Raw genomic sequence first — 56,909 nt, 5'->3', positions numbered from 1 at the left:
TGGCAGCATCCTCACGGGTGTAGCGGATCGTGTGTTCTCGTTCGATTACCCTATCCGCTTCTTTTATTGCAGCTTGAACCAAAAATTGATTCAACGTGGCACCCATTAAATCTGCTGCCTCTTGGAGTTTCTCTGCTATTGGGGTAGAAACTCTGGCCGTAATACGGCCTCTTTCTTCCGTCGCATTCATGTTGTAAGCCTTCCGGTTCTTGCTAGCAAACGTCTACTAGTCGGAACAAATTTGAATTCATGTATTAGATTAAGTTTGAGTTTTGAGATTAAGTTTGAGTTTTTATTAAGTTTGAGATTTAGGATTAAGTTTGAGATTTGAGTTTAAGTTTGCTCTCTTGAGCAAGAACATAGTAGCACACTGGTGCCACTTTGTCACCTCATGGTGCCACTTTGTCGCCAGCAAACTCTGGCCGCTCCTCGCCATGGGTGGAAAAAATGGGCAAATCTGTGCCTAAACGGCGCTCGGAGGTTGCTGGCCCGTCAAAAGCGCCGCTGCCACCAGCGCCCCCACCAGCAAGATCGTTTCGATCCGCAATACATTTCGCACGATCCGGACACCGGACAGCGACCGCGCGGCGGCCGGCAGTCCGACAAATTTGTTGTAGCCTCCCAGCCCAATCGCGCCGACAACCAGCGCGACTTTCCCCATCAACGTCCAGCCGTATTGCGTGTGCATGAGATTGTCGCCAGAACCTACGCGATGCCAGCCGCTGTAGATGCCGGTAACGATGATCGCGATCACGGCTGCCATCGCCGCGCCAGACATCGCATCGAGATAGCGGCCGATACTCGCCAATGTCAATCCCCGCACGTTCGCGCCATCCAGCACAAACCAACCCGACACGAGCACAGCTCCAGTCCATACGCCGATCGCGATGAAGTGCACTGCCTCCGCTGCCATCGCCATGGTCAAGTAGCCGCCCTCCCCGGCGTGCCCCATCGAAGCCCTTACGAGCGCGAACAAGAGGAGCAGCAATGCGGCCAACAGTTCACTACCGCCTTCGCCGATGCCGGCGATGCGCACCACCGCCATGGCCAGCATTGCTATAAGCAAAACACAGCTGGCGTGGCCGTGGTCGGTGGTGAGCAACATCATCCACACCATATTGCCCGCCTCACTGAGCGCAACGCCTGCCATGATTGCTGTGGCCGCCCACATGGCGCCGATGGCCGCGAGCGCCGACAATCCCGCCGCTACCCCGTCGAACCTGCGCAAGCCCGTCGCGACGTCTTCACTGGCGCCGGCCGCGCGCAACCAGCGCCGCGCCAGGAACGAACCCAGCAGCCAGGTAAAGCCGAGATTGAGCAGCAGCGTCGATCCGGTCTGCAACAGCAGGACTGTCTCCATTTATTTCACCGAGAACTTGTATTCGCCGGTGCGACGGTGGCCGTCGTGACCTGCCACCGCCCACTTGACGGTATAGGCCCCGGTGGCGAGCGCCGGCACGTCCAGGTGCAAGATCGCCGGATTACCCGCGTCCACCCTGGCCTTGCCAACATTGACAGGCTTGCCGTCATTGGTGCTCAGCGTGATGCTGCTGAAGGCTGCCTCGACCTTTTCGTTGAAGGTCAACGCGATCTCTTTCGGTGCGGCGCCCAGGGTGGCGCCGGCCTGCGGATCTGAGGACTTGAGACTGGCGTGCGCGGACGCGTATGGGCTGGTCAAGGCTGCGCTTGCCAATAAAGCGGCCGCGATTAACGTTTGAAATGCTTTCATGTCTAGTCTCCCTGGCAGATCAGTTAGCGGTCTGGATGGACGTCACGGTCAGCGCGCCACCCACGAGTTCTGCGACGAAGCGTACCTTGTCACCTTGCTTGACCTGGTCCAGCATCGCCGGCTCCTTGGCGCGAAATACCATGGTCATGGCGCCCATGCCGAGGTTTTTCAATTCGCCATGCTTGATCGTCAGCTTTCCGACATCTTTGTCGACTTTCCTGATTTCTCCTTCGCTCATCGCATCTTTCGAGGCGACGGCCTGCTGTGCCTGGGCAAGTGGCGCCACGGCGGCCGAGGACAGGCCGAGCAATGCGGCCAGGAGGATGGGGTTCAGCTTATTCATGGTGATACCTTTCAGTAAATATTCATGGCCATGGGGGCCGTTGGGCTTGCGTACAGTCATTTCGACACCAGGCTGGTTCAATGCGGGCGTAGCTCCCCGGCCCGCGCTGGTCGAGCGCACCGGCTCGGTGGCGACGAATTCGATGGCGCACATCTGGCCCACGCCGATGTCGGTGGTCACTTCCGGCCAGCGCGACGCCGGCGGCGTCCAGCCGCCATCGTCCCGGTGACGAAAAATTCGTGTGGAAGGTGCGGCCGTTACAGTATTTGAACGACGCTATCGGCCGTCAGGGGCTGTGCCAGCAGCTCAGGATTGACGCCGCGGCGGGCGTTCGAGCGTGGCGGGAATGTATGCGGTCATCGCCGGCTCGGCGACGTGGCTGACAATGGCGAAAAAGGCTACAGAGACACACAATGTGGTCACGGCGGGCGGCGCTGTGGCGCCGACGCAGCAACTGGCGCAGTGACTGCATTTATCATGCTGGCCGCCCTGCTTCGCGCCTCCCTGGGCGCAATGCGTTTCGTGATGCGCGCAGGCCACATCTGCGATTGCATGCGTCTGCTGCCCCATGACACCCTGGGTATTCATTCCGTTCGCGCTGCACGACATGATGGTGACGGCCTCTCCCTGCAACGGGAGGGCCGCTATCAACAGGCACAGCATGTAGTGAATGAAAGTTCGCATGTGGGGCAAATGGTACTGCAGCAGTTCAAATAATGACAAGCGTTGCAAGGATACACCTTCCCACGACGGTAAGGTCAAGCGCTTTTGGTGCCTCCGAAAATTTTGTTGTCCGCCCTTGCCACCACGGCGGTAACCGGATTACATTGCGTTCCTGTCATTATATTTCCTCAATTTTCCGGAGTCTCGCATGCGTCTGACCGCGTTTATCGCCCTATCCGTCACCTGCCTGCCGTTATTTGCAGCGACACCGACCGAAACAGTTGCGGCGTTTCATACAGCACTCGCGGCCGGCAATGCCGAGCGCGTAACTGAGCTGATGAGCCCCGAGATTCAGATCTATGAATCCGGCTACGTCGAGCGCTCCCGCGATGAATACGCTGGCCACCACCTGGCCGCCGACATCGCGTTTGCCAAGGCTACCTCCGTCAAGGTCATCAGGCAAGATGAGCGGACTGGGGGCAATTTGGCGATCGTCTTGCAGGAGACCGAAACCACCGGCAAATACCAGGGTAAGAACGTCCGGCTATTGGGAACGGAGACGGCGCTGCTGGAAAAACAGGGCGAGCAATGGGTTATCACGCATATTCACTGGTCGTCGCGCAAGCCCAAATAAGCGATTTGCGTAGCCCGGCACGTACCGGGGATCATCACTGCGGTAGCGAAGACACCGATAGCCGCGCTGCCCGATCTTTCCGACGTCCAAGTCATCGTCTACACGGAATACCCGGGCCAGGCCCCCACAGAAATTCTTACAGGCCCTTCGCCTTGTTGATATCATCAGCAAGATGCTTCAGCCGCATTACCTTATAGATCGCCTCGTGATCCTGCGTCCCGTTTCTTGATTCAAGCTTCTCTACCAATAGTTCCACGACATCGATGATCGTTCCGAGCTGACTTCCGTAGCCGGCAACCTCAGTAATGATCTTCTCCTCAACTACGGCGCTTCCCTTGATTTGCTGAGTGAAGTTCATCAAGGAGAACGTCCAGGGATTGATGCTCTGGGACAGATAAGTCGGTGCAAGTTGCAGCAGGCTTTGGTAGGCGTCGAAGCCAAACATGCTGCGGTAGTTGGCGGCGATTGCCGCCTGATGTCGCGATATCAAATTCCAGTTCTCCCAGAATGAGACTGGAGACTCTGCGGTCACTGAAGCGGTTGTCATTGTTTCGTCTCCCACGATAGCATCTCAAGACCTTGCAGTCGGCGTGGCGGCCAGGAGGTTTTGTAGGCCCAACTTTAGGTTAGAACGGTCCTCAAAAGAACGCCCCGCTATTTGACGCGCTCAGCAGGAATTCCGAAATATAGGTCCCATCCTTAATTTTGGAAATCTCTTCCACATCGGACGCAAACGTGGATCCCACGTACGGCCGCACGAGCCCGCGCAGGCTCTCCCAGCTCATATTCCTGGCTTGCATGTCTTCCTGGGCCACCACGATCCCGCGCAGCGCCAAATTGGTGAGCGGCACCCTGGCACCGAAAACGGCCGGATAGCCGCCGTAGTTGCCCATCACCCCTTGCGGGTCCTTGAATACCAGTACGCCGCGGATGTCGCCCTTGGCGGCGCCTATCCTCGAGACTGATTCGGCAAGATTGTTCACCCGCCATTCGACAAACAGCGTATGCAATTGGTTGTCTTGCAAACCCAAATCCGCCGCGCTGGCGCCCGTCTTTTGCATCTCTTTGGTGGAACCCAGCAACACGCCGGACCTGAGTATCGCGTGTGTGGCGCTGGTCGAATGGATGTAGATACCGCTCATAGGATCACCTTTCGCTGGAGTTGGATGTCTCTGGACTAAATCGGTGGGCACGTGCGAACTGGCGGCCGCCAGTCAATATAGTGCAATGATGGCCAGCAGAAATACTCACTCTGTAACAACGATACTGAATCGATGGGCATCCGAGCGCGTGTAGAGGCAAATCAATGACGCTGTCCATTGACGGCCCGATCCGTACCCCGAACCGGGCGGGTCGCGCCCCCTGGTCGCAGCCAACGGCCAAAAAATCCCTATGTCATCGCCACGTCACGACATTTCGATAATCTTCGAAATGTCGTATCATTGCACCACTTCGATAACCACCGCCCAGCATGGATACCAAACAAGTCATCACCGCCCTGGCTGCCCTGGCGCAGGAATCGCGCCTGGGCGCCTTTCGCCTGCTGGTGCAAGCCGGGCCGGCCGGATTGGCAGCCAGCAAGATCGCCGAGCAGCTCGATATCGCCCCGTCGTCGCTGTCGTTCCACCTGAAGGAACTCACGCACGCCGGATTGATCACTGCCCGGCAGGATGGCCGCTACATCATCTACAGCGCCAACTTCGACACCATGGGCGGCGTGCTCTCTTTTCTTACCGATAACTGCTGCGGCGGCGCGCCATGCGCCGTGCCGTCCGCCTGCCCGCCTGCGCCTTCCGGCAAGGGCTGCGCCTGAACTCCACCATCCCACAAGGAATCTGATATGAACGTATTGATGCTCTGTACCGGCAATTCGTGCCGTTCCATCCTGGCCGAAGCCACCTTCAACCACCTGGCGCCGGCCGGTTGGCACGCCATCAGTGCCGGCAGCAAGCCGGCCGGCTACGTGCATCCGCGCTCGCTCGCCCTGCTGCAACGAGAAGGCATCGCCACCGATGGCTATTACAGCAAATCATGGGAAGCCTTGCCGGTCACGCCCGATATCGTCATTGCTGTGTGCGGCAATGCCGCCGGTGAAACCTGTCCGGCCTACCTGGGCCCGGTGCTGCGCGCCCACTGGGGTGTGGAAGACCCGGCTCACGCCACCGGCACCGACGCGGAAATCGATGCGGCGTTCATGGCGGCCTACCGCACCTTGCGCCACCGCATTGAGGCGTTCCTGGCGCTGCCGCTGACGGAACTGCAGGCCGACCGCGCCCGCATGAAGGCTGAACTGGACCGTATTGGAGCCCTGGCATGACGCTCGCCCGACGCATCGTGGCCGAAGGCCTGGGCACGGCGCTGCTGCTGGCGGTGGTTGTCGGGTCCGGCATCATGGCTGAACGGCTGGCCGGTGGCAATGTGGCCATCGCGCTGCTGGCCAACGCGCTGGCGACCGGCGCCGGGCTGGTGGCCTTGATCCTGATGTTCGGCGCCATCTCGGGCGCCCATTTCAACCCCGTCGTGACCTTGTCGGAGGCATGGCAGCGCAAGCTGTGCGTGCGCGACGTGCTGCCCTATATCCTGGCGCAGCTGGCCGGCGCGTTTGCCGGCGTGGCGGCGGCGCACGGCATGTTCGGCGAGCCGCTGTTCTTCGCGTCCCAGCATGTGCGCACCGGACCGGCCCAGTGGTGGAGCGAATGCGTGGCGACCTTTGGCCTGGTTGCCGTCATCATCGGCTGTACACGCAGCCGCCCTGCCGTCACGCCGTTCGCGGTGGCGGCCTACATCACGTCGGCTTACTGGTTCACGTCCTCCACCTCATTCGCCAATCCGGCCGTGACGCTGGCACGGGCCGCGACCGACACTTTCGCCGGCATCCGCCCTGTCGATGCGCCTGGTTTTATCCTGGCCCAGCTGGCCGGCGCCGCCATGGCGACCGTGCTGTTCTGCTGGCTCTATCCGGCGGCACCAGCCGAAGCGACTGCCGCCACCGTCCCATCTGGCGAGCGGGCGACCGCCGGCTCCGCCGTACCTGACAAAGCGAGCGCGTGATGACGATAGCCGATCTGCCCAACATCAACGTCGAGCTGCTGGACTTGCCCGACCTGGACAAGCTGGCCCAACAAGGCGACCTGTCCCATCCGCCCCGCATCCTGCTGCTGTACGGTTCGCTGCGCGAGCGCTCGTTCAGCCGCTTCCTGACGTACGAAGCGGCGCGCATCCTCACGCACTTCGGCGCCGAGGTCAGGATTTTCGATCCGATGGAATTGCCGATGGTCGGCAGCGTGCCCGAGACCCATCCCAAGGTGCTCGAGTTGCGCGAGCTGTGCCTGTGGTCCGAGGGCCAGGTCTGGTGCAGTCCCGAGCGGCATGGAGCCGTGACGGCAGTCATGAAGAACCAGATCGACTGGATTCCGCTGGAACAGGGCGCGCTGCGTCCCAGCCAGGGCCGCACCCTGGCCGTGATGCAGGTGTGCGGCGGTTCGCAGTCGTTCAACGTGGTCAATACCTTGCGCCTGCTGGGGCGCTGGATGCGGATGTTCACCATTCCCAACCAGTCGTCGGTGCCGATGGCGTACAAGGAATTCGACGACAACGGGCGCATGCGGCCCTCCGCCTATTACGACCGCGTGGTGGATGTGATGGAAGAGCTGTTCAAGATGACCTTGCTGCTGCGGGGCCGCACCGGCTACCTGACCGATCGCTACAGCGAGCGCAACGAGCGCCAGATGAAAATGATCGACCAGCTGGTCAAGAAGATATAACCGTGAGCCGCCCTGCCCTGACGCGCGTATGATCCAGGCTATGCCAGCATCAATAGCGGTTTTTCCTGTTCCATGCCGGTGCCCGTGACCGCTCGTCCCATCTGCCGCGCGGTCCACACGGCGCCGCAATGAGGGGCGGCCCTCCTGGCACACTTCCAACGGTGGAGGCGTAGCTATGGGTATCGATAGCGGGACGACATCGGGCAAGAACGCGCCGGCGCAACCGGTGGGCGCCGATGCGGCGGCCCGCCTGCTTGCGCTGATCGGGGAATTTGCGGCCGAGGTCCATCCGCAACAAGCCAGCCAGCCCACGCTCCACAGTTCATTCGAGCGCGAGCTGGGCTTCGACAGCCTGGCGCGAGTCGAACTGATGCAGCGGGTCGGCAAGGCATTCGGCGTGGAACTGCCGCCCGAAGCGTTGTCGGAGGCAGACAACGCCGCGGACTTGCTCTCCCTGCTGGGCCAAGCCGCCGGCGTCACCGTCGAGGCCCCGGCCGCCATCGACCTGGCGGCTGCCCGTTCGGCCTCCTTGCCAGACCAGGCCCAGACCTTGCTGGAGGTGCTCGAATGGCAAGCGGCCCACCAGCCCGACCAGGTGCATATCGTGCTGCACGACGACCGGCATGGCGAGCATCCCTTGCGTTATCGCGACTTGCTGGAGGCAGCGCGCAAGGTCGCGGCCGGCCTGGCTGGCCATGGGCTGCTGCCGCGCCAGACGGTGGCCCTGATGCTGCCGACCGGGACGGACTACCTGGCCAGCTTCTTCGGCGTGATGCTGGCCGGCGGCATTCCCGTTCCCATCTACCCGCCGGCCCGCATGACGCAGCTGGAAGACCACCTCACGCGCCATGCCCGCATCCTGGCGAACGCGCAAGCCACCTTCATCATCACCGTCGCGCAAGCCAAGCCGCTGGCGCGGATACTGCAGGCGCGCGTGTCCAGCCTGCAAGCCATCCTGCTGCCGGCAGAACTGCGCCAGGCGGCGGCGCCGATCGCATACCGCCCCCAGGCCAACGACATCGCCTTCCTGCAATATACGTCCGGCAGCACGGGCGATCCCAAGGGCGTCATGCTGAGCCACGCCAACCTGCTGGCCAACATCCGCGCCCTGGGCCAGGCTTGCCAGGTTACGCCGCAGGACGTATTCGTATCGTGGCTGCCCCTGTATCACGACATGGGTTTGATCGGCGCCTGGTTCGGCACCTTGTACCATGGCATACCGCTGGTGCTGATGTCGCCGCAGGCTTTCCTGGCCAGGCCGGCCTTATGGCTGCAGACGATCTCGCGCCACCGGGGCACCATCTCGGCGGCGCCCAACTTCGCCTACGAACTGTGCCTGCGCCATGTGGGCGCTGCCGCGTTGCAGGAGCTCGACCTGTCCTCATGGCGGCTCGCGCTCAACGGCGCGGAACCAGTCACTGCCGCCACGGTCGCCGGCTTCACGCGCCATTTTGCCGCGGCCGGACTGGCGCCGCAAACCATGACACCGGTCTATGGCCTGGCCGAATCGTCGGTCGGCCTGGCCTTTCCGCCGCTGGGCCGGGGGCCGCGCATGGAGGCGGTCGGGCGCGAGGAATTTGTCCACGATGGTCTATGTGTGCCGGCAACGGCGCCGGATGGCGACGCGTTCACATTGGTATCGAGCGGCAAGCCTTTGCCGGGCCACCAGATCCGCATCGTCGACGCCACCGGCTGCGAGCTGCCCGAGCGTCATGTGGGGCGGCTGGAATTTCGCGGGCCATCTGCTACGGCCGGCTATTTCCGCAATCCGCAGGCGACAGCCAGGCTGCTGCGCGCTGGCTGGCTCGACTCCGGCGACTATGCCTGCATGATGGAGGGCGAAGTATTCATCACCGGCCGGATCAAGGACCTCATCAAGCGGGGCGGCCGCAACATCTACCCATACGACCTGGAGCAATCCATCGGCGAGGTGCCCGGCATCCGCCGCGGCTGCGTGGCCGTGTTCGCCAGCGCCGACCCGGCGACGGGCAGCGAGCGGCTGGTCGTCATGGCCGAAACGGGCAGCCAGGACCCGGCCGCCCGCGCCGCGCTGCAGGCGGCGCTCAACAAGGTGGCGGTGGACGTGATCGGGATGCCGGCCGATGAGATCGTACTGGCCAGTCCGCATACCGTGCTCAAGACCTCCAGCGGCAAGATCCGCCGCCTTGCCTGCCGCCAGCGCTACGAGGAAGGTACAGGCGCCAGCGCGGCGGCCACCAGCCATCCGATGGCCCAGTTGCAGGCGCAGGCCGTCCGCGCGCGCGTCACGCTGGCCCTGCGCCTGGCCGGTGTGTGGGCCTATGGCGCCTACGCCTGGTGCGTGCTGGCCGGGCTGGCCGGCACGGCCGGCGTGCTGATTGCCCTGCTGCAGCGTCCTGCCCTGGGCCGGCGCATCGCCTGCGCAGCGGCACGTTGCCTGTTCCGGCTGACGGGTCTGCCCATGTCCAGCCAAGGCCTGGACACCCTGCCGCGCCAGCCTCATGTGCTGCTGCTCAATCATGCCAGCTACCTGGATACGCTCCTGCTCTCGGCCTTGTTGCCGCCCGTGCCCGGCTATGTCTTCGCCGCCAAACAGGAATTGCGCCGTTATGGCCCGGTCCGGGCCTTGTTGACGGGCCTGGGCGCCATCTTCGTGGAGCGGGCCGACGTGCGCCGTTCCAGTGCCGACGTCGAAGCCATGTCGGCGGTGCTGGCCCGCGGCGATAACCTGCTGGTCTTTCCGGAGGGGACGCTGGGGCGGGAGCCGGGTTTGCGGGCGTTTCATCTTGGCGCCTTCCTGGCGGCGGCCCGTGCCGATTGTCCGCTGGTGGCGGCCGGCCTGCGCGGCACGCGCGCAGTGTTGCGCGACGGTAGCTGGCTGCCACGGCGCGGCCCGGTCGCGCTGGAAATCGGCCCCCTGTTCCGGTCGACCGGGACGACATGGCGCGACGCCAGCCAACTTGCCACCGCCGCGCGATCGGCCGTGCTTGCCCTGTGCGGCGAATTCGACGCCCAAGCCACCCCATAGACCACCGCCAGCGAGCGCAGCGGACGCCCGCGGTGGATGGCTATTTTTCACTATCCGGCAGCAGCTGAAGCCTAACCGTTTGCCGGGTCAAATCAGGGCGAAATTGTGTGCTTCCATGTCGGCCGCGCGTCTTGTCAAGGGCCGCCATCGGGCGCATTGTCGTGACTGTAAAGGAGCTTCGCCATGACAACCATACAAATTTTTGATCCGGCCCTGTGCTGCAGCAGCGGCGTGTGCGGCGTGGATGTCGCCCAGCCGCTGGTACAGTTTTCGGCCGACGCCGAGTGGGCCAGGCAAAACGGTATCGCACTGGAGCGCTACAACCTGGCCCAGCAACCGATGGCATTCGCCGAGCGCGCCGTCGTCACGCAGTTTCTGGAACGTTCAGGCGCCGAGGCATTGCCGTTGACCCTGGTCGACGGCGCAATCGCCCTGGCAGGCCGCTATCCGCAACGCACCGAACTGGCGCGCTGGGCCGGCATCGCGCCCCAGCCGGCGGAAGGCACGGCGTCCGCCGCCGGCCCCTGCGGCTGCGGCAGCAAGACCTGTTGAGGTGGCTGCCGCGATGACCACTTCTGCCATATCCGCCCCATACCGCTTCCTGGCCGATCCGCCGGCCTTCCTGTTCTTCACCGGCAAAGGCGGTGTCGGCAAGACTTCGCTCGCTTGTGCCCACGCCGTCCTGCTGGCCGGCCAGGGAAAACGGGTGCTACTGGTCAGCACCGATCCCGCCTCCAATGTCGGGCAAGTATTCGGCGTCAGCATCGGCAATCACCTGACAGCCATCGCCGGCGTCCCGGGCCTGAGCGCGCTGGAAATCGATCCCCAGGCCGCGGCCCGCCAGTATCGCGACCGGATAGTGGGGCCGGTACGGGGTGTGTTGCCGGACGCGGTCGTCAAGTCCATCGAGGAGCAACTGTCCGGCGCCTGCACCACCGAGATCGCGGCCTTCGACGAGTTCACCGCCTTGCTGACAGACGGCCAGCTGCTGGCGGACTACGACCACATCATCTTCGACACGGCGCCGACCGGCCACACCATCCGCCTGTTGCAACTGCCGGGCGCCTGGGACCAATTCCTGGCCGAAGGCAAAGGCGACGCCTCCTGCCTCGGCCCGCTCGCCGGGCTGGACAAGCAGCGCGACCGCTACCACGCGGCAGTGGCCGCCCTGGCCGACCCGGCCCGCACCCGGCTGGTGCTGGTAGCCCGCGCCCAGGGCGCCACGTTGCGCGAAGCGGGCCGCACCCATGAGGAACTGGCCGCCATCGGCCTGACGCAGCAATATCTGGTGGTCAACGGCGTATTGCCCGCCCGCGAAGGCGAACACGATGCGCTGGCCGCCGCCGTCGTGCTGCGCGAGCGCCAGGCGCTGCTCGACATGCCAGCCGCGCTGCACGCCCTGCCCCTGGATCTGGTGCCGCTGATGCCGTTCAACCTGGTGGGACTGGACGCCTTGCGCGGCCTGCTCGGCGCGGGCACACCCCCGCCCGCACCGTCCGTCGCCGCCGTGCCGCAGCTGGCCGCCCCGGCCCTGTCCACCCTGGTCGATGCGCTGGCCGCTGACGGCCACGGCCTCATCATGTTGATGGGTAAAGGCGGCGTCGGCAAAACCACCATGGCCGCCGCGGTGGCCGTGGCGCTGGCCAGGCGCGGCTTGCCGGTCCATCTCACCACGTCGGACCCCGCCGCCCATCTGGCCGAAACGCTGGACGGCGCGCTGGAGCACCTGACGGTCAGCCGCATCGATCCGCACGCGGAAACGGAACGCTACCGCCAGCAAGTGCTCGAATTGAAAGGCCGGAATCTCGACGCCGCCGGCCGCGCCCTGCTGGAAGAGGACTTGCGCTCGCCCTGCACGGAAGAAGTGGCCGTATTCCAGGCCTTCTCCCGCGCCATCCGCGAAGCGGGCCGCCAGTTCGTCGTGATGGACACGGCGCCCACCGGGCACACCCTGCTGCTGCTCGACGCCACCGGCGCCTACCACCGCGAGGTGGCGCGCCAGATGGCCGACACCCGCATGCATTTCACCACGCCGATGATGCAGCTGCAGGACCCGGCCCAGACCAAGGTCATCCTCGTTACCCTGGCCGAAACGACGCCCGTGCTGGAAGCGGCCGGGCTGCAGGCAGACCTGCGCCGGGCCGGCATCGAGCCGTGGGCCTGGATCATCAACAACAGCCTGTATGCGGCCGATCCGCGGGCGCCGCTGTTGCGCCGGCGCGCCAGTAACGAACAGGCACACATTGCGGCCGTGGCCGGCGAGCACGCGCAACGGTACGCCGTGGTGCCGTTGCTGGCGCAAGACCCGGTCGGCGTGGACCGCCTTGAACAGCTGACGCGGCCCCCGGCGCCTGTCATCGTTCCTTGCGGCGAGGCACAAGGCTAGTCAACCGGCCCTGTTGGTGGATACAGGCCCGGCCATGCCGGGTGCATGAGGCGGCCGTCAGCCAGCGGCGGCAACGGCGTCCCCCGTTCCCAGGCGGGCCCGCAGGAACTCGATGAAACGCTGGGTCTTGGCTGGCAGCAGGCGCGTTTCCGTGATGGCATACACGGGCGTGGGCAAGCCGTGCCATGCGGGCAGGATGGGACGCAGCTTGCCGCTGGCCAGTTCATCGGCGACGATTTCCTCCGGCATCAGGATAATGCCCATGTCCAACGTGGCCAGGCGCCGTATCATGCCGACGCTGTTGAGCATGAAGCGCCCGCCCACCGGCACCAGCTCGCTTTGCGTGCCGGCCTGCAACGTCCACGCGCGGGCGCGCAGGATGCCCAGGCACTCGTGCTGTTCCAGTTCGGCCGGTTCGCGCGGTTCGCCCCGGCGCGCCAGGTAGCCGGGCGAGGCGTACAGCTTGGGCGTGAGCGCAGCCAGGGGGCGGGCGATCAGCTGCGAATCCTCCAGTTCGCCGATCCGGATCGCCACGTCGAACGGTTCACTGACCAGGTCCACCCGGCGCGGCGTCAGGTCGAAGTCGAAGCTGATGCCGGGATAGTGCTCCGCGAATTCGGCAATCAGGGGCGCCAGATAGGAAACGGCGAAATCGACCGGCAGCGAGGCCCGCAGCACGCCGCTCGGTTGCGCCAGCATGTCGCCCAGCTGTTCATGGGCCAGCCTGGCCTCATCGACGATGCGCTTGCAGCGCTCGAAGTAGACCTGGCCCGCTTCCGTCAGCTCGATCTTGCGCGTGGTACGGTGCAGCAGGCGCAGGCCGATCGCCCGTTCCAGCGCGCCGACCCGCCGCGACACCGTCGAATTCGGTATCCCCATTGCCTCCCCCGCGCTGCGGAAGCCCTTGGCCTTGACCACTTCCACGAACAAAGCCATGTCGTTCAATAATTCCATCTTGATTGCGCCACTTATGAATCAATGCGATCCAGATTAGCATATTTATCCCAACAGGGAAGCAGGCCATAATCTGCTCCACCTACTCTCTTCAAGGATTCCATCATGCGCAAACTGTTCGATTCCGTCCCGCTCGGGCGCTACACCCTGCAAAACCGCCTCGTCATGGCACCGATGACGCGCAGCCGCGCCCAGTTCGACGGCACGCCGGGACTGCTGGCGGCCGAATACTACGGGCAGCGGGCCGGCGCCGGATTGATCGTGACGGAAGGCACCCAGCCATCGGACGACGGCCAGGGCTACCTGAGCACGCCCGGCATTTATACCGATGCCCACGTGGCCGGCTGGAAACTGGCGGCCGATGCCGTCCATGCACGGGGCGGCCACCTGTTCATCCAGCTCATGCATGCCGGCCGCATGTCCCACCCCGACAACACGCCGCACCACCGCCAGGGCGTGGCGCCGTCGGCCATCGCGCCCGGTACGGGCATGTTCACTGTCACGGGCATGCAGGATATTCCCGTGCCGCGCATGCTGACGACGGCGGAAGTAGGCCAGACCGTGGCCGACTTCCGCCACGCGGCGCGGCGCGCCATCGAGGCCGGTGCGGACGGCGTGGAAATTCATGGCGCGAACGCGTATCTGATCCAGCAGTTCTTCGCGCCCAGCGCCAACAGCCGCACCGACCAGTACGGCGGCAGCATCGCCAACCGCGCCCGCTTCGCCATCGAGGTGGCCGCCGCGGTGGCCGCGGAGATCGGTCCGGAACGCACGGCGCTGCGCCTGTCGCCGGGCACCACCATGTGGGGCATAGACGAAGGCGCCGAGGGGCCGGCGCTGTACCGTTACCTGGTGGGCGAACTCGACAAGCTGGGTTTGGCTTACCTGCACATCATGCACCAGGGCGATGAGGCGCTGCTGGCCGATATCCGCCGGTTATGGAAAGGCACGCTGATCCTGAACCGGCCGGGCCGCCCCCGCGAGCAGGTCGGCGCCGACGTGGACAGCGGACTGGCCGATCTGGAATCCTACGGCCAGATGATGCTGGCCAATCCGGACCTGGTCGAACGGCTGAAGGCCAACGCCCCCCTGAACGAGGCCGACCGTAACGCCTATTTCGGCGGCACGGCCCAGGGTTACACCGACTACCCGGCCCTGGACACGACCCAGGCCGCCTGACCCCTTCCTTCGCGCCGCCCTGCTCCAGGGCGGCACAGAACTGGCTGCCCGGCCGCACCCAGGCGCACCCGGGCCGCCGGTTCGTCACGTTCCACCAGTCCCATCTCCGCAAACGCCGTCAGTTCGCGCACCAGCGCGCCTTGGGTCGCCCAGCCTGCTTGTCTTGCATGTGTGCCTTGGGTATTCTTTTAATCGGACCGAGGGTGATACTTTCGCGCAAACTGCACTAGAATTGTTCCAAATGGAAAACTCTATTCCCGATCCGGTCGCCAGTTTTACCGATTTGCTGCTCGACGCCGTGTGCATGGTGGACGCCGGCGGGCGCTTCGTGTTTGCCAGCGCCGCCTGCGAACGCATCTTCGGCTACACGCCGCAAGAGATGATAGGCCGCGTCATGATCGACATGGTGGCGCCGGAAGACCGGGTACGCACGCTGGCCGCCGCCCGCGACATCATGGGCGGCCAGCCCAATCTGCGTTTCGAGAACCGCTACGTGCGCAAGGATGGCAGCCTGGTGCACCTCATGTGGTCGGCGCGCTGGTCCGAGGCCCACCAGTTGCGGGTGGCGATCGCCCGCGACATCACGGCCAGCAAGCAGGCCGAGGCGATGCAGGCGACCCTGTATGCCATCTCCGAGGCCGCCCACGCGACCGAGGACTTGCCCCAGCTGTTCCAGCACATCCACCACATCATCGGCGGGCTGCTCCCGGTGGCCTGTTTTGCCGTCGCGCTGCGCGACACTTGCGGTGAACAGCTGCGTTTTGCCTATCATGCGGACCAGGCCGGGCCGCAACCGCAGACCTTGCTGGCCCGCGTCCTGGGCGAAGAGGTGCTGCGCCTGGGCCGGCCGCTGCTGGTCGATCCGGCCACCCTGGGCGGCATGCCGGAAGCGTTGCAGGCCGCCGCCGGCCTGGCCCCCGTCTCATGGCTGGGCATGCCGCTGGCCACATCGCAAGGCGACATCGGGGTCCTGCTGCTGCAGGGGCCCGGCGAGCGCGCCTATACGGATGCCGACCGCGATCTGCTGCTGTTCGTGTCGGCCCAGGTCGCGACCGCCATCCAGCGCAAGCAGATGCATACCCGGCTGCGCTTCATGGCCCAGCACGACGAACTGACGCGCCTGCCTAACCGGCGCCTGTTCCACGACCGGCTGGAGACGGCATTGACGCGCGCGCAGCGCCAGCAGAGCCGGATGTCGCTGCTGTTCATCGACCTCGACAAATTCAAGCTGGTCAACGACGAATACGGCCATGCCTGCGGCGACCTGCTGCTGCAGGAGGTGGCGTGCCGCATCAAGGACTGTGTGCGCGAAAGCGACACCGTGGCCCGCATCGGCGGCGACGAGTTCGTCGTGATCCTGGAAAACATGGGATTGCCAGGCCACGCCGTGGCGGTCAAGGCGAAAGTGCAGCTGGCGCTGGCCGCACCCTTGCCAATCACGGAACTGGCGGACCTGCGTGTGGAAGCGAGCATCGGCCTGGCCCATTACCCGGAACATGGCACCGACGCCCAGCAATTGCTGCGTTACGCCGACAACGCCATGTACGCCAGCAAGACGCAGCCGGCCCCGGCGTGACGCCGGCCGCGCCCCATGACGGGCCTGTGGCGGGGATGCCGCAAAACGGCCAGGGCCGCATATTTCCGTGTCCCACCGGCAGTGCCCATGCTATATTTTTATGGCCTAGGGCAACACAACCTATGCCTCGCAGCAACGCAACATCCCATTGGCCACCAAGAGGATACGTCATGTCGAAACTGTGCACCCTGCTGTTCGCTGCCCTGCTGTCCGGCGCCGCTCTGGGCGCCGAAGAAACTGTCCCGGCCTGGAAGGGCATCCTCGTCAAATACGGGCTGGAGTGACATGCGCGGCCACCATCCGGCCCGCGCCGCGCCATGAAGCCGCCGGTGCCGGTCATGCTGTTGCTGGCCGCCTGTCTGCTGACGGGGACGGCCGGCGCCGAAACCGTCACCGCCTTTAACAGCTATCTGGTGGCGCCCTATTTCATCGTTGGCGGGCACGGCCTGGCGCGCGTGCTGGTCGATCGGCTCAACAGCAAGGTCGGCCCCCGTTACCAGCTGGCGCTGCGCCACATCCCCCGCATCCGGCTCGACCTGATCGAGCTGAACAAGGGCGTCGGCTTCGACAGCGCGGTGCTGTTCATCAATCCCCGTTTCGTGGGCGACGTGGCCCGCACCCGCTTCCTGTGGTCCAAGCCGCTGTTCGTCGACTGCAATCTCGTGATCTCGCGCAAAGAGGCGCCCATCGACTACCAGGGGCCGGCGTCGCTGCTGGGCTTGCGCTTTGGCGCAGTGCGCGGCTACCGCTACAGCCTGCTCGACGACATGGCGCGCGCCGGCAAACTGGTGCGCGAGGACAGTCAGGATGAAATGAGCGGCCTGAACAAGGTTGCGCGGGGCCGGCTCGACCTGACCATCGTCCCCTACACCATCTACAGCTACGCGGCGGCGGAGCTGGCCCTGTCGCCGGCACTCTATGTTGCGGCGCGGCCACTGCAATGCTTCACGCGCCACATCCTGGTATCGAAGACCCACCCCGCCCTGCTCAAGGCGCTCGACCGGGCCATCGACACGCTGGGCACGGACCCGGACTGGCTGTCCGCGCTGGCACGGTTCCACCTCAGCGTCGAGACCATGGCCCGCTGGACGCCCTACGCCCCCGAACTTGCGCCACCGCCCTGAGCGGCCGGCGCTGGCCCGGCAAGTGTGCAGATTGGCTCGCCAAAACTAGCGATTTATTGCCGAACTGGCATGTTGTTCTGGTCTAATTGGTTCCAACCCCAGGCCGGCGCAAGTACGCTCCGCGCGCGGCGCCCTTGCGCCGGCCCGCCACCGTGAATCTTCCCATCTATCGACAATGCAAAAAACCTACACCGTCATCGCCCTAGCGCTGTGTTTGTTCAGCCGTTCCGCCTTCGCCTTCGAACCCCTGCCGCCGGAAACCATGGATGAAGGCCACACCTTCCGGGTCGAAGTGCTGCAGGTGACCGATATCGAACCCTACCAGGAAGCCTACGCGGGCTTCCTGGCGGCCCTGCAGCAGAACGACGTGGTGGCGGGCAAGAACCTGGTGCTGAACCGGGTCAAGATCGACTTCGACATCGAGAACGGCGGCTTCTGGAGCCGCCTGGGCGTGCTGATGCGCATCCGCCAGGAGGCCGCGCGCATCGTCGCGGCCAAGCCGGATCTGGTGCTGACCATCGGCACGCCGGCCACCAAGTTTGCCCGCGGCATCCTGGCCGACGCCCATATTCCGCTCGTCTTCACGGCCGTCGCCAACCCGGAAGACGTCGGCTGCCTGTCGCTGGAGGACGCCGGTCCCGGCGCCACCGGTTCCACCCTGTACGCGGACATGGGCCATTCGCTCAAGGTAGTGCATGACATCTTTCCCCATGTGAGCCGGGTCGGCATGATCCATACGGACGACGAGAACGGCGTGGCCAACGTGGCGGCGGCCGCCGCCGGTGGCAAGTCGCTGGGCATGAACGTCACGTCGCGCCTGGTGGCCAAGACCGACAGCATCATTCCCTCGCTCAAGGAACTGTACGCGGACGGCAAGGGCGTGCAAATGTACGCCGTGCCGCTCGACACCTATTATGGCTTGCGCCACTACGAGGCGGCCGTGGACCTGGGTAATTTCGGCAACGAACACAAGATTCCCGTGGTGACGCTGGCCATGGTGCGGGTGCCGGGCGCGGCCCTGTACGTGGGCGCCGATTTCGGCCAGGTGGGCAACCTGGCCGGCGTACAGGCCGCCAAGATCCTGAAACGACGGGTCAAGCCCGACGTGCTGCCCATCCTGCGCCAGGCAAACCCCACCGTGCTGCTCGACCCACTGCGCATCGCCAGCCTGGGCGTGACACTGCCACAGGCCGTGCTTGACCACAAAACGGACGGCAAGAACGGCTACTGGCAGATCGACATGCTCAAGTAAGGCGCTTTGCTGGCCTCCCCCTTACTGGCTTTCCTGCACCGTCCGGTCATTCAAGGCCTGGGTCGGCCGGGCATTCATCGGATACAGCTGGCGGAAGGCGGCCAGTTGCTCGGGCGACAGTTCCACCGTCTGTTTCAGCACCTGCCAGTGCACGCCCTCGCTGCAGGGCGGCGTGGTCAGCGACCCCATGTAGGCGTAATAGCCGAGGGTGGCCGGCAGCAAGGCGGCCGGGTTCAGCGCTTCGGGCAACGGCGCCTTGGCGTTGGCCTGCGCCGGCATGGCGGCGAACACCTTGGCCAGCGTCGGGTTGGCGCGGCCTTCCGTGAACAGTACGGCGACCACGGCCAGTTTGCCCTCGTCGTTACGGTGCACCAGGTGGGCGACCAGCGGATAGGACTTGCCGCCTATCTTTTCCTCGCTGGGGGTGTGGAAGTGGAACTGCAATAGCTGGTAGCGCCCCGAGGCCAGCTGGACGCTGCTGCCAGGCGCCAGGTTCACTTGTATCGTATGGCCATTGTTGACCACTTCGGCAGTGCCGGGCGCATAGCTGACCCCCAGCGGCGGCAAGGCCGCCTTGGCCGCGGCCTGGATGTCGATGGGCGACTGTTGCTGCCCCAGCTTGCAGGTGGCGTACTCGGTCTGCAATTCGCCCCATTGGTCGGCGCCGGTGTAACCCGTATAACTCCAGTGCGGCTGGTCCGCGTGCTGGTCCGCGTGCTGGCCCATCCCGGCGCAGCCCGACAGCGCCCAGGCGGCCGACAGGGAAGCGAGAATGACAGACAACTGACGTGTTGGCATGATGGTTTTCTCCTTGATCTGGCTGCCCACCGGATGATGTGCAGCGATGTGCGATGCTATCCTAACAAAACCGCAAAGATAGTTAATCACCAATATACACGCCATGGCTTTCATTCTGCGGTCCGCTTTACGGTAAAATCGGCTCCATCCCGTTCGCCTCGCCCCTCCACCATGAAGCTGCCCGTTGCCGCCGTCGCCATCGTTGCCTTGCTGGCGCCGCTCACGGCATGGACCCAGGCCCCCGGTCCCATCGTCCTGGCCGGCACCTGGGACCAGCATCGCCCGGGCCCCGGCATGCTGCTCACCATGATCTATACCGAGGCGTTCCGCCAGCTCGGCATTCCCCTCGAAATCCGCGTCTTGCCGCCCTTGCGCGCCAGCGCCGAAGCTGTTGCCGGCAAAATCGACGGCGAGGTGGCGCGCGCCTATGGTTACGGGCGCATGCAACCCGGCATGGTCCGTATCGAAGAACCGGTCATGTACGTGACCGCATCGGCCTACGCCCACAAGCCCGGCATACGGCTGCTGGGCTGGGACAGCCTGCGCAGCACCGGTTACCGGGTGGAATACCGCAATGGCTACGCCGTGCTGCGGCAACGGCTGGAAAGCGTGGTGCCGGCCGACAACCTGAGCACCGTCAACAGCGGCGAACAGGGTTTGCGCAAGTTGATGCTGGATCGGACCGACCTGTATGTGGACACGGAAGAATTCGCGCTGCCGCTGCTGCAGTCGGAAGCGTTCCGCGGCAGCGGCATCTACAACGCCGGTGCGCTCGAGCGCGCGCCCACCTACGGCTACCTGAACCGGCGGCACGAGAAGCTGGCGCTGCGCCTGGCCGAAGTGTTGCACAAGATGCGCGCCTCGGGCCAGCTGGACCGCTTGCGCGCCACCGCGTTCGACGGCGCGCGCTGGCCCTGCGGCGCCACGCCCGCCGACTGCGGCCTGCCCATGCCGCACTGAACTGCCGCACCGCCCTGCACCAAGGTTGGGCACGCTCCCTGGCATGCTTCTTGATTGTAAAGGAGTAACTCACCAGCGGAGAGAGCACAACATGGCGACATTCTTCAACGAAATGACCGTAGACGGCCTGGGCCTCGACAGCAGCGCCCACATCCGTGACCACTACCGTGAGTTCTGCGGCTGGCTGCAGCGCCAGCCGGCCGAGGCGATGGAACGCAAGCGGGCCGAGGCGGACCTTACCTTCCGCCGGGTCGGCATCACCTTCGCCGTGTATGGCGACGATGCCGGCACGGAACGCCTGATCCCGTTCGATACCATCCCGCGCATCATTCCGGCCGCCGAATGGGCCCACCTGCAAACGGGACTGGCGCAGCGGGTGCAGGCGCTCAACATGTTCATCCACGATATCTACCACGAGCAGCACATCGTCAAGGCCGGCATCATTCCGCCCGAACAGATCTACCGCAACGCCCAGTACCGGCCCGAGATGCAAGGCATCAAGGTGGCGTCCGACATCTACGCCCACATCGCCGGGGTGGACATCGTGCGGGCCGGCGCCGGCGAATTCTATGTGCTGGAGGATAACCTGCGGGTGCCGTCCGGCGTGTCCTACATGCTGGAAGACCGCAAGATGATGATGCGGCTGTTCCCGGAACTGTTCGCGCGCAACAAGATCGCGCCCGTCGAACACTACCCCGACCTGCTGCTCGATAACCTGCGTTCGGTGGCGCCCATGGGTGTGAACGACCCTACCGTGGTCGTGATGACGCCGGGCATGTACAACTCGGCCTACTTCGAGCACGCCTTCCTGGCCCAGCAGATGGGCGTGGAACTGGTGGAGGGCAAGGACCTGTTCGTCAGCGACAACGCCGTCTACATGCGCACCACCCATGGGCCGAAACGGGTGGACGTGATCTACCGCCGGCTCGACGACGACTTCCTCGACCCGCTGGCCTTCCGCGCCGATTCCTCGCTGGGCGTGCCCGGCCTGCTGTCGGTCTACCGCGCCGGCCGCGTCACGCTGGCCAACGCCATCGGCACCGGGGTGGCCGACGACAAGTCCATCTACCCCTACGTGCCCGACATGATCAAGTTCTACCTGTCCGAAGCGCCCATCCTCAACAACGTGCCCACCTACCAGTGCCGCAAGCCGGCCGACCTGGCCTACACCCTGGCCCACCTGCCGCAACTGGTGGTCAAGGAAGTGCATGGCGCCGGCGGCTACGGCATGCTGGTGGGACCGGCCGCCAGCCGGCAGCAGATCGAGGACTTCCGCCAGCGCTTGCTCGCCCGGCCGGACGGCTACATCGCCCAGCCCACGCTGGCCCTGTCGGCCTGCCCCACCTACGTCGACAGCGGCATCGCGCCGCGCCATATCGACCTGCGCCCTTTCGTGTTGTCGGGCAAGACCATCTCCATGGTGCCGGGCGGGCTGACCCGGGTGGCGCTGCAGGAAGGCTCGCTGGTCGTCAACTCGTCGCAGGGTGGTGGCACCAAGGACACGTGGATACTGGAAAACTGACCGTTTTATCGAGGAGAACATCATGCTGAGCCGCACCGCCGACCATTTGTTCTGGATGGCGCGCTACACCGAGCGCGCCGAAAACACCGCCCGCATGCTCGACGTCAACGTGCAGACGTCCATGCTGCCCCAGTCGGCCGAGCAGGCCCAGCAGGGCTGGCGCGCCGTGCTGGGCATTTCCGAACTGCAAACAGCGTTCGAGCGCAAGCATGCCGCCCTGCAAGCGTCCGACGTGATCGATTTCATGGTGCGCGATCCGGCCAACCCCTCGTCGATCGCGGCCTGCCTGACGGAGGCGCGTGAAAACGCGCGCGCCGTGCGCGGCACGCTGACGACGGAGGTGTGGGAAATCCAGAACCAGACTTGGCTCGACATGCAGCAGCGCCTCAACAGCGGTCTGCTGGAACAGGATCCCAGCCAGTTCTTCGAATGGGTCAAGTTCCGCTCCCACCTGTCGCGCGGGGTCACGCTGGGCACCATGCTGCGCGACGAGGCGGTCCATTTCATCCGCCTCGGCACCTTCCTGGAGCGGGCCGACAACACGGCCCGCATCCTCGACGTCAAATACCACGGCGCCAAGGATGGCGCGGCCGGCGAAGCCCTGTCGCAGCGCGACTTCTACTACTGGGCGGCGCTGCTGCGCTCCGTGTCCGGCTTCGAGATCTACCGCAAGGTGTACCGCGACGTCATCACGCCGGCCCGCATTGCCGAACTGCTGATGCTGCGCGGCGACATGCCCCGTTCGCTGCTGGCCTGCATGGAGGAAGTGGTGCAGAACTTGCGCGCCGTGCGCAATGACGTGTCGGCCGGCACCGAACGTTGCGCGGGACGGCTGCATGCCCAGCTCAAGTTCGGCAATATCGACGATATCCTGGCGGCCGGCCTGCACGACACGCTGACCGCCTTCCTGCAGGAAATCTACCAACTGGGCAACCGCATCAGCCGCGATTTCCTGGTGCCGCTCGCGGCGTGATCCCAAGGACAGGCGATGCAACTTTCCATCCGACACGAAACTCTTTATGGTTATACGGCGCCGCTGGCCTACACCATCCAGCAGCTGCACCTGACGCCGCGCCTGGAACCGCAGCAGCACGTGCTGGCCTGGCAGCTGGCCGCGCCCGGCCAGCTGCACGCCTATGTGGACGCCTACGGCAACCAGTCGCACATGCTGACCATGACGACGCCGCATGATGGCTTGCTGGTGGTGGCCAGCGGCATGGTGGAAACGAGCTGTCCGCCGGGCGGGCGCCTCGGCAACGGCGACAGCCTGTCGCCCCTGATCTACACGGTGCCGACCCGGCTGACGGCGGCCACGCCCGGCATCGTGGAACTGGCCGCCGCCTGCCTGCCCGACGGCACGGCCCAGACCCGGCACCTGATGCAGCTGGCCGAGCACATCTTTGGTGCAGTGCGGTATCAGAGCGGTGCGACGGCCGTCACCAGCCCGGCCAGCGAGGCGCTGGCCCTGGGCCAGGGCGTATGCCAGGACCATGCCCACCTGTTCCTCGCCTGCTGCCATGCGCACGGCATCCCGGCCCGTTATGTGTCGGGCTACATCGATCCGGAGCACAGCGGCCACGCGGCCAGCCATGCCTGGGTGGACGCCTGGGCCGAGGACCGCGGCTACAGCGGCTGGGTCAGCATCGACGTGACCCACGCCCGCCTGATGACGGACGCCTATTGCCGCCTGGCCGTGGGCCGCGACTATGAGGGCGCCGCCCCCATCCGCGGCGTGCGGCGCGGCGGCGGCGCCGAGTCGCTGTCGGTCCAGGTGCAGATCATTCCCCAGTAAGCAACCCTATTGAACAATCCCCAAACGGACAGGCAACGATGACTTATTGTGTAGCGATGCGGCTGGACGCCGGTCTGGTCTTCTTATCCGATAGCCGCACCAATGCCGGTGTGGACCAGGTCGGCACTTTCCGCAAGATGAGTGTGTTCGAACTGCCCGGCGAGCGCACCATGGTGATGATGACTGCCGGCAACCTTTCGATATCCCAATCGATCCGGCAACTGGTGGCCGAACCGCCGGCCGGCGAACCGGGCATCTGGGACGCGCCCAATATGTACGAGGCGGCCCGTATCCTGGGGGCGGCCGTGCGCACGGTCCACGCGCGCGAAGCGCAGGCGCTGGCCGGGTTCGGCATCGAGTTCAACGTCAGCATCATCTTTGGCGGCCAGATCGGGGCCGAGCGTTGCCGGCTGTTCCAGATCTATTCGGCCGGCAATTTCATCGAGTCCCATGACGAGAACACTTATTTCCAGATCGGCGAGGCCAAGTACGGCAAGCCCATCATCGACCGCGTCGTCACGCCGGCCACCGAACTGGACGAGGCCGCCAAATGCGCCCTCATCTCCATGGATTCGACGCTGCGCTCCAACGTCTCGGTGGGCTTGCCGCTGGACCTGCTGGTGTACGAGCACGGCAGCCTGGCCGTGACCCGCTTTGCCGTCATCGACGAGCGCAACCAGTATTTCCAGATGATACGCAATACCTGGGGCCGGCAACTGAAGAGCGTGTTCGAGGGACTGGACGACCCCGTCTGGGACGCGGCGGCGGAGGCCACGGCCAATGTGCTGTCCACGGCCGGCGCCGGTGCCCGTCCGGTCCGGATGGCGCCGCCCCGCGGCAGCGCATCCCCCGCCGCGGGATTGCCGCTGCAAACGCTGGCCCAGCAGTTCGGCGACGGCCAACAATGAGAACCAGCCCGGCATGGGATGATATCAATCTGACACCAAGGCGCCAGAGAGAGTATGATAGACATTGCTAAGTTTCCCTGCTTTGGAGTGTCGCATGTCAGCCCCAGTACTACCCGGATCGGCCGAAACCGTCTTTTCCGTCGATACTTTGCTCAAATATATGGGCGATGACGACAACGCCCGCGCCATCGTGGCCAAGATCGTGCGCGATGCCTGCGCGCCCGCCATGACGCCGCTGACGCAGGCGGGCCTGGCCATCGCCGAGCACCGCTTGGCCGATGCGGGCCGCATCTTCCACAGCCTGCGCGGTTCGATCGGCACGCTGGGCGCCAAGCGGCTGGTGACGGCGTCGATGGCGCTGGAAGTGGCGCTGTCCGAACAGCGTCAGGCCGACCTGCCCTCCCTGTTCGCTGCCGTCGAACATGAATACCGGCAGGTATTGGAACAAGCCCAGGCCTGGCTGAGCACCGATGGTGGCGGAAATCCGGCGCCGGCCTGAGCGAAAAGGATCCAGCCTATGTGCGGGCGCGGGCCATTGCAGGGGCCGCGGCCGGCAACGGCTCGCCGCCCCGCCAGCCCGGAGGCATCATTTGCTGCGTTGCGAAAATGCCGCACCTCGCTCCATGCAAACAACGCCTTAACAGATAGTTACACTTGTTACAGCGAAGTGGTGGCCACGCTGGGGTGCGGCTTACCGTTCATGCTACCATGCTTAGAATGCATGGTCATCATGGGCCTGCAGGTAACAATCCAGCGCCCTACTCCATTTGAAATATTGCGGATAAGTCAATTAGTTTCCGATAGGGTATAATTGTGCACTGCATCGTTAACACTATTCAGCAATGTGCTCGTGGCAGTACATGCTTCGGTCAAAGGTACTAATACATGGATTTATTCAACAAGTCGGGATTGCTGGTTGCGTCGGTACTGGTTTTGGTAGGCGTGTTGATTGCCTGCCAGGCACAGGAAGATGCCGTGCCATCATCGACCGTGGTTGAACAAGCGGTGCGCGCGATGGACGCACGCACCGACAGTGCCGCTACCCGCCGTCTGGAAGAGTGGGCGGCGCAAGGTTCGCCTGTGGCCCAGCGCGAACTGGCCCTGCGCTATCTGTCCAACCCCGCCAAACATGGCGAAGCGATACACCTGCTCGAACAGGCGGCCCGCGCCGGCGATATGCGGGCCGTGCATGGCCTCGACAACGCTTTCCGGGATGGCAACACCCTGACCGGCGCCGCCCGCATCGGCGACCTGGGCAGCATACGTCTGCTCAAGGAAGCGGCCAACGACAAGTACGTGCTGCACTGAATCGGCCAGCGGGCGCCATCGTCGCCCGCCCTCCCCTGCACCATCCCCGCCGTCGCTGCGATCATCTATACTCCTGCCAGGCATGACAGCTGAACTGGAGTGTGGCATATGGATCGCTTGCGAGCCCTGGAAGTATTTGTCGAAGTGGTCAGGCGCGAAGGCTTTGCCCGCGCCGCCCAGGCGCTGGCCACGTCGCCGGCCAACGTCACGCGCTACATCGGCGAACTCGAGGCGCACCTGCATACCCGGCTGCTCAACCGCAGTTCCCGCAAGCTCTCGCTCACGGCCAGCGGCGAGGCCCTGTATGAGCGGGCCCGCTCCATCCTCGATGACGTGGCCGAGGCCGAAGCGATCGTCTCGTCGGCCGTGCTGCAACCGCACGGCGTGCTGCGTATTAACGCGCCGCTGAGCTTCGGCGTGCTGCACCTGGCGCCCGTGTGGGCCGGTTTCAGCCGGCAATATCCGGACGTGCAGCTCGACGTGGACCTGAACGACCGCGTGGTCGACATCGTCGAGGAAGGCTATGACATGGCGGTCCGCATTTCGCGCAGCGGCCCGACCAGCCATGTGGCGCGCAAACTGGCCACCTCGCACAACGTGCTGTGCGCCGCGCCCGCCTACCTGCGCCAGCATGGCATGCCGCAGCTGCCGGCCGACCTGGCGCAGCACCGCTGCATCGGCTACAGCAACGGTCCCTCGGCCGACGAATGGCAGCTGCTCGACCCGGACGGCAAGGCGCTGACGGTCAAGGTGCGCTGCGCGATGCGCACCAATAACGGCGATACGGCCCGCGCCGCCGCGCTGGGCGGCATGGGCATCATCTGGCAGCCGACCTTCCTGGTGGGCGCCGACCTGCGCGCCGGGCGGCTGCTGCCCGTCATGCCCGACTACCGCCTGCCCGCCATCGACGTGCAGGCCGTCTACCCCAGCCGGCGCCACCTGAGCGCCAAGGTGCGCGTCATGATCGATTTCCTGGTCGCCCATTTCCACGGCACGCCGCCCTGGGACCGGCCGGACGCCGGCGCTTAGGCGCGCGGCCGGCCTTGGCCGTCGCCTGGCATTCCAGCCAGCACTAAACGGTCGGGCATAAGGCCATTAGAGTCAATCGCCGTCCAGAATATCCCCGCGTACGATTGACCGGCATCATGCCCGTAGCGTGCCCGCCATCCGATACTGGAACTCGCCGGGGCCCACCGCTCCGGGTGGACGGGAGGAATGGCGCAATGAACGATGACGAACTCCAGGCCGGCGCGCCCGATGGCCAGGCCCGGTATCTGGCCAGCCTGCGTGCTTTTACCCGGAAACACCGGGCCGGTCACTGGTCCGGGACCTTCGCCCAGTTCATGGAACGCATCCTGCCGGCCAGCCCCGCCCAGCTGGCCCGCAGCGCCCACCAGTACGTATGGGACATGCTGCGCTGGACGGGCCAGGAAGACGCCGAAGGCCGCCTGCACTGCAGCCTGTTCGCCGACGAGCTGTTCGGCATCGACGAGGCGATCGGGCGCGTGGCCGACTATTTCAAGGCGGCCGCGGCGGGCTCGGAAGTGGGCCGGCGCCTGCTGTTGCTGCTGGGCCCGCCCTCGGGCGGCAAGTCCACCCTCGTGATCCGCCTCAAGCGGGGCCTGGAGGAATACAGCAGCACCGAGGCCGGGGCCCTGTACGCCATCGCCGGCTGCCCCGTGCACGAGTCGCCGCTGCACCTGGTGCCCCATACCTTGCGGGCCGGCCTGCGCGACAGCTATGGCATCGACGTGACGGGCGAACTGTGCCCCCACTGCCGCAGCCGCCTGGAGACGGAGCATGGCGGCGATTTCCTGCGCATGCCCGTCGAACGCATCTTCATCACCGAGGCCGGGCGTTGCGCCGTGGGCACCTACGCGCCGCATGACCCCAGCACGGCCGACCTGGCCGACCTGGTGGGCTCGGTCGACCTGGCCAAGGTGGCCGCGTATGGCGACGAGGGCGACCCGCGCGCCTGGTCCTGGTCGGGCGCAGTCTACGCGGCCAGCCGGGGCATGCTGGAAATGATAGAGATCCTCAAGGTCAAGCGGGAATTCCTGTACCTGCTGCTCACGCTGACGCAGGAACGCAACGTGAAGGTGGCCCGCTTCCCCCTGATCTACCTGGACGAGGTCATCCTGGCCCACACCAACCTGGCCGAATTCCGCAAGTTCCTGCAGGAGAGCGAGAACGAGGCACTGCTGGACCGCATGGTCATCGTGCAAGTGCCCTACACGCTCAGCTACCGGGAGGAAGCCCGCATCTACCACAAGCTGATCCTGACGGCGGCGCCGGCCTTCCGCGGCGTCCACCTCGACCCGCACGTGCTGCATGCGGCGGCCGTGTTCGCCATCCTGACCCGGCTGCAGGAAGGCGACGACAAGGAAACGGAACTGGTGCGCAAGGTGCGCCTGCACGCGGGCGAAGAAGTGGAAGGGGTCAACGTGGCCGAGGCGGCCCGGGTGCGGGCCCGCGACAAGGCGCCCGACGAGGGCCTGGCCGGGGTCTCGCCCCGCTTCGTCATCAACGCCCTGTCGCACGCCATCATCCAGTCCAGCCGCCACAGCCTGTCGACCATGGACCTGCTGCTGGCGCTCAAGGACGGCATCGAGAGCGACGCCCGCATCGAACCGCGCCGCAAGCGCAAATGGGTCGACTTCCTGGTGCTGACCCGCAAGGAGTTCTATAACCGTTGGGTCAAGGAAGACGTGCACAAGGCCCTGTTCGTGTCGTTCGAGCAGGAAGCGGAGGACATGCTGGGCAAGTACCTGGACGAAGTGGAAGCCATGCTCGACAACCGCCAGATCAAGGACCCCATCACCAGCGAGGAGCGGCGCCCGGACGAGCGTTTTTTGCGGGCCGTGGAAGAGAAGATCCACATCTCCGACTCAGGCAAGCAATCGTTCCGGCAGGAAGTGGTGCGCAAGGCCATGGGCGCCTACAAACGGGGGGAGCGCTTCGGGCTGGCCAGCCATGTACTGTTGCGTGACGCCGTGCAGCAATTCCTGTTCGAGCAGCGGCGCGACGTGCTGCGCCTGGTCAGTTCGGCCACGCGGCCCGACGAGGAGGTGCGCACCAAGATTTCGGCGGTGGAAAAACGTATGGTCGATGAATACGGCTACGACAGCCACAGCGCCCGCGAAGCGTTGAACTACGTGACGACGCTGCTGGCACAGGAATGATGGGGCGGGCAATATGGAGCAGACCGGTATGCCGCACTGGTATCAGCTGTTCTCGCGCGGCGGGCGCGACTGGCTGCGCCACAACGAGAAGATACGCGATGCCGTCAAGGGCCACCTGCCCGAGCTGATCGCGGGCCCCGACTTCATCACGGGGCCGCAGCAACGCACCGTGCAAGTGCCGGTGCAGCTGTTGCAGCACGCGCGTTTCCGGCTGGCCGACGGCCGCAGCCAGTCCGGTGTAGGCCAGGGCCAGGGCCAGCCCGGTGAACTGCTGCGCCCCGCCCGCACCGAAGGCGAAGACCCCGCCGAGGCTGGCGGCAGCGGCGAAGGCGCCGTCAGCGTGCTGCTCGAGTTTCCCATCGACGACATCGTCGACTGGCTGTGGGAGGAATTGCGCCTGCCCGACCTGCAGCCGCGCCGCGCCGCCTTGCTGGACGACGCGCAGCTGGTGCGCGAAGGCTGGGACCGGCGTGGAGCGCGCTCACGGCTGGACCGGCGCCGCACCGTCAAGGAAGCCGTCAAGCGGCGCGCCGTGCAGGCCGGCGGCGCTCCGTTCACGAACGACGACCTGCGGTTCCGCCAGCTGGCCCTGCGTTCCCAGCCCGCCAGCGCGGCGGCCGTGTTCTTCGTGCTCGACGTGTCGGCCAGCATGACGCCGGCCGAACGCCAGCTGGCCAAGACGTTTTTCTTCTTCGCCCTGCAAGGCATACGGCGCCGCTACCGGCGGGTCGACACCCGCTTCATCGCCCACACCACGCGGGCGTGGGAATTCGCGGAGCAGGACTTCTTCCAGGTCAGCGGCACAGGCGGCACGATCGCCTCGGCCGCGTTCAGGCTGGCGCTGGGCCTGCTGGACGAGCATTACGCGGCCAGCAGCCACAATTGCTACCTGTTCTATGCGTCGGACGGCGAGAACTTCAGCGAAGACCGGGGCCAGGCCAGCATGGCCCTGGGCCAGCTGTGCGCCCGGCTCAACTACCTGGGCTATGTGGAGACGCTGCCAGGCATGCCGCGCGCCGTCGACACGGAAATGGCGCGTCTGTGCGCGGAGCAGGCGCGCCAGGGCAAGCCCATCGGCACCAGCCGGCTGGCCGCCGGCGAAGATGTCTGGCAAGCCATCCGCACCTTCTTCACCCAGCAGGCCCGCGCCGGGGCGCCATCATGAGCGGCGATCGCCTGGCCGGCTGGCAAGCCCGGTTCGAGCAGCTGGCGCGCGACCAGGGCCTGGAATTCCACCCCGTCGAATTCGCCCTCGTGCCGGCCAGCTTCATGCTCGAGATCGCCGTCTACGGACTGCCTGTGCGCATGCCGCACTGGTCGTTCGGCGTACGCTACATCCACCAGCTGCTGCGCCAGCATATGGGCCATTCCCACGTGTTCGAAGTCATGTTCCCAGGCAATCCCTGCCGCGCCTATCTGCTCGACAGCAACAGCGCGGCCGAAAACGCCCTCGTCACGGCCCATGTGATCGGGCATGCCGATTTTGCCCGGCGCAATGCCCTGTTCCGCCACTTCATGGACATGGCCGGCGGCCACATCCTGGAGCAGAGCGCGGCCCGGGCCCACCGTGTGGCGGCGGCCCTGGCCCAGCACGGCCAGCAGCGGGTCGAAGCCGTGCTGGACGCGGCACTGGCGCTGGAGGCCCATATCGACGTCAACGCGCCCCTGCACCGGTCCGATTATGGCCCGCCGGCACCGGGGCCGTCCGCGACGCTGCCTGTCGACCCGTTCCTGCGCCGCTTCCGCGCGCTCGTCGGCGACACGGCGCCAGCGGCCACCACCGCGTCCCGGGCGCCGTTGCCACCCTGCCCCGAACACGACCTGTTGTGGTTCATCGCCCGTTACGGGCCCGAGCTGCAGGACTGGGAACGCGACATCTTTCTGGCCGTGCGTGAAGAGGCTTGCTATTTCTACCCCGTCCATGCCTGTCAGATCATGAACGAAGGCTGGGCTTCCTACTGGCACGCCCGGCTGCTGCGCGAGGCGGAGTTCCTGCCGCCGGACTGCTACCTGCAAGCCATCAAGTCGCATTCCGACGTGGTGCGGCCCTATGCGGGCGAACGCCAGCTGGCGCTGTCCGTCAATCCCTACCACCTGGGCTTTTCCATGTGGGGGCGCATCATCGAACGCGAGGGCCTGGAGACGGCGCGCCGCATCTGCGCCGACGAGGATGACACCGGCTTCATCCGCAATCACCTGGACCGCCAGCTGGCCGAGGAGCTGGACCTGTTCGTCTACGAAACGCGCCAGGACGGGGAAACCCGCATCGCCCAGCGCGACCTCGATGCCGTCCGGGAAGCCATACTCGGTCCCAAATACAATTACGGCGCGCCCTGCATCGCCGTTACCCGCCTGCACGACGACGGCAGCCTCGAGCTGACCCACGACCACCGGCGCGACAGCCGCGGACTGGACTTGCAACAGGCCGAGCGGGTGATGGAATACGTGGCCCGCATCTGGCGCCGTCCCGTCGTGCTGCACACAGTCGACTTTCGCGGGGTGCCGCGCGCCATCACGGGCAAGGCGGTGGCGGCCTGACGCCTGACGCCGCACGCACGAGCTGTGCTGCCAGGCGCGCTATACCGCCGATCCAGGCTTAGCCTGCCGCAGATACCAGCGCAGCGCCAGCCGCAAACCGCGCCGCAGGTCGTGCGTCGGGGCGTAGCCCAGCAGGCGGCCCGCCTTGCCGATGTCGGCATGCGAGTGGCGCACGTCGCCGGCCCGGAATGGCCCATACTGGGGCGCCAGCGGTCGCAGGTCTGGCCGGCGCTCGCCGAGCAGCTCGTACAACAGCCGGTGCAGTTCGTTCAGGCTGGTACGCGCATTGCCGGCCACGTTATACACCTGGTTGACAGCCTCAGGCTGCTCGGCCAAGGCGGCCAGCAGGTTGGCCTGCACCACGTTGCCCACGTAGCAGAAGTCGCGGCTCGTTTCGCCATCGCCGTTAATGTGGGCGCACCGGCCGGCCAGCATGGCCGTTATCCACTGCGGTATCACGGCCGCGTAGGCGCCACCGGGATCCTGGCGCGGACCGTAGACGTTGAAATACCGCAGGCCCACCGTTTCCACCCCATAGCAGCGGGCGAACACGCCGGCATACAGCTCGTTGACATGCTTGCTCACCGCATAGGGCGACAGCGGGTTGCCGATCGTGTGTTCCACTTTGGGCAAGGCGTCATGGTCGCCATAGGTGGCGCTCGAGGCCGCATAAACGAAGCGGCGCACGCGGGCGTCGCGGGCGGCCGTCAGCACATTGAGGAAGCCGCCCACGTTGATGTCGTTGCACAGCTGCGGCTGTTCGATGGAACGCTGGACCGAGCCCGATGCCGCCTGGTGCAGCACAAAGTCCGCGTCGGCGCAGGCGCGGCGGCACATGTCGCCGTCGCGGATGTCGGCCTGCAGGAACTGGAAGCGCTGCCAGGCACTCAGGCCGACGGCCTCACGCACCTGGTCCAGGTTGTGGGCGTAGCCGGTCAGGAAATTATCCATGCCCGTCACATGCTGTCCCAGTTCCAGCAGCGCTTCCAGCAGGTGCGAGCCGATGAAGCCGGCCACGCCGGTAATGAGCCAGTGGTAGCGGTGCGACTCCAGCCGTTCGCGGGCTTGCTGATAGGCAGACTCAGGCAGGGAGCCGTCGCCGTCAGGATTCACAGTCTCCATACGTTCAGGCCGCTGTCGCGCAGGCTGCGCTGGTCGAAATGCGCTTTGATGTCGATGAAGCAGCCGGCCGCGCTGACCTTGTCCTGGTAGTGGGCCAGCGGCCGCGCCAGCAGTTCCCGGTGCGATACGGCGCTGATCAGGGCGTCCGCCCGCGGCAGCTGGTCCCAGCTCTCCAGCCGCAGGCCATATTCGCGCCAGGCTTCCTCCGGGTCGGCCACGGGATCGTGCACATGCACTTGCAGGCCGTACGATTCCAGTTCCCGTATCAAGTCCACCACCTTGGAGTTGCGCAAGTCCGGGCAATTTTCCTTGAACGTCAGGCCCAGCACGTTGACGCTCGATCCCTTGAGCTTGTAGCCGGCCCGCACCATTTCCTTGACGGCTTTTTCAGCCACGAATTTGGCCATGCCGTCGTTGATGCGCCGCCCGGCCAGGATCACCTGCGGATGGTAGCCCAGCATTTCAGCCTTATGGGTCAGGTAATAAGGGTCGACCCCGATGCAATGCCCGCCCACCAGGCCGGGCCGGAACGGCAGGAAGTTCCACTTGGTGCCGGCCGCCTGCAGCACTTCCTGGGTGTCTATCCCCACCCGGTCGAAAATGATGGCCAGTTCATTCATCAGCGCGATGTTGAGGTCGCGCTGGGTGTTCTCGATCACCTTGGCCGCTTCCGCCACCTTGATGCTCGAGGCCCGGTGCACGCCGGCGGCCACCACCAGTTCGTACAGGGATGCCACGCGCGCTAGCGTGGCGTCGTCGTCGCCGGCCACCACTTTGCGGATCGAGGCCAGCGTGTGTTCCTTGTCGCCCGGATTGATGCGCTCGGGCGAAAAGCCGACATGGAAATCGTGTCGCCAGCGCATGCCCGAGCAGCGTTCGAGGATGGGGATGCAGATCTCCTCGGTCGCCCCCGGGTAGACGGTGGACTCGTAGACCACGATGGCGCCCGCCTTCATGTGCCGGCCCACGCTCTCGCTGGCACCGACCAGCGCACTGAAATCGGGACTGTGGGCACTGTCGACGGGTGTGGGCACGGCCACCACGATGAAATCGGCGCTGGCCAGTTCGGCCGGGTCGCAGCCCATGCTGAGCCACTTGGCCGCCGCGAACTGTTCGGCCGACACTTCGCCGGCCGGATCGACGCCGCTGCGGTAGCGTGCCACCTTGCGCTCGGACAGATCCAGGCCGATGGTGCGCCGCTGCGCGCCGAACGACACGGCCAGCGACAACCCCACGTATCCCAGCCCCACTACAGCGACCACGTCCATGGATATCCTCCACTTGTCTGCCCGCCCGGCCTGGCGAAATGCCGCCCTTGCAGGCGGCCGGCCGCGATGTTCCCGATTGTACGGACGTGATGGTGCAGCCTGTTGAGACAGCACAAGCCGCGCGTCGCGCGCCGGCAATACGCGTCCGTTTGCGCCCCCGCAAGGAGGGACGGGGCCAAACTGCCTACCCTAGTGAGGTGCCGCGCGCTACCCAAACCCGCTTCATCTGCCCAGAGGAAATTGCCATGTTCAGTATTCCGGCCAGCCGCATCGGGACGGCCCGCCTGCTGCTGGCGGCCGCGCTGCTGCTGCTGGGCGGCCTCGCCGGCTGCGGCCGGCTGAAGGACGATGCGGCCCTGCTGGCCGACGCACGCAGCTACCAGGTCCGGGGCGAACCGAAGTCGGCCATCATCCAGGTCAAGAATGTGTTGCAACGTACACCCGGCAATGGCCAGGCGCGGCTTCTGCTGGGCCAGCTCTATCTGGAAGTGGGCGATGCCGTGTCGGCGGAAAAGGAATTGCAGCGCGCCGATGCACTGAAGATGCCGGCCGCCGACGTCCTGCCCGCGCTCGGCACAGCCATGGTGCTCCAGGGCCACTATGAACAGGCCCTGGCCCGCCTCCCGGACGAACCGGCCCAGCCGCGCTGGCAGGCGGTACGGGGCGACGCCCTGCTGGGTCTGCAGCGCATCGAGGCGGCACGCACGGTGTTCGAACAGATACTGCGGCGCCAGCCCGCCAGCGCCGGTGCACTGCTGGGTCTGGCCAGGATCGCGCAGTTCGAACACCATCCCGACGCGGCGCTGTCCTTGGCCGACCGGGCCATTGCCGCCGCCCCGGCCGAACCGGCGGCCTACCGCCTGCGCGGCGAGCTGTTGCGGATGCAAGGGCAGTTCGAGCCCGCATTGGCGGCCTTGCGCAAGGCCGCCGCGCTGCGCCCGCAACTGCTCCAGTCCCGGGTCGACATCGTTGCCCTCTATCTCCAGGCCGGCAAGCTGGCCCAGGCCAGGGCAGAACTGGCGACGGTGCGCAAGATGGCGCCCAACAGTCCCCAGCTGGCTTACCAGCAAGCGTTGATGGACTTCCAGGAGCGCAAGCTGGCCTCGGCCCAGGAACAGCTGCAGCTCGTGTTGCGCGCCGCCCCGGACCACATGCCCAGCATCCTGCTCATGGGGGCCGTCGAGCTGGCCAGGGGCGCCCTGCCCCAATCCGAGCAACACTTGCGCCGCTTTCTCGACGCCCATCCCGGCCACCACTATGCGACCCGGTTGCTGGCCGGCATCGCTGTGCGCAACGGCAACCCCGACGAAGCGCTGCGCCTGCTCGCTCCCATGCTGGAACCGCCACAGGAGGATGCCGAAGCGCTGGCCCTGGCCGGCGCAGCCTATATGAAGCTGCGCCTTTATGCCAAGGCCAGCGCCGTGTACGCGCGCGCCATTGCCCTGGCGCCGCGCGCGGCCACCCTGCATTCGGCGCTGGGGCTGAGCCGCATGGCCATGGGCGAAACGGAGCAGGCCCTGGCCGAGCTGGAACAGGCGGCCGCCCTGGAAACGTCCACCCCGCGGGCCGGCTTGCTGTTGGTGCTGGCCCAGCTGCGCAACAAGGAAAACGGCAAGGCCCTGCGCACCATTACCCAGATGGAAAAGAACCAGGGCAGTAGCGCTCTCATCTACAACTTGAAGGGCGGCGTCCTGCTGGCCAACCAGGACATGGCGGGCGCCCGGGCCGCCTTCCAGCGCGCCCTGGCGCTGGACCCGCGCAGCCAGGCGGCGCTCGACAACCTGACCCAGCTCGACCTGTATGAACATCATCCCGAACAGGCCCGTCTGCGGCTGGAGACGGCGCTGCAAGGCGACCGCAAGAATGTGCAACTGTTGACCGCCCTGGGCCAACTCGCCCTGGTGCAGGGGCAAACCGCAGCGGCCCGCGACTGGCTGGCGCGGGCCGCCGCCGCCGCGCCCGATGCGCCGCAACCGGCCATCGTGCTGGCCCGCTTCGACCTGCAACACGGCAACGCGCAACGAGGGCTGCTGCTGGCCCAGAAACTGCAAGCCACCTATCCGGAGCGGCCCGACATACTGGCGCTGCTGGCCGACGCCCAGGCCGGTACGGGCAACGTGGAGGGTGCGCTCGACAGCCTGAACAAGCTGGCCCTGCTGCAGCCAGGGTCTGCGCCCGTTCAGTTGCGCGTCGCCGCCACCGAACTGGCCCTCAAGCAAACGGAAGCGGCCATGCGCAGCCTGGAGCGCGCCCTCGCGCTGCAGCCCGACTATCCCGACGCCCAGGCCGCGCTGGCCGGGCTGCACATGCGCCGCAGCGAATACGATGCGGCGCTGCGCCTGATCCACGTCATGCAGCAGCAGCACGCCGATAGCCCCCTGCCCTACAAGCTCGAAGGCGACGTCATGATGCTGCAGCGGCAGGGAACCGCCGCCCTGCGCGCCTACCAGCACGGCTACCAGCTGCAAGCGTCGGGGCCCCTGGTGATGGCCATGCATGACGCCCTGCGCCTGGCCGGCCAGGCGGGCGACGCCAAGGCACGCCTGACGCGCTGGCTGCAGGAACATCCCACCGACCAGGCGGTACGCATGCATCTGGCGCAAGGCTTGTTGGCCGACAAGGACTATGGGGCCGCCATTGTCCAGTTCGACCAGGCCGTGCGGCAAGATCCGGCCAACATCCTCGCCTTGAACAACCTGGCCTGGGCATGCCAGCAGCAAAAGGACCCGCGCGCCCGGGCATACGCCGAGCGGGCCTACCAACGGGCGCCGCACAATCCCGCCGTGCTCGATACGCTGGGCTGGATATTGCGGGAGCAGGGCGAAGCGGCCCGTGCGCTGCCCCTGTTGCAACAGGCCAGCACCCTGGCGCCGGGCGCACAGGAAATCCGCTATCACTACGCCGTCCTGCTGGCCGGGGCCGGCCAACGGCAGGAAGCGCGGCGACAATTCCAGCAACTGCTGGCGAGCAAGGACTTCCGGCGCCGCGACGAGGTCCAGGCCATGATGGCCAAGTGGTAAGCCATGGCGCACTGGCTGCAGCGGGCACTGGCAGCGCTGGGCGGCGTCGCCCTGCTGGCCACGCTCGCCCGTTTTCCGCTCGAGCGCAGCTGGCTCGCCGCCGTGCTGGCGGGCTATGGCGCGGCGCTGTGCTGGCGTCCGCACCTGTGGCTGCTGTTGCTGCCGGCCTTGCTGCCGGCGCTGGACCTGGCGCCCGTCACCGGCTGGTTCTTCATCGATGAAAGCGACCTGTTGTTGATGCTGACCATCACCGTCTGCTACGCCTGCCCGGGCCGGCTGACGCCGCCCGGCGCCGCCGTCCAGGCTCAGCCGCGACTGCCGGCCGGCGTGGTCGCCTGGCTGCTCCTGCTGGCGCTCGCCTGGTCCATCGGACTGTGGCGCGGGACGCGACCTTGGCCGCCCGTCGATCCGAACGCCTTCAACAATTATTTAAGTCCCTACAATGGCTTGCGCATCGCCAAGGCCTGGGGCTGGGTCATGCTGCTGTGGATGCCGCTGCGGCGCACGGCCGGTCCCCAATTACAGGGCCTGGCGCGCCGCTTCGTCCCCGGCATGCTGGCCGGCCTGGCCCTGGTGGTGCTGGCCGACGTGCGGGAACGGGCCTGGTTTCCCGGCCTGATGAATTTTTCGACCGACTACCGCACCACGGCGCCGTTTTCCGCCATGCACACGGGCGGCGCCGCCCTGGACGGCTATCTGGCCTTGTGCGCCCCCTTGCTGGCGCTACATCTTGGGGGCAGGCGCGGCGGCTGGCATCCATGGCTGATGCTGCCACTGCTGGCCGGCACCGCCTATGCCAGCCTGACGACGTTCTCGCGCGGCCTGTATCTGGCGCTGGCGCTGGCCTTGCTGGTGCTGCTGGCCGCCCGGCTCGCCGGCCCCGGCAAGTTGCGTCCCGGGCCCGCCTTGTGCGGGGCGGGCGCGATCGCTGCCTACATCTACCTGTGCGACCGCGTGTTTGCGGCCGGCGGCTACCGCGCCCTGGCCGTCTTGCTCGGGACCAGCGCGCTCGTCTTGCTGCTGTATGTCCACGCCGGCGCGCCACGCCCGCTGGCGGCCGGCGCGCCCCCGGCGCCCGTCCCGCGCCCCCTGCCCGTGCCGTTCAGTCTCGCACTTGCGGGCCTCATGTTGATCGGACTGGCTGTACCGATCGGCAACAGCTACTATGCGGCCGAACGCTTCGCCACCAGCGGCGGCGACTGGCAGCGTCGTATGACGCACTGGCGCCACGCGCTGAGCATGATGGACGACGATGCGCTGGCGCCGTGGCTGGGCATGGGGTTGGGGACGTTTCCGGCCACCTATTTCTGGCACAATCCGGCCCGCGAACCGCCGGCCAGCTATCAGTTCATCGACCAGCCTGGCAACCGCTATCTGCAACTGGCGGCGCCTGGCTACGCGGCCGGCTATGGCGAACTGCTGCGCATGCTCCAGCGTGTCGACGTGGCGCCGCACACGCCCTACACGCTGCAACTGGACGTGCGCAATCCCGGCCCGCCGGCCTTCCTGCGCCTCAACCTGTGCGCGCGCCTGCTGCTGTATCCGGACGACTGCGTGCCGGCGCCCATGCCGCTGATCGCAACGGGCGACGGCTGGCATCACTACCAGTTCCTGCTCCATTCAGGCGCGCTGGGCGCCGGCACCCGCTACTGGCGCCGTCCGGTCCAGCTGGAATTGGCACTCGAAGGCCAGAACGCGACCATGGCCGTGGACAACCTGAGTCTGCGCGACGCCATCACGGAGCGCGAACTGCTGCGCAACGGCTCCTTCACCGATGGCAACAACTACTGGTTCTTCAGCAGCGACCGCCACCATCTGCCCTGGCATATCAAGAACCTGGCGCTCAACCTGTATTTCGAGCTGGGCTGGCTGGGATTGACGGCCTACACAGGCTTGCTCGCTTGCGTGTGCGCCGGCCTGGTACGGCGCCTGCTGCATGGCGAACGCGATGCAGCCGCCTGGCTGGCGTCGCTGACCGGATTTCACGCCGTGGGCCTGTTCGACAGCCTGCTCGATGTGCCACGGATCGCGCTGTTGTCCATGCTGCTCCTGTGCGCCGCCGCCTTGCGCCCGGCCCGGCCAGCGGGAGCACGGCCATGAAGCCGTGGCTGGCGTGGTGCTGGCTGGCGCTGGCCATGCCGGCCGCGGCCGGCACGGAGCTCGAGCATGTCATCGAGCAGACCAAGCCCTCCATCGTCGGCGTCGGCAGCTACCAGAAGACGCGCACGCCGGCCGTCACCTTTATCGGCACCGGCTTCGTGATCGGCGACGGGCTCACGGTCGTCACGGCGGCCCACGTCCTGCAGGACCTGCGCAACGCCGACGACACCCAGGTGCTCGGCGTGCTCGTTGGCCAGGGCGAAACGGCCCAGTTCCGGGCCGCCGCCGTCAGCACGCTCGACAGGGAACATGACCTGGCGCAGTTGCGGATGGCGGGCGCGCCCTTGCCGGCCATGCGTCTGGGCGATTCCAGCACGGTAGCCGAAGGCAAGCTGCTGGCGTTCACGGGCTTCCCGCTGGGCATGGTGCTGGGTATGCATCCCGTCACCCACAGGGGCATGGTGTCGGCCATCACGCCGGTCGCCACACCGCCCGTCAGTTCCGGCAAGCTCGATGCTCGTCTGGCCCGCCAGTTACAGCGGCAAGCCTACCCCGTGTTCCAGCTCGACGGCACGGCCTATCCCGGCAACAGCGGCAGTCCCCTGTACGATCCCGACACGGGCCTCGTGTATGGCGTCATCAACATGGTCTTTGTCCGCGGACTCAAGGAAGCGGCCATTTCCGCGCCGAGCGGCATCACCTATGCCATCCCCGTCAACTACCTGCATCCGGGAACGGCCGGACGCTGAGCCGCCTGTTGCCCAACGGCCGCGCCGGGCGGGCCGGCAGGCCGCGTCCAGCCATTCAGGTGCGCCCCTGCATCAAGCGCGCCGTAATGCCAGGCTCGTCCCATGTGGGGAAGAAATACGGATAGAAAGAGCGCTCGCTGGTCTGTTGCTCCATCAAACCGCCGAACTTGCGGATCTGCTCGCTCATGTAGGCCAGGTCCAGCCGCAACAGCACAGCCGGCGCCCCTACCCGTGTGCACGGGCGCTCGCCGCCGAAGTCGCTGAAGCCCAGCATGCGCTTGTAGAACATGACATGGCGCGGATTGACTTCGATCACATAGTCGGTATAGCCATGAATATTGTGCGCGTAGATGTAGGAGATGTGGATCAGCGCAGCGAACACCCGTTTCGACACCCCCTTCTCGATCGCCAGCCGGGACGGTTCGCACAGCCGCCGCTGCTGGGCGCGCAGCTCGTCGAGCTTGTCGCGGAAGTTCTCGTCGGCCGGCAAGCCCACGTCCGCGCTGTCGAGGCACAAGGACATGGTGCCCACCGTCTGGCCGGCCGTTTCCGCGAACAGCGTGATCTTGTTGAGCGCATGGCTGGCGCCGGGATCGATGGCGTAGCCGCGCCAGCCGTACATTTTTCGCAGCAGCAGGCTGGCCGCTTCGCGCCGCCCCTGCGAGTTGGCCATCCGGATGTGGAAAGTCTGCTGGTCGATCTGGTCGTCCGGCGCTTGATTGCCGCGCCCTTCGCCCACCATCAGGTCACGCAAACCCGGCATGGCTTCAAAGGAAATTATAGTGTCGTCTTTTTGCACGGTGGCATCTCCCAAGTCGGTCAGCCCGTCGTTCACTGAACCGTAAGCTGGGCTGATGCTCTTCTGACCGCCTGCGCAAAAGAAAAGTTCCGTAAATCCTCAATTTATTTTGGCTGCCCTCCCTAGCATATGGCTAGCTTCAGAACAGGCTTTCCGGGATCACCAGCACGTCCCCCGGCCGCATGGCGACATTGGCCGAGATATCGCCATCGCGCACCAGGTCCTGCAGCCGCACGGCCAGGCTCAGCTGCCGGCCATCGACGGTGCGGATGATGTTGGCCTTGTTTCCGGCCGCGAAATCCGTGATGCCCCCCACGGCGATCAGCACATCCATGAGCGACATGCCTTGCCGGTACGGCAGCGCCTGCGGCCTGGCCGCCTGGCCGATGACCCGTATCTGCTGCGAGTACGGACCGACAAAGCTGGTAACGATGACCGTCACCATGGGTTGCTGGATATATTTCCCCAGCGCCTTTTCCACATCGCGCGCCAGCTGGGTCGACGTCTTGCCGGCCGCTTGCATGTCCTCCACCAGCGGCGTGGTGACCTTGCCGTCGGGCCGTACCGGCACGCTGAGCGACACCTCCGGATTGCGCCACACGTTGATGTTCAACACGTCGCCGGCACCGATCACGTAATCACCCAGGGCCGGGGTCGCATCGGCCGGCATGGGCGCGCGCTGTGCGCAGCCAGCCAGCGTTACCAGCGCCGCGGCCAGGCCGCCGCCCAGCATGCAGTAGGGTCTCGCCATCGCTTCACTCCTCATCGTTTCGGGACGGCAGGCAACGCCGGCGGCGCCGCCCGTCCATGCTGCCTATGATTCAGAAAAGACCGGCCTGCGCTGTTGATATGTCTCAAGCGCGGCACAGGTTCGGTCATCCGGGCCGGTGGCCAACCCTATAATTTGCTGTGACCACCCGCGGAGAGACTGGACCATGCAGGAAATCATCAGCCAGCTGCTATCCAGCCTGAAAGGTATCTGGAAATACCGCTGGCAGGCCATGGCCGTCATGTGGCTGGTGGCCGCCCTGGGCTGGGCCAAGGTGGCCACGCTGCCGGACGATTACCAGACCACGGCCCGCGTGTTCGTCGACACCCAGAGCATCCTCAAGCCGCTGCTGGCGGGCATGACGAGCGTGCCCAACGTGGAACAGCAGGTGGCCATCATGAGCCGTACGCTGCTGAGCCGGCCGAACGTGGAACGGGTCATGCGCATGGTGGACCTGGACCTGAGCGCGGGCAGCGCGCGCGAACATGAGCTGCAGCTCGACGAACTGATGAGCAAGATCAAGATCGGCAGCACCGGCACCTTCGACATCTACACCATCACCTACAACAACAAAAATCCGCGCCTGGTGCGCGACGTGGTGCAGTCGCTGCTGACGATCTTCGTCGAAGGCAGCTTCAAGGGCAAGCGGGGCGAGTCGCAAAAGGCGGTGCAGTTCATCGACGAGCAGATCAAGACCTACGAGGACAAGCTGGTGGCGGCCGAGAATTCAGTCAAGGAGTTCAAGCTCAAGCACAACGTGTTGCTGCCGCGCGAAGGGGTGGACTACGGCGCCCAGCTGCTGCTGTCGGCCGACGCCCTCAACAGCGCCAAGCTTGAGCTGGCCGAGGCGGAACAGGCGCGCAACGCCATCAGCAACCAGATCAGCGGCGACGAGCCCATCCTGGGGGCCGACCTCGACCCGGCCGCCATCGCCAATCCCGAGCTCGACAGCCGGATCGCCGTCCTTAACAAGAACCTCGACGCCCTGCGCATGCAATACACGGAGCAGTATCCCGACATCGTGGCCGCCAAGCGCCTGGTGGCCCAGCTGGAGGCGCGCAAGGTCGAGGAGCGCAAGCTGCGGGCGGCCAACGGCGATCCGGGCAAGAACTACAGCCCCATGCTGCAGCAGCTCAAGGTGGCCCTGACCGAGGCCGACGCCCGGGTCGCTTCCATCAAGGCCAGGGTGCAGGAATACAGCGCGCGCCACGAGCGCCTGATGGCCCAGGCCAACGCCGTGCCGGAAGCGGAGTCGCAACTGGCCCAGCTCAACCGCGACTACCAGATCAACAAGGAAAACTACGAAAAGCTGATCGGCCGGCGTGAGGCGGCCAAGCTGTCGGGCGACCTGAGCACGACCACCGACATGATGACCTTCAAAATCATCGACCCGCCCACCGTCCCCATCACGCCCGTCGGTCCCAACCGGCCCTTGCTCTACAGCGTCGTGCTCGGTGGCGCCATCCTGATCGGCAACGCGGCCGCCCTCCTGATCAGCCAGATCCGCCCCACCTTCCTCAGCCCCGGCGAACTGCGGGAACAGACTGGCCTGCCCGTGATCGGCACCGTGGCCATGAACTGGACCGAGGCCGGCAAGCGCAAGCGCCAGCGGGGGCAATATGCCTTCGGCGGCGCGCTCGGCAGCCTGTTGCTGGCCTACGGCGGCGTGATGGCGGCCACCTTGCTCAAATTCTAGGACAGCGCCATGACGACCGCAGACCCTACGCCTACCGCCATCGCGGCCCCCCGCATGGTTGACATTGACCTGACCCGGCTGAGCCAGATGGGCATGGTCACCCAGGACAGCGGGCGCACCACGGTGGCCGAGGATTTTCGCATCATCAAGCGGCCCCTGCTGCGCAACGCCCGCGGCGATGCGGGCAACGCCGCCATCCGCCACGGCAACCTGATCGTCGTCACCAGCGCCCTGCCCGGCGAAGGCAAGACCTTTTGCGCCGTCAACCTGGCCATGAGCATCGCCATGGAAATGGACATTACGGTGCTGCTGGTCGATGCCGACGTGGCGCGCCCGTCCGTGCTCAAGGTGCTGGGCCTGGGTTCGGCGCCGGGCTTGATGGACATCCTCACCGACGACCGGCTCGGCCTGCCCGACGTGATCCTGCGCACCAACGTGCCCACGCTGAGCATCCTGCCGGCCGGCCGGCCGTTCAAGCATGCGACGGAACTGCTGGCCAGCCGCAGCATGAGCCGCCTGCTGACCGACATCGCGGAACGCTACGCGGACCGCATCGTCATCTTCGATTCGCCGCCGCTGCTCATCACCACCGAAGCGAGCGTGCTGGCAGCCCAGATGGGCCAGATCGTCATGGTGGTGGAAGCGGAAACCACCACCCAGCACGCCGTCCAGGAAGCGCTGCGCCAGGTCGAGCAGTGCGCCCACGTCAACCTGATCTACAACAAGACGAAGGAGTTCCCGGGTGGCGAGTACTATGGTTATTATGATTAGGGCGACGGGCGCCACGCAACGCAAGTGGTCGTGGGCGCTGGTGGTGCTGGCCATCCCGGCCAGGGCCGTGCCTGCCGACTGGACCATCGCGCCCAGTGTGCGCCTGGGCGAAAGCTACACCGACAACGTCAACCTGAGCCCCCAGGCCCAGGCCCGCTCCGCCTGGGCCACGGAACTGGCGCCCGCCATTGCCGTCACGGGCACTGGCCCGAGGCTGTCGCTGCGGCTCGACTATGCGCTGCAGGAACGGCGCAGCACGGTCGAGGCGCCACGCCGCACGCAGCTGCTCGACAGCAGCGTCCACGGCGAACTGCTGCCGGACTGGCTCACCGTCGATGCGCGGGCCGGCATCAGCCAGCAGAACCTGTCCGCCTTCGGTCCCCAGATCACGGACCCCGGCCAGAACAGCGCCAACCGCACCACCACCCACACGCTGAGCGTGGCGCCCACGCTCAAGCACGATTTCCGGGGGCTGGCCACGGCCGAGTTGCGCTATGCCTACGACAGCGTGCGCAGCGACCGCCTGTACGACGTACACAACCATGACGTACGCCTCACCGTCAGCGGCGACAACGACGGTCGCGGCTGGCAGTGGCAGGCCAGCGCCAACCGCAGCGCCACCCATGATGCCGCCATGGTACCCGTCATCAACAGTGACGCCGCCTTCACGCTGCGTGTGCCGCTGGACGGCAGGGTGACCGCCTTCGGCACGACCGGCTACGAAAAGGCCGATTACCAGGCCATCGGCAACCCGCCCCAGGGCCGCTACTGGTCGGCCGGCGCGGCCTGGAACCCCTCGGTGCGCACCAGCGTGACGGCCAGCGTGGGCCGGCGATATTTCGGCCAGACCCACAGCCTGGATCTGCAGTACCGCATGCACGCCATGTACTGGACGCTCAACTACAACGAGGACATCACCACCACCTCGGCCCAGTTCCTCAGCCTGCAGCCTGACGCCGTCGGCAATTTCCTGTACCAGTTGTGGGCCAGCCGCATACCCGATCCCCAGTTGCGGCTGCAGACCGTGAACGCCTTCCTGCGCCTGTCGCAGATGCTGGGACCGTACGCGGGCAACGTCAACTACTTCAGCCACAATTACTTCCTGCAAAAGCAATGGCACGCGGCCACCGTCTACTCCGGCGCGCGCAGCACGCTGGCGCTGGGCCTGTCGGCCACGCAGCGGGCGGCGCAAACGCGCAGCACCATCGACAGTCCGCTGCTGCCGCCGGGGCAGCTGGCGGCGGATGACCACACGCGCCAGCGCGTGGCACAGGCCGGATGGAGCTGGCGTTTGTCGTCCCGCGACAGCGTCAGCCTCACCGGCAGCTACAGCGCCACCGACGCCGTCGACACGGGCCGGCGCGACCAGAACCGCACCGTCACCGTCAACTTCACCCGGCAACTGCAGCCGCGGCTGACGGCCACGGTGGACTTGCGCCACGCCACCCACCGCAGCAACGCCGGCGGCAACTACCGTGAAAACGGCGCCGGCGCCGCGCTGATCCTGCTGTTCTGACGACCGAGGCCCGCCATGACACCCACTCCCCTGCAACCCGTACAACGGCTGGTGTGCGTCGTCGCCGCACGCCCCAACCTGATGAAGATGGCGCCCGTGCTGAGCGCCCTGCGCCAGCTCACGCCGGCCCCCGCGCTGACCCTGGTCCATACGGGCCAGCACTACGACGCGGCCATGAACAGCCAGTTCTTCGGCGCCCTCGACCTGCCGCCGCCCGACATCCAGCTCGACGTCGGCTCCGCCAACCACGCCGTGCAGACGGCCGAGGTCATGCGCCGCTTCGACGCCGTGCTCGAACCGCTGGCGCCAACCGCCATACTGGTGGTGGGCGACGTCAATTCCACGCTGGCCTGCGCCCTGGTGGCGGCCAAGCGCAACGTGCCCGTGCTGCATGTGGAGGCCGGCTTGCGCAGCTTCGACCGCGCCATGCCCGAGGAAGTGAACCGGGTCCTGACCGACCAGCTGTCCGAGCTGCTGTTTACGACCGAAGCGGGGGCCGCCGATAATCTGCAGCGCGAAGGCATCGCCGGCATGCGCATCCACTTCGTCGGCAACGTCATGATCGATACCCTGCTGCGCCTGTTACCCACGGCGCCGGCGCCGGACCGCATCCTGGCCAGCCTCAACCTGGCCGGCTTCTTCGCGCCCGGTGCGCCCTATGCCCTGCTCACGCTGCACCGGCCGGCCAACGTCGACGATCCCCAGCGGCTGCGCGCCTTGCTGGACGCGGCCAACCGCCTCAGTCACCGGCTGCCCGTGCTGTTTCCGCTCCATCCGCGCACCCGGGCCAAGGTCCAGCAGTTCGGCCTCGGCCACCTGCTCGACACGCCGCAACTGGCCTGCCTGCCGCCGCTGGGCTACCTGGAGATGCTGGGCCTGATGCGCGGCGCGCGCATGGTGCTGACCGATTCCGGCGGCGTGCAGGAAGAGACCACGGCCCTGGGCGTGCCCTGCCTGACCCTGCGCGACAGCACGGAACGGCCGATCACCGTCAGCGAAGGCACCAACGCCATCGCCGGGCGCGACCCGGCCGTGATCCTGGCCCTGTGCGACGACATCCTGCGTTACGGCGGCAAGGCCGGCCGCGTGCCGCGCCACTGGGATGGCCAGGCGGCCGAGCGCATCGCCGCCGTCATCGGCGCCTGGCTGGCCGAACGGCGGGGCCCGCAGCCATGAGCCCCGCCGCTCCGCCCGCGGCGCGCAACGCGCTCACCATCGACGTCGAAGACTACTTCCAGGTCTCGGCCTTCGCCCCCCACATCGCGCGCGACAGCTGGGACAGCCTGCCCTGCCGGGTGGAGGCGAACGTGGACCGCATCCTCGCCATGCTGGACGGAACGGACAGTCGCGCCACCTTCTTCACGCTGGGCTGGGTGGCCGAGCGCTACCCACAACTGGTGCGCCGCATCGCCGCCGCCGGCCACGAACTGGCCAGCCACGGCTACGGTCATGCCCGCGTGAGCGCCCAGAGCCAGTCCGAATTCGCGCACGACATCGGCCGCAGCAAGGCCATCCTGGAACAAGTGAGCGGATCGGCCGTGCACGGTTATCGCGCCCCCAGCTTTTCCATCGGCCCGGCCACGCCGTGGGCCCACGCATGCCTGCGGGCGGCCGGCTACCGCTACAGCTCCAGCCTGTATCCGATACGCCACGACCATTACGGCGCCCCCGGCGCGCCCCGTTTCGCCCACTATCCGGACGGTCCGGCGGGCCTGCTGGAACTGCCCGTCAGTACCGTCAGGCTGGGCGGACGCAATTTTCCGGCCGGCGGCGGCGGCTATTTCCGGCTCTATCCGTACGCCTGTTCGCGCTGGGCCTTGCGGCGCATCAATTCGCACGACAGGCAGGCTGGAATATTCTATTTTCATCCCTGGGAACTGGATCCCGGCCAGCCACGGCCAGCGGGCCTGGGCTGGCGCACCCGGTTTCGCCACTACCTGAACCTGGGGCGCATGGAAACGCGCATCAACACGCTGCTGCGCGACTTCCAATGGGACCGGATCGACCACATCTTCCTGGAGCACGCATGAAGCAGGAGAGCCAGCCCCACGTGTCGCCCGCACCCATCGTCGGCCTGATGGGCGCGGCCGATGCCGCCCGCTGGGACAACTATGTGCAGCGCTGCCCGGACGCCACCTTCTTCCACCGCGCCGGCTGGAAGAACGTGATCGAACAGGCGTTCGGCCACCCGACCTGGTTCCTGTACGCGGAATCGGATGGCGAACTGCGCGGCATCCTGCCGCTGGCGCAAATCCGCAGCCCCCTGTTCGGCAACAGCCTCAGTTCGCTGCCATTCTGCGTCTACGGCGGCATCGCGGCCACCGACCCGCAGGCGGCCGCCGGCTTGGACGAGGCAGCCCAGACCCTGGCGGCCCGGCTCGGCGTCGATTACCTCGAATACCGGCAGCTGCGCGCGCGCCACGCCGACTGGCTGGCCAGCCAGCTGTACCACACCTTCCGCAAGCCGCTGCTGCCGCAGCCCGACGACAACCTGCTGGCCATTCCCCGCAAGCAGCGCGCCATGGTGCGCAAGGGCGTGGCGGCCGGACTGCGCAGCGTACCCGGCGGCGACACGGAGCGCTTCTTTGCCGTCTACGCGGCCAGCGTGCACCGGCTCGGTACGCCCGTGTTCAGCCGCCGCTACTTCCGTCTGCTGCAGCAAGAGTTCGGTGCCGACTGCGAAGTGCTGTGCATAGAACACGGCGCCAGGGCCGTGTGCGGCGTGCTCAGCTTCCGCTTCCGCGATGAAATCCTGCCCTACTATGGCGGCGGCGATCCGGCCGCCCGTGCGCTGGCGGCCAACGACTATATGTATTGGGAAGTGATGCGCCGGGCCTGCGAGGCCGGTTGCACCCTGTTCGACTTCGGCCGCAGCAAGGCGGGCACAGGCGCCTACGACTTCAAGAAAAACTGGGGCTTCGCGCCGCAAGCCCTGCACTACGAATACCAGTTGCACCGGGCCCGCCAGGTGCCCAACAACAATCCCCTCAATCCCCGCTATCGCTGGCTGATCCGCGCCTGGCAACAGTTGCCGCTGCGTCTGGCCAACGCGCTGGGACCGCACATCGTCCGCCAACTGGGCTGATCATGCGCCATCTGCTCTATCTGCCGCACCGCATCCCCTACCCGCCCAACAAGGGCGACAAGATACGGGCGTGGCATATTCTGGCCTACCTGCAACGCCATTTCCACGTCCACCTGGGCACCTTCGTCGACCATCCGGACGACTGGCAATATGTGGAGCGGCTGCAAGCGATGTGCGCCAGCAGCTGCTTCGTGCCATTGCGCCCATGGCGGGCCCGGCTGCGCAGCCTGGCGGCGCTGGCGGGCCATGAAGCGGTCAGCCTGCGCTACTACCGGGTCAGGCCCCTGCAGCAATGGGTGGCGCACACCCTGTCGCAGCAGCCGATCGCCGCCGCGCTGGCCTTTTCCGGCCCCATGGCGCAATACGTGCCGGCCCATGGCGCGCAAGGCCCTCTGCATCGCGTCATGGACCTGGTGGACGTGGATTCGGAAAAATGGCTGGCCTACGCCGCCACCCGGCCCTGGCCACTGTCCAGGCTGTACCGGCGCGAGGCGCGCTGCCTGCTCGACTACGAACGGGCCATCGCCCGCCAGTTCGACCGCACCACCCTCGTTTCCGCCCCCGAGGCGGCCCTGTTCCGGAGCCGGGCGCCCGACAGCGGCCACAAGATCGAGCACTTCAGCAATGGCGTGGACAGCGCCTATTTCGCGCCCGACCCCGCCCGGCCCGATCCCTACCCGCCGGGACAGACGGTGCTGGTATTTACCGGTGCCATGGACTATTGGCCCAACGTGGAAGCGGTGCGCTGGTTCGCCGCCCGCGTGCTGCCCGCCTTGCGGGCCACCCGGCCGGCGTTGCACTTCCACATCGTCGGCGCACGCCCGGTGGCGGCCGTGACGGCCCTGGCGGCCGAGCCGGGCATCCACGTCAGCGGCAGCGTGCCCGATATCCGCCCCTACCTGCAGCATGCGGCCGTCGCCGTCGCTCCGTTGCAGATCGCGCGCGGCATCCAGAACAAGGTGCTGGAAGCCATGTCCATGGCCTTGCCTGTCGTGGCCAGCGCGGCGGCGCTGCAAGGGCTGGACGTCACGCCCGGTCATGAGGTGCTATGTGCCGACCACGCCGACGCCTGGGCCGGGCAGATAGCGCGAGCGCTCGAGTGCCAGCACGCCCACGCCATCGGTACTGCCGCGCGCCGCCACGTGCTGGCCCATTTCGACTGGGATCACAACCTGGCCCGGCTGGGGGCGATGCTGGGCGTGGATACCCTGGCCCGGGAGGCAGCGCCATGAACGTGCAAGCCATGCCCCTGGTCGCGGCGCCGAAACCGGTCCCGGCCTGGCCGCGCGGCAGCGTGGCCGGCCTGCTGCTGGCGCTGGCCATGGTGCTCGCGCTGCACTATCCGACGCTGTCTGCCATGGTGGCGCTGTGGTGGCGCTCGCAAACGTTCGCCCATGGTTTTCTCATCCTGCCCATCAGCGCCTGGCTGGTCTGGCAGCGCCGCCATCTGCTCGCGCGCCAGTTGCCGGTTCCCTCGGCGGCGGCGCTGGCCTTGCTCGCGTTGCTGGGCGCCGCCTGGTTGTTGGGCGCGCTGGCCAACGTCCCGTCGCTGCAACAGTACATGGTGGTCGCGATGGTGGGCGTCACCGTCATCGCCGTGGCCGGTACGGCATGCGCGCGCACCATCGCGTTCCCACTGGGCTATCTGCTGCTGGCCGTGCCTTTTGGCGAAGTGCTGGTGCCGCCGCTGATCGACTTTACGGCTTCGTTCACCGTCACGGCCTTGCAGCTGAGTGGCGTGCCCGTACTGAGAGAAAATAATTACCTGACCCTGCCCAACGGTAACTGGTCGGTGGTCGATGCCTGCAGCGGCTTGCGCTATGTGATCGCCTCGGTGGCGCTCGGTACCTTGTATGCGTGGCTCAACTTTCGCGACACCGGCCGCCGGCTGCTGTTCATTGCCGTGGCCATGCTGCTGCCCGTGCTGGCCAACGGCGTGCGGGCCTACCTGATCGTGCTGATCGGCTACGCCAGCGACATGCGGCTTGCCGCCGGCATCGACCACCTGATCTATGGCTGGCTGTTCTTCGGGCTGGTCTGCCTGCTGCTGTTCTGGTGCGGCAGGCTGTGGCGCGGCACCGGCCCGGCGACGCAACCGGGAGCGGCGGCGCGGGCGCGGACGGCGAGCGTCGTGCCGAACATTGGTCCGGCCGACACACTGGACGATACCCCGGACGACATGGCGAACGAAACCAGGGGCAAGGCGCCGGCAGTCCGGCGGGCTGCACGGCCCGCCCTGGCCGCGTCCCCCGTGTGGCGCGCATGCCTGTACTGCACGGCCATCACGGCTTGCTGGCCGCTGCTGGCGGCCGCCATGCAAGGTGGAGCGCCGGCGACCGAGACCCCGCCACCGCTGGGCGTGGCCGAAGTTCCCGCGCCATGGCGCCGCGCCGCCTGGGACGCCGACAGCTGGCGCCTGCCCCGGGCGCGTCCGGCGCTGTCCTTTGCCGCCAATTTCAGCGACGGCGCCGCCACGGTGTCGCTGCAGCTGGCGTGGTACCGGCGCCAGGCCAGGGGCGCGGAACTGCTTGCGCCGGCCGCCGCGCCGCAGCCGGCGGGCTTGCCGGCATGGCAGGAAAGCACCGCCGACACGCGGGTCATCTTGCTGGGCCCGCGGCGGCTCGCGGTGCAACAGCTGTTGCTGCGCAATGGCGGCAAGCGCCTGCTGGTGTGGCGCTGGTATCGCCAGGATGGGGTCGACACGGCCAGCCCCGTCATGGTCAAACTGCTACTGGCCAAGGCCAGGCTGCTGCGCCAGCCCGAGGATGGCGCCGCCATCGCCGTCGCCGCGGACGCCGACGACATGTCCGCTGCGGCCGCCACGCTCGAGCGCTTCCTGCGCGCGGCGCTGCCATCCATCGACCGGGGTCTGCGCCATGCTGGACGATGACAACAACAGGCTGGCCGACGCGGGCCCGCGGCAGGCGGCGCCGCTGATCGTGCACCTGATCCACCAGCTCGGTGTCGGCGGGCTGGAAAACGGCCTGATCAATCTGATCAACCACATGCCGCCGGAACGCTACCGGCATGTCATCATCTGCCTCAAGAACAATACGGAATTTCACCAGCGCATCAAACGGCCCGGGGTGGAAATCATCTGTCTCAACAAGCGCGAAGGCAAGGACTGGGGCCACTACCTGCGCCTGTTCCACGTGCTCAAGCGGCTGCGCCCGGACCTGATCCACACCCGCAACCTGGCCAGCCTGGAGGGCCAACTGCTGGCCGCCATCGCCGGCGTGCGCCTGCGCATCCACGGCGAACACGGGCGAGACCTGAGCGACCTGCACGGCCAGAATCCCCGCTACAAGCTGTTGCGCAAGCTGCTGCGGCCCCTGATCGGCCACTTCATCGCCGTCAGCAAGGACCTGGAGCAATGGCTGATCGGCACCATCGGCGCCCGGCCGGCCCGCGTCACCTATATCGGCAACGGCGTCGACAGCCTGCAGTTCCATCCCCGCCTCGGTCCGCCCGCGGCCGTGGGACCGGACGGTTTCCTGTGCGAAGACGCTTTCGTCATCGGCTGCGTGGGCCGCATGGTGCCCATCAAGGACCACCTGTCGCTGGTGCGCGCCTTCCTCATGCTGCTGGAGGCGGACCCGGAACCGTATTCGCGCCTGCGCCTGATGATCATCGGCGACGGCCCCTGCCGCCAGCCCTGCCTGGACTTGCTGCACCAGGCAGACATGGCCGGCATGGCGTGGCTGCCCGGCGCCCGCGACGACGTGCCCCAGCTGCTGCGCGCCATGGACCTGTTCGTCCTGCCCTCGCTCAACGAAGGCAGTTCCAATGCCATCCTGGAAGCCATGGCCACCGGCCTGCCCGTGGTCGCCACGGCCGTGGGCGGCAACGTGGACCTCGTACAACCGGGTTGGACCGGCACGCTGGTGCCGCCTGGCGCGCCCGAGCTGCTGGCCGACGCCATCGCCGACTACCACCGCATTCCTGGCCTGGCCGTGCGCCACGGCGGCCGCGCGCGCCGGCTGGTGCTGTCCGACTACAGCCTGCTGGCCATGGCCGATGCCTATCTGGCCGTCTACGACGCCGTGTCCGCCCCGCGCGGACCCCGTTCACGCTGAAAGGAAAGCCATGTGCGCCATCGTGGGACTGTTCGACCTGCAAGGCACGCCCGACATCGACCCGGCGCTGCTGGGCCGCATGAACGACAGCCTGCGCCACCGGGGCCCGGACGGTGCCGGCAGCCATCACGAACCGGGCCTGGGCCTGGCCCACCGGCGCCTGGCCATCATCGACCTGGCCGCCGGCCACCAGCCCATGTACAACGAAGACCACAGCGTGGTGCTGGTCTACAACGGCGAAATCTACAACTTCCACGCCTTGATGCGCGAGCTGCAGCAATACGGGCACATCTTCCGCACCCATTGCGACACGGAGGTGATCGCCCACGCCTGGGAGCAATGGGGCAGCCGCTGCGTGGACCACCTGCGCGGCATGTTCGCCTTCGCCCTGTGGGACCGCAACGAACAGACCCTGTTCCTGGCGCGCGACCGGCTCGGCGTCAAGCCCCTGTACTACGCCCGGCTCGACAACGGCCAGCTGGCCTTCGCTTCCGAACTGAAGGCGCTGCTGCTGCACCCGGCCATGCCGCGCGCGCTGGACCCGCTGGCGGTGGAAGACTATTTCGCCTACGGCTACGTGCCCGACCCGCGCACCATCTTCGAGCGGGCCCGCAAGCTGCCGCCCGGCCATACGCTGTGCGTGCGCAAGGGTGGCGCCGTGCCCGCGCCCCAGCCGTACTGGGACGTGCCGTTCGCGCCCGTGGCCATCACTAGCCCGGCCCAGGCGGCCGACGAACTGGTGGCGCGCCTGGCCGAGGCGGTGCGCATGCGGCTGGTAGCCGAAGTGCCGCTGGGCGCCTTTCTGTCCGGCGGCGTCGATTCCAGCGCCGTGGTGGCCATGATGGCGCAGTGCATGCAAGAACCCGTCAACACCTGCGCCATCGCGTTCGGCGACCCGCGCTACGACGAGACGGCGTACGCCCGCGCCGTGGCCACCCATTGCGCCACCCGCCACCACGAACTGCGGGTGGACGGCCAGGACACGGGATTGATCGACCAGCTGGCCACGCTGTACGACGAACCGTTCGCCGACAGTTCCGCCCTGCCCACCTACCGTGTCTGCCAGCTGGCCCGGCAGCGGGTGACGGTGGCCCTGTCGGGCGACGGCGGCGACGAAAACCTGGCCGGCTACGCGCGCTACCGCTGGCATGTGCAGGAAGAACGCTGGCGGGCCCGCGTTCCGGCCGCCCTGCGGCGTCCCGTGTTCGGCGCGCTGGGCCGCGCCTACCCGCGGGGGCTATGGCTGCCGCGTCCGCTGCGCGCCAAGGCCACCCTGCAGGCCATGGGGCGCGACTCGATCGAAGCCTATTTCCACAGCATCGCCGTGATGGACGACGCCACCCGCGCCCGCCTGTTCAGCCCCGGCTTCACGGCCGGTCTGGGGCAATACCGCGCCATCGAAGTGCTGCGCCGCCACGCGGCGGCCTGCCCGGCCGACGACGCGCTGTCGCTGGTGCAATACCTGGACCTGAAGACCTATCTACCGGGCGACATCCTGACCAAGGTCGACCGCGCCAGCATGGCCCATGGCCTGGAGGTGCGCGTGCCCTTGCTCGACCACGAACTGGTGGCCTGGATCTCCGGCCTGCCGCCCCGGCTCAAGCTCATGGATGGCGAAGGCAAGCATATCTTCAAGCAAGCCATGACCCCCTACCTGCCAGCCGCCATCCTGCACCGGCCCAAGATGGGCTTCGCCGTGCCCATGGCTGGCTGGCTGGCCGGAGCGCTGCGTTCGCGCCTGCAGCGCTGCCTGGACAGCAGCCTGCTGGCCGATTCCGGCATCTTCAACATGGCATACGTGCACCAGTTGCGGGACGAACAGCTCAGCGGGCGTTGCGACCACAGTAGCGCGCTGTGGTCGCTGCTGATGTTCGAATCGTTCCTGCGCCATGTGCTGGAACTGCCCGACCGCAACGAACGGCGGGCCGCATGAGGCCGGCCCACGCGCTCAAGGTATTCCTGACGGTGGACACGGAACTGTGGCCCGACGTACCCGGCTGGCCCCACCGTCCGCTGCCGCCGGAGCGCGCCCGTTGCGACGAGCAATTGGCCGTCGACATCCATGGCCTGACCAGCGCCGGCGGCTTTGGCCTGCCGTACCAGATCGGCGTGCTGGCGCAACACGGCCTGCGCGCCAACTACTTCGTCGAAGCCCTGTTCGCCGAACAGGCGGGCCTGGCGCCGCTGGCCCATATCGTCGGCCTCGTGCAGCGCGGCGGCCAGCAAGTGGAACTGCACCTGCACCCGGAATGGCTGCCGCGGCCGGCCGATGCCCAGCCGCCCGTGCCCGTCTGCCAGTACCTGTGCCACTTGCCTCTCGAGCGACAGAGCGCGCTGATCGGCCAGGGCCTGGCCAACCTGCGGGCGGCGGGCGCGGCGCCGGTCCACGCCTTCCGCGCCGGCAGCTTTGGCGGCAGCCGCGTCACCTTGCAGGCACTGGCGCACCACGGCATCCAGATCGACACCAGCTACACGCCCAGCTACCAGGTCGGCGTATGGGAGCAGCCCATCGCCCAGCCCATGCCGTTCGATGGCGTCTGGGAGTTTCCCGTCGCCTCCTTCCGCGACTATCCCGGCCATACCCGGCACGCCCAGCTGTGTGCCTGCTCCCATGCCGAAATGGTCCATGCGCTGGAGGGAGCCTGGCGGGCCGGCTGGTATGCCTTCGTGATCGTCCTGCACAGCTTCGAACTGATACGCAAGCGCGGCGGCCGCCTGCCCGCGCCCGAGCGCCACCTGATCCAGCGCTATGAACAGCTGTGCGCCTTTCTGGGCCGGCACCGCGACCGTTTTCACACCAGCCTGTTCTCCGAACTTGCGCTGCAGGACATTCCCATGTCTGGCGGACAAGCAGCGTTGCGTTCGCGCCCACGAGACACGCTGGCCAGGATGGCGCGGCAAGCCTGGAGCCGGATACGCTGATCCAGCGCAAACCGCGCCCCCCGAATTTTCTGAATCATAAACAACCAGAGCCAGACAGCCGGGAACCACCATGCGCATCCTGCACATCCTCGACCACTCCGCCCCCCTGCACAGCGGCTACACCTTCCGTACCCTGGCCATCCTCAAGCAGCAGCGGGCGATGGGCTGGCAGACGGAGCACCTGACCAGCGCCAAGCATGCCGCGCCAGAACAGGGCCGGGCCGCCGAGCAGCATGTGGATGGCTGGCACTTCTTCCGCACGGCGCCGCTGGAGGGCTGGTGGACCAGCCTGCCACTGCTGCGTCAATGGAGCGTCGTGCTGGGCCTGAGCCGCCGGCTGCGGCAAGTGGCCGCCAAGGTGCGGCCCACCATCCTGCACGCCCATTCGCCGGCGCTGAACGCGCTTGCCGCCCTGCGCGTGGGGCGCGCGCTCGGCATTCCCGTCGTCTATGAAGTGCGGGCCTTCTGGGAAGACGCGGCCGCCGACCATGGCACCAGCAAGGCGGGCGGCCTGCGCTACCGCCTCACGCGCGCGCTGGAAGGCTATGTGCTGCGGCGGGTGGATGCCGTCACCACCATCTGCGACGGCCTGCGTGCCGACCTGATGGCGCGCGGCATCCCGGCCGGCAAGGTCACCGTCATCCCCAACGCCGTGGACCCGGGCCAGTTGCGCGCACCGGCCGTGCCCTCCGGCATGCTGGCCCACAGCCTGGGCCTCACGGGCAGCCTGGTGCTGGGATTCATCGGCTCCTTTTATGCCTACGAAGGCCTGGCCCTGCTGATCCAGACCTTGCCCCGCATGGTCCAGGCGCTGCCATCGCTGCAATTGTTGCTGGTGGGCGGCGGCCCGCAAGAAGCCGAGCTGCGCGCCCTGGTGGCCCAGCTGGGCCTGGAACGGCGGGTACGCTTTGCCGGCCGCGTGTCCCATCTGCGCATCGCCGAGTATTACCAGATGGTCGATGTGCTGGTCTACCCGCGCCTGCCCATGCGCCTGACGGAGCTGGTCACCCCTCTGAAGCCGCTGGAGGCGATGGCCCAGGGCCGGCTGGTGGTGGCCTCGGACGTGGGCGGCCACCGCGAACTGATCGAGGACGGCAAGACCGGCGTGCTGTTCCCGGCCGGCGACGGGGCCGCACTGGCCGAGCGCATCATCCACCTGGCCCGCCATGCCGAAACGTGGACCGCGCTGCGCCAGAACGCGCGCCGCTTTGTCGAACGGGAACGCACCTGGGCCGCCAGCGTGGCCAGGTACGCCAACATCTACGAACCCCTGGCCGCCGGCCGGCAAACATGAACCAGCCCACCTTCCACGGATTGCGGATCGCGCTGGCGGGCCCCTGCGCACCGCCGCCCGGCGGCATGGCCAACCAGACCGCCCAGCTGGACCGCCTGCTGGC

The 56,909-nt window shown here is 66.7% G+C and carries 52 protein-coding genes (2 of these 52 cut by a window edge); 39 read left to right on the top strand and 13 right to left on the bottom strand.

What is annotated here, in order from left to right; genetic code table 11:
• The 5 genes from AC3WOS_RS01775 to AC3WOS_RS01755 form a co-directional block, all read right to left on the bottom strand.
• Positions 1 to 190 carry the 5' portion of a type II toxin-antitoxin system TacA family antitoxin gene (locus AC3WOS_RS01775; protein WP_492714106.1) on the bottom strand. Its footprint begins 122 nt before the window's first position, so 190 of the gene's 312 nt are visible here — the first part of the coding sequence; the start codon lies at positions 188 to 190; its stop codon lies off the left edge, out of view.
• A gap of 273 nt (positions 191 to 463) precedes the next feature.
• Positions 464 to 1,360 (bottom strand): copper resistance D family protein, encoded by an 897-nt coding sequence (locus AC3WOS_RS01770; protein ID WP_492714105.1) that lies wholly within the window; start codon positions 1,358 to 1,360, stop codon positions 464 to 466.
• A complete protein-coding gene (locus AC3WOS_RS01765; protein ID WP_492714104.1) occupies positions 1,361 to 1,729 on the bottom strand; it encodes a copper resistance CopC family protein in 369 nt (122 codons plus the stop codon).
• 19 nt (positions 1,730 to 1,748) lie between these two features.
• On the bottom strand, positions 1,749 to 2,072 hold the full coding sequence (locus tag AC3WOS_RS01760; protein WP_492714251.1) for a copper-binding protein: 324 nt from the start codon (positions 2,070 to 2,072) through the stop codon (positions 1,749 to 1,751).
• Positions 2,073 to 2,378: 306 nt separating this feature from the next.
• Positions 2,379 to 2,804 (bottom strand): hypothetical protein, encoded by a 426-nt coding sequence (locus AC3WOS_RS01755; protein WP_492714103.1) that lies wholly within the window; start codon positions 2,802 to 2,804, stop codon positions 2,379 to 2,381.
• Positions 2,805 to 2,943: 139 nt separating this feature from the next.
• On the opposite strand from AC3WOS_RS01755, the gene AC3WOS_RS01750 reads away from it, so the two are divergent.
• Positions 2,944 to 3,369 carry a YybH family protein gene (locus tag AC3WOS_RS01750; protein ID WP_492714102.1) on the top strand — a complete coding sequence of 142 codons (426 nt, stop codon included), beginning with the start codon at positions 2,944 to 2,946 and terminating at the stop codon, positions 3,367 to 3,369.
• 136 nt (positions 3,370 to 3,505) lie between these two features.
• On the opposite strand, the gene AC3WOS_RS01745 is transcribed toward AC3WOS_RS01750, so the two are convergent.
• Positions 3,506 to 3,916: a hypothetical protein gene (locus tag AC3WOS_RS01745; RefSeq protein ID WP_492714101.1), complete on the bottom strand. Its 411-nt coding sequence runs from the start codon at positions 3,914 to 3,916 to the stop codon at positions 3,506 to 3,508.
• Between the two features lie 91 nt (positions 3,917 to 4,007).
• Positions 4,008 to 4,511, bottom strand: coding sequence for a hypothetical protein (locus tag AC3WOS_RS01740; RefSeq protein WP_492714100.1), 504 nt, complete (start codon positions 4,509 to 4,511; stop codon positions 4,008 to 4,010).
• A 329-nt stretch (positions 4,512 to 4,840) separates the two neighbouring features.
• On the opposite strand from AC3WOS_RS01740, the gene AC3WOS_RS01735 reads away from it, so the two are divergent.
• From AC3WOS_RS01735 to arsA, 7 genes are all read left to right on the top strand, one after another.
• Positions 4,841 to 5,182: an ArsR/SmtB family transcription factor gene (locus AC3WOS_RS01735; protein ID WP_492714099.1), complete on the top strand. Its 342-nt coding sequence runs from the start codon at positions 4,841 to 4,843 to the stop codon at positions 5,180 to 5,182.
• A gap of 27 nt (positions 5,183 to 5,209) precedes the next feature.
• Positions 5,210 to 5,686 carry an arsenate reductase ArsC gene (locus tag AC3WOS_RS01730; protein WP_492714098.1) on the top strand — a complete coding sequence of 159 codons (477 nt, stop codon included), beginning with the start codon at positions 5,210 to 5,212 and terminating at the stop codon, positions 5,684 to 5,686.
• Positions 5,683 to 6,420, top strand: a complete 738-nt coding sequence (locus AC3WOS_RS01725) for an aquaporin (protein WP_492714097.1) — start codon at positions 5,683 to 5,685, stop codon at positions 6,418 to 6,420. The genes AC3WOS_RS01730 and AC3WOS_RS01725 overlap by 4 nt, the downstream gene beginning before the upstream one ends.
• A complete protein-coding gene (arsH, locus tag AC3WOS_RS01720; RefSeq protein WP_492714096.1) occupies positions 6,420 to 7,133 on the top strand; it encodes an arsenical resistance protein ArsH in 714 nt (237 codons plus the stop codon). Before AC3WOS_RS01725 ends, arsH begins: the two co-directional genes overlap by 1 nt.
• Positions 7,134 to 7,308: 175 nt before the next feature.
• Complete coding sequence (locus AC3WOS_RS01715) at positions 7,309 to 10,140, top strand: AMP-binding protein (RefSeq protein WP_492714095.1); 2,832 nt, start codon at positions 7,309 to 7,311, stop codon at positions 10,138 to 10,140.
• A gap of 183 nt (positions 10,141 to 10,323) precedes the next feature.
• Positions 10,324 to 10,692 carry an arsenite efflux transporter metallochaperone ArsD gene (arsD, locus tag AC3WOS_RS01710; protein ID WP_492714094.1) on the top strand — a complete coding sequence of 123 codons (369 nt, stop codon included), beginning with the start codon at positions 10,324 to 10,326 and terminating at the stop codon, positions 10,690 to 10,692.
• Positions 10,693 to 10,705: 13 nt separating this feature from the next.
• Positions 10,706 to 12,526: an arsenical pump-driving ATPase gene (gene arsA, locus AC3WOS_RS01705; protein WP_492714093.1), complete on the top strand. Its 1,821-nt coding sequence runs from the start codon at positions 10,706 to 10,708 to the stop codon at positions 12,524 to 12,526.
• Between the two features lie 57 nt (positions 12,527 to 12,583).
• Here the strand turns inward: arsA and AC3WOS_RS01700 are convergent, their stop codons facing one another.
• Positions 12,584 to 13,480: a LysR family transcriptional regulator gene (locus tag AC3WOS_RS01700; RefSeq protein WP_492714092.1), complete on the bottom strand. Its 897-nt coding sequence runs from the start codon at positions 13,478 to 13,480 to the stop codon at positions 12,584 to 12,586.
• 105 nt (positions 13,481 to 13,585) lie between these two features.
• On the opposite strand from AC3WOS_RS01700, the gene AC3WOS_RS01695 reads away from it, so the two are divergent.
• From AC3WOS_RS01695 to AC3WOS_RS01680, 4 genes are all read left to right on the top strand, one after another.
• Complete coding sequence (locus tag AC3WOS_RS01695; RefSeq protein ID WP_492714091.1) at positions 13,586 to 14,659, top strand: alkene reductase; 1,074 nt, start codon at positions 13,586 to 13,588, stop codon at positions 14,657 to 14,659.
• Between the two features lie 241 nt (positions 14,660 to 14,900).
• On the top strand, positions 14,901 to 16,235 hold the full coding sequence (locus AC3WOS_RS01690) for a sensor domain-containing protein (protein ID WP_492714090.1): 1,335 nt from the start codon (positions 14,901 to 14,903) through the stop codon (positions 16,233 to 16,235).
• A 317-nt stretch (positions 16,236 to 16,552) separates the two neighbouring features.
• On the top strand, positions 16,553 to 17,359 hold the full coding sequence (locus AC3WOS_RS01685; RefSeq protein WP_492714089.1) for a substrate-binding periplasmic protein: 807 nt from the start codon (positions 16,553 to 16,555) through the stop codon (positions 17,357 to 17,359).
• Between the two features lie 214 nt (positions 17,360 to 17,573).
• Entirely contained in the window at positions 17,574 to 18,611 is a 1,038-nt protein-coding gene (locus AC3WOS_RS01680; protein ID WP_492714088.1) for an ABC transporter substrate-binding protein, read from the top strand.
• 21 nt (positions 18,612 to 18,632) lie between these two features.
• On the opposite strand, the gene AC3WOS_RS01675 is transcribed toward AC3WOS_RS01680, so the two are convergent.
• Positions 18,633 to 19,409: a carbonic anhydrase gene (locus AC3WOS_RS01675; RefSeq protein ID WP_492714087.1), complete on the bottom strand. Its 777-nt coding sequence runs from the start codon at positions 19,407 to 19,409 to the stop codon at positions 18,633 to 18,635.
• Between the two features lie 171 nt (positions 19,410 to 19,580).
• On the opposite strand from AC3WOS_RS01675, the gene AC3WOS_RS01670 reads away from it, so the two are divergent.
• The 11 genes from AC3WOS_RS01670 to AC3WOS_RS01620 all read left to right on the top strand — a co-directional run bounded on the left by AC3WOS_RS01670 (position 19,581) and on the right by AC3WOS_RS01620 (position 31,619).
• Positions 19,581 to 20,369, top strand: a complete 789-nt coding sequence (locus AC3WOS_RS01670) for a substrate-binding periplasmic protein (RefSeq protein ID WP_492714086.1) — start codon at positions 19,581 to 19,583, stop codon at positions 20,367 to 20,369.
• A gap of 91 nt (positions 20,370 to 20,460) precedes the next feature.
• Positions 20,461 to 21,891 carry a circularly permuted type 2 ATP-grasp protein gene (locus AC3WOS_RS01665; RefSeq protein ID WP_492714085.1) on the top strand — a complete coding sequence of 477 codons (1,431 nt, stop codon included), beginning with the start codon at positions 20,461 to 20,463 and terminating at the stop codon, positions 21,889 to 21,891.
• 22 nt (positions 21,892 to 21,913) lie between these two features.
• Positions 21,914 to 22,864, top strand: a complete 951-nt coding sequence (locus AC3WOS_RS01660; RefSeq protein WP_492714084.1) for an alpha-E domain-containing protein — start codon at positions 21,914 to 21,916, stop codon at positions 22,862 to 22,864.
• Between the two features lie 15 nt (positions 22,865 to 22,879).
• Entirely contained in the window at positions 22,880 to 23,683 is an 804-nt protein-coding gene (locus tag AC3WOS_RS01655) for a transglutaminase family protein (protein ID WP_492714083.1), read from the top strand.
• Between the two features lie 38 nt (positions 23,684 to 23,721).
• Entirely contained in the window at positions 23,722 to 24,591 is an 870-nt protein-coding gene (locus AC3WOS_RS01650; protein ID WP_492714082.1) for a proteasome-type protease, read from the top strand.
• Between the two features lie 94 nt (positions 24,592 to 24,685).
• A complete protein-coding gene (locus tag AC3WOS_RS01645) occupies positions 24,686 to 25,090 on the top strand; it encodes an Hpt domain-containing protein (protein ID WP_492714081.1) in 405 nt (134 codons plus the stop codon).
• Between the two features lie 476 nt (positions 25,091 to 25,566).
• Positions 25,567 to 25,899: a hypothetical protein gene (locus tag AC3WOS_RS01640; RefSeq protein WP_492714080.1), complete on the top strand. Its 333-nt coding sequence runs from the start codon at positions 25,567 to 25,569 to the stop codon at positions 25,897 to 25,899.
• A 108-nt stretch (positions 25,900 to 26,007) separates the two neighbouring features.
• Positions 26,008 to 26,928, top strand: coding sequence for a LysR family transcriptional regulator (locus AC3WOS_RS01635; protein WP_492714079.1), 921 nt, complete (start codon positions 26,008 to 26,010; stop codon positions 26,926 to 26,928).
• 194 nt (positions 26,929 to 27,122) lie between these two features.
• Entirely contained in the window at positions 27,123 to 29,081 is a 1,959-nt protein-coding gene (locus tag AC3WOS_RS01630; protein ID WP_492714078.1) for a serine protein kinase, read from the top strand.
• A 28-nt stretch (positions 29,082 to 29,109) separates the two neighbouring features.
• A complete protein-coding gene (locus AC3WOS_RS01625; protein ID WP_492714077.1) occupies positions 29,110 to 30,246 on the top strand; it encodes a DUF444 family protein in 1,137 nt (378 codons plus the stop codon).
• Positions 30,243 to 31,619: a SpoVR family protein gene (locus AC3WOS_RS01620; protein WP_492714076.1), complete on the top strand. Its 1,377-nt coding sequence runs from the start codon at positions 30,243 to 30,245 to the stop codon at positions 31,617 to 31,619. The genes AC3WOS_RS01625 and AC3WOS_RS01620 overlap by 4 nt, the downstream gene beginning before the upstream one ends.
• Positions 31,620 to 31,658: 39 nt before the next feature.
• Here the strand turns inward: AC3WOS_RS01620 and AC3WOS_RS01615 are convergent, their stop codons facing one another.
• Positions 31,659 to 32,732, bottom strand: a complete 1,074-nt coding sequence (locus tag AC3WOS_RS01615) for an SDR family oxidoreductase (RefSeq protein WP_492714074.1) — start codon at positions 32,730 to 32,732, stop codon at positions 31,659 to 31,661.
• A complete protein-coding gene (locus tag AC3WOS_RS01610; RefSeq protein ID WP_492714073.1) occupies positions 32,729 to 34,009 on the bottom strand; it encodes a nucleotide sugar dehydrogenase in 1,281 nt (426 codons plus the stop codon). Before AC3WOS_RS01610 ends, AC3WOS_RS01615 begins: the two co-directional genes overlap by 4 nt.
• Positions 34,010 to 34,254: 245 nt before the next feature.
• Between AC3WOS_RS01610 and prsT the strand changes: the two genes are divergently transcribed.
• Genes prsT through AC3WOS_RS01595 form a run of 3 tightly spaced genes read left to right on the top strand, consistent with a single transcriptional unit; the run spans position 34,255 to position 39,878 of the window.
• Complete coding sequence (gene prsT / locus AC3WOS_RS01605; protein ID WP_492714072.1) at positions 34,255 to 37,029, top strand: XrtA/PEP-CTERM system TPR-repeat protein PrsT; 2,775 nt, start codon at positions 34,255 to 34,257, stop codon at positions 37,027 to 37,029.
• A 3-nt stretch (positions 37,030 to 37,032) separates the two neighbouring features.
• A complete protein-coding gene (locus AC3WOS_RS01600; RefSeq protein ID WP_492714071.1) occupies positions 37,033 to 39,129 on the top strand; it encodes a hypothetical protein in 2,097 nt (698 codons plus the stop codon).
• Positions 39,126 to 39,878: a S1 family peptidase gene (locus AC3WOS_RS01595; RefSeq protein WP_492714070.1), complete on the top strand. Its 753-nt coding sequence runs from the start codon at positions 39,126 to 39,128 to the stop codon at positions 39,876 to 39,878. Before AC3WOS_RS01600 ends, AC3WOS_RS01595 begins: the two co-directional genes overlap by 4 nt.
• 55 nt (positions 39,879 to 39,933) lie before the next feature.
• Here the strand turns inward: AC3WOS_RS01595 and AC3WOS_RS01590 are convergent, their stop codons facing one another.
• Both AC3WOS_RS01590 and AC3WOS_RS01585 read right to left on the bottom strand, forming a co-directional pair.
• On the bottom strand, positions 39,934 to 40,677 hold the full coding sequence (locus tag AC3WOS_RS01590) for an N-acyl amino acid synthase FeeM domain-containing protein (protein ID WP_492714069.1): 744 nt from the start codon (positions 40,675 to 40,677) through the stop codon (positions 39,934 to 39,936).
• Between the two features lie 139 nt (positions 40,678 to 40,816).
• Positions 40,817 to 41,428: an XrtA/PEP-CTERM system exopolysaccharide export protein gene (locus tag AC3WOS_RS01585; RefSeq protein WP_492714068.1), complete on the bottom strand. Its 612-nt coding sequence runs from the start codon at positions 41,426 to 41,428 to the stop codon at positions 40,817 to 40,819.
• Between the two features lie 184 nt (positions 41,429 to 41,612).
• Here AC3WOS_RS01585 and AC3WOS_RS01580 point away from each other — a divergent pair, with 184 nt between their 5' ends.
• The 13 genes from AC3WOS_RS01580 to AC3WOS_RS01520 all read left to right on the top strand — a co-directional run.
• Positions 41,613 to 43,142: an XrtA system polysaccharide chain length determinant gene (locus tag AC3WOS_RS01580; protein ID WP_492714067.1), complete on the top strand. Its 1,530-nt coding sequence runs from the start codon at positions 41,613 to 41,615 to the stop codon at positions 43,140 to 43,142.
• A gap of 9 nt (positions 43,143 to 43,151) precedes the next feature.
• Positions 43,152 to 43,913: an XrtA-associated tyrosine autokinase gene (locus AC3WOS_RS01575; protein WP_492714066.1), complete on the top strand. Its 762-nt coding sequence runs from the start codon at positions 43,152 to 43,154 to the stop codon at positions 43,911 to 43,913.
• Entirely contained in the window at positions 43,897 to 45,429 is a 1,533-nt protein-coding gene (locus AC3WOS_RS01570; RefSeq protein ID WP_492714065.1) for a TIGR03016 family PEP-CTERM system-associated outer membrane protein, read from the top strand. Before AC3WOS_RS01575 ends, AC3WOS_RS01570 begins: the two co-directional genes overlap by 17 nt.
• A gap of 15 nt (positions 45,430 to 45,444) precedes the next feature.
• On the top strand, positions 45,445 to 46,605 hold the full coding sequence (gene wecB / locus AC3WOS_RS01565) for a non-hydrolyzing UDP-N-acetylglucosamine 2-epimerase (RefSeq protein ID WP_492714064.1): 1,161 nt from the start codon (positions 45,445 to 45,447) through the stop codon (positions 46,603 to 46,605).
• Positions 46,602 to 47,459, top strand: coding sequence for an XrtA system polysaccharide deacetylase (locus tag AC3WOS_RS01560; RefSeq protein WP_492714063.1), 858 nt, complete (start codon positions 46,602 to 46,604; stop codon positions 47,457 to 47,459). Before wecB ends, AC3WOS_RS01560 begins: the two co-directional genes overlap by 4 nt.
• Positions 47,456 to 48,514, top strand: a complete 1,059-nt coding sequence (locus AC3WOS_RS01555) for a FemAB family XrtA/PEP-CTERM system-associated protein (RefSeq protein ID WP_492714062.1) — start codon at positions 47,456 to 47,458, stop codon at positions 48,512 to 48,514. Before AC3WOS_RS01560 ends, AC3WOS_RS01555 begins: the two co-directional genes overlap by 4 nt.
• 2 nt (positions 48,515 to 48,516) lie before the next feature.
• Positions 48,517 to 49,746 carry a TIGR03087 family PEP-CTERM/XrtA system glycosyltransferase gene (locus tag AC3WOS_RS01550; protein ID WP_492714060.1) on the top strand — a complete coding sequence of 410 codons (1,230 nt, stop codon included), beginning with the start codon at positions 48,517 to 48,519 and terminating at the stop codon, positions 49,744 to 49,746.
• Positions 49,743 to 51,404, top strand: a complete 1,662-nt coding sequence (gene xrtA / locus AC3WOS_RS01545) for an exosortase A (RefSeq protein WP_492714059.1) — start codon at positions 49,743 to 49,745, stop codon at positions 51,402 to 51,404. The genes AC3WOS_RS01550 and xrtA overlap by 4 nt, the downstream gene beginning before the upstream one ends.
• Positions 51,391 to 52,590, top strand: coding sequence for a TIGR03088 family PEP-CTERM/XrtA system glycosyltransferase (locus tag AC3WOS_RS01540; RefSeq protein ID WP_492714058.1), 1,200 nt, complete (start codon positions 51,391 to 51,393; stop codon positions 52,588 to 52,590). Before xrtA ends, AC3WOS_RS01540 begins: the two co-directional genes overlap by 14 nt.
• Before the next feature lie 10 nt (positions 52,591 to 52,600).
• Positions 52,601 to 54,523 (top strand): XrtA/PEP-CTERM system amidotransferase, encoded by a 1,923-nt coding sequence (locus AC3WOS_RS01535; protein WP_492714057.1) that lies wholly within the window; start codon positions 52,601 to 52,603, stop codon positions 54,521 to 54,523.
• On the top strand, positions 54,520 to 55,512 hold the full coding sequence (locus AC3WOS_RS01530; RefSeq protein ID WP_492714056.1) for a polysaccharide deacetylase family protein: 993 nt from the start codon (positions 54,520 to 54,522) through the stop codon (positions 55,510 to 55,512). The genes AC3WOS_RS01535 and AC3WOS_RS01530 overlap by 4 nt, the downstream gene beginning before the upstream one ends.
• Before the next feature lie 70 nt (positions 55,513 to 55,582).
• A complete protein-coding gene (locus AC3WOS_RS01525) occupies positions 55,583 to 56,806 on the top strand; it encodes a TIGR04063 family PEP-CTERM/XrtA system glycosyltransferase (protein ID WP_492714055.1) in 1,224 nt (407 codons plus the stop codon).
• A protein-coding gene (locus tag AC3WOS_RS01520; protein ID WP_492714054.1) for a glycosyltransferase crosses the window boundary here: on the top strand, positions 56,803 to 56,909 show its 5' end (the start). The gene runs 2,341 nt beyond the window's last position; 107 of the gene's 2,448 nt are visible here — the first part of the coding sequence; its start codon is at positions 56,803 to 56,805; its stop codon lies beyond the right edge, outside the window. The genes AC3WOS_RS01525 and AC3WOS_RS01520 overlap by 4 nt, the downstream gene beginning before the upstream one ends.

It is taken from the genome of Rugamonas sp. FW305-51 (assembly GCF_058786935.1).
The sequence above is the reverse complement of the archived record's forward strand: the minus strand, read 5'-3'. Positions and strand labels throughout refer to the sequence as shown.

Coding starts and splice junctions, on each gene's coding strand:
- AC3WOS_RS01645 (WP_492714081.1), top strand. CDS start 24,686: ATGTCAGCCCCAGTACTACCCGGATCGGCCGAAACCGTCTTTTCCGTC.
- AC3WOS_RS01610 (WP_492714073.1), bottom strand. CDS start 34,009: ATGGACGTGGTCGCTGTAGTGGGGCTGGGATACGTGGGGTTGTCGCTG.
- AC3WOS_RS01730 (WP_492714098.1), top strand. CDS start 5,210: ATGAACGTATTGATGCTCTGTACCGGCAATTCGTGCCGTTCCATCCTG.
- AC3WOS_RS01695 (WP_492714091.1), top strand. CDS start 13,586: ATGCGCAAACTGTTCGATTCCGTCCCGCTCGGGCGCTACACCCTGCAA.
- arsD (WP_492714094.1), top strand. CDS start 10,324: ATGACAACCATACAAATTTTTGATCCGGCCCTGTGCTGCAGCAGCGGC.
- AC3WOS_RS01745 (WP_492714101.1), bottom strand. CDS start 3,916: ATGACAACCGCTTCAGTGACCGCAGAGTCTCCAGTCTCATTCTGGGAG.
- AC3WOS_RS01735 (WP_492714099.1), top strand. CDS start 4,841: ATGGATACCAAACAAGTCATCACCGCCCTGGCTGCCCTGGCGCAGGAA.
- prsT (WP_492714072.1), top strand. CDS start 34,255: ATGTTCAGTATTCCGGCCAGCCGCATCGGGACGGCCCGCCTGCTGCTG.
- AC3WOS_RS01550 (WP_492714060.1), top strand. CDS start 48,517: ATGCGCCATCTGCTCTATCTGCCGCACCGCATCCCCTACCCGCCCAAC.
- AC3WOS_RS01740 (WP_492714100.1), bottom strand. CDS start 4,511: ATGAGCGGTATCTACATCCATTCGACCAGCGCCACACACGCGATACTC.
- AC3WOS_RS01535 (WP_492714057.1), top strand. CDS start 52,601: ATGTGCGCCATCGTGGGACTGTTCGACCTGCAAGGCACGCCCGACATC.
- xrtA (WP_492714059.1), top strand. CDS start 49,743: ATGAACGTGCAAGCCATGCCCCTGGTCGCGGCGCCGAAACCGGTCCCG.
- AC3WOS_RS01635 (WP_492714079.1), top strand. CDS start 26,008: ATGGATCGCTTGCGAGCCCTGGAAGTATTTGTCGAAGTGGTCAGGCGC.
- arsA (WP_492714093.1), top strand. CDS start 10,706: ATGACCACTTCTGCCATATCCGCCCCATACCGCTTCCTGGCCGATCCG.
- AC3WOS_RS01685 (WP_492714089.1), top strand. CDS start 16,553: ATGAAGCCGCCGGTGCCGGTCATGCTGTTGCTGGCCGCCTGTCTGCTG.
- AC3WOS_RS01560 (WP_492714063.1), top strand. CDS start 46,602: ATGAGCCCCGCCGCTCCGCCCGCGGCGCGCAACGCGCTCACCATCGAC.
- AC3WOS_RS01660 (WP_492714084.1), top strand. CDS start 21,914: ATGCTGAGCCGCACCGCCGACCATTTGTTCTGGATGGCGCGCTACACC.
- AC3WOS_RS01670 (WP_492714086.1), top strand. CDS start 19,581: ATGAAGCTGCCCGTTGCCGCCGTCGCCATCGTTGCCTTGCTGGCGCCG.
- AC3WOS_RS01725 (WP_492714097.1), top strand. CDS start 5,683: ATGACGCTCGCCCGACGCATCGTGGCCGAAGGCCTGGGCACGGCGCTG.
- AC3WOS_RS01630 (WP_492714078.1), top strand. CDS start 27,123: ATGAACGATGACGAACTCCAGGCCGGCGCGCCCGATGGCCAGGCCCGG.
- AC3WOS_RS01700 (WP_492714092.1), bottom strand. CDS start 13,480: ATGGAATTATTGAACGACATGGCTTTGTTCGTGGAAGTGGTCAAGGCC.
- AC3WOS_RS01595 (WP_492714070.1), top strand. CDS start 39,126: ATGAAGCCGTGGCTGGCGTGGTGCTGGCTGGCGCTGGCCATGCCGGCC.
- AC3WOS_RS01655 (WP_492714083.1), top strand. CDS start 22,880: ATGCAACTTTCCATCCGACACGAAACTCTTTATGGTTATACGGCGCCG.
- AC3WOS_RS01625 (WP_492714077.1), top strand. CDS start 29,110: ATGCCGCACTGGTATCAGCTGTTCTCGCGCGGCGGGCGCGACTGGCTG.
- AC3WOS_RS01570 (WP_492714065.1), top strand. CDS start 43,897: ATGGTTATTATGATTAGGGCGACGGGCGCCACGCAACGCAAGTGGTCG.
- AC3WOS_RS01760 (WP_492714251.1), bottom strand. CDS start 2,072: ATGAATAAGCTGAACCCCATCCTCCTGGCCGCATTGCTCGGCCTGTCC.
- AC3WOS_RS01675 (WP_492714087.1), bottom strand. CDS start 19,409: ATGCCAACACGTCAGTTGTCTGTCATTCTCGCTTCCCTGTCGGCCGCC.
- AC3WOS_RS01575 (WP_492714066.1), top strand. CDS start 43,152: ATGACGACCGCAGACCCTACGCCTACCGCCATCGCGGCCCCCCGCATG.
- AC3WOS_RS01650 (WP_492714082.1), top strand. CDS start 23,722: ATGACTTATTGTGTAGCGATGCGGCTGGACGCCGGTCTGGTCTTCTTA.
- AC3WOS_RS01525 (WP_492714055.1), top strand. CDS start 55,583: ATGCGCATCCTGCACATCCTCGACCACTCCGCCCCCCTGCACAGCGGC.
- AC3WOS_RS01585 (WP_492714068.1), bottom strand. CDS start 41,428: ATGGCGAGACCCTACTGCATGCTGGGCGGCGGCCTGGCCGCGGCGCTG.
- AC3WOS_RS01620 (WP_492714076.1), top strand. CDS start 30,243: ATGAGCGGCGATCGCCTGGCCGGCTGGCAAGCCCGGTTCGAGCAGCTG.
- AC3WOS_RS01600 (WP_492714071.1), top strand. CDS start 37,033: ATGGCGCACTGGCTGCAGCGGGCACTGGCAGCGCTGGGCGGCGTCGCC.
- AC3WOS_RS01555 (WP_492714062.1), top strand. CDS start 47,456: ATGAAGCAGGAGAGCCAGCCCCACGTGTCGCCCGCACCCATCGTCGGC.
- wecB (WP_492714064.1), top strand. CDS start 45,445: ATGACACCCACTCCCCTGCAACCCGTACAACGGCTGGTGTGCGTCGTC.
- AC3WOS_RS01665 (WP_492714085.1), top strand. CDS start 20,461: ATGGCGACATTCTTCAACGAAATGACCGTAGACGGCCTGGGCCTCGAC.
- arsH (WP_492714096.1), top strand. CDS start 6,420: ATGACGATAGCCGATCTGCCCAACATCAACGTCGAGCTGCTGGACTTG.
- AC3WOS_RS01750 (WP_492714102.1), top strand. CDS start 2,944: ATGCGTCTGACCGCGTTTATCGCCCTATCCGTCACCTGCCTGCCGTTA.
- AC3WOS_RS01770 (WP_492714105.1), bottom strand. CDS start 1,360: ATGGAGACAGTCCTGCTGTTGCAGACCGGATCGACGCTGCTGCTCAAT.
- AC3WOS_RS01765 (WP_492714104.1), bottom strand. CDS start 1,729: ATGAAAGCATTTCAAACGTTAATCGCGGCCGCTTTATTGGCAAGCGCA.
- AC3WOS_RS01690 (WP_492714090.1), top strand. CDS start 14,901: ATGGAAAACTCTATTCCCGATCCGGTCGCCAGTTTTACCGATTTGCTG.
- AC3WOS_RS01540 (WP_492714058.1), top strand. CDS start 51,391: ATGCTGGACGATGACAACAACAGGCTGGCCGACGCGGGCCCGCGGCAG.
- AC3WOS_RS01715 (WP_492714095.1), top strand. CDS start 7,309: ATGGGTATCGATAGCGGGACGACATCGGGCAAGAACGCGCCGGCGCAA.
- AC3WOS_RS01580 (WP_492714067.1), top strand. CDS start 41,613: ATGCAGGAAATCATCAGCCAGCTGCTATCCAGCCTGAAAGGTATCTGG.
- AC3WOS_RS01530 (WP_492714056.1), top strand. CDS start 54,520: ATGAGGCCGGCCCACGCGCTCAAGGTATTCCTGACGGTGGACACGGAA.